This window comes from Shewanella putrefaciens, assembly GCF_016406325.1.
GTDB classification, from domain to species: Bacteria; Pseudomonadota; Gammaproteobacteria; order Enterobacterales; family Shewanellaceae; genus Shewanella; species Shewanella putrefaciens.
This window is the reverse complement of sequence record NZ_CP066370.1, coordinates 749,730-807,400: the sequence shown is the minus strand read 5'-3', so window position 1 is coordinate 807,400 and position 57,671 is coordinate 749,730. Positions and strand designations below refer to the sequence as shown.

General features: G+C 43.1%; 54 protein-coding genes, 1 tRNA gene and 2 pseudogenes (2 of these 57 cut by a window edge). 28 read left to right on the top strand and 29 right to left on the bottom strand.

The genetic code is table 11. From position 1 onward, the window contains the following. From mpl to JEZ96_RS03690, 5 genes and pseudogenes are all read right to left on the bottom strand, one after another. Positions 1 to 877, bottom strand: partial view of a UDP-N-acetylmuramate:L-alanyl-gamma-D-glutamyl-meso-diaminopimelate ligase gene (gene mpl, locus JEZ96_RS03710; RefSeq protein ID WP_198779850.1) — the 5' portion only. It extends 518 nt beyond the left edge of the window; only the first 877 of its 1,395 coding nucleotides appear in the window; it begins with the start codon at positions 875 to 877; the stop codon falls past the left edge of the window. 168 nt (positions 878 to 1,045) lie between these two features. Further along, positions 1,046 to 1,681 (bottom strand): hypothetical protein, encoded by a 636-nt coding sequence (locus tag JEZ96_RS03705; protein ID WP_011790606.1) that lies wholly within the window; start codon positions 1,679 to 1,681, stop codon positions 1,046 to 1,048. Between the two features lie 148 nt (positions 1,682 to 1,829). Next, positions 1,830 to 2,693, bottom strand: a complete 864-nt coding sequence (locus tag JEZ96_RS03700) for a sterol desaturase family protein (protein ID WP_011918723.1) — start codon at positions 2,691 to 2,693, stop codon at positions 1,830 to 1,832. Positions 2,694 to 2,827: 134 nt separating this feature from the next. Next, positions 2,828 to 3,859: a DUF2804 domain-containing protein gene (locus JEZ96_RS03695; RefSeq protein ID WP_011918722.1), complete on the bottom strand. Its 1,032-nt coding sequence runs from the start codon at positions 3,857 to 3,859 to the stop codon at positions 2,828 to 2,830. Between the two features lie 222 nt (positions 3,860 to 4,081). Further along, positions 4,082 to 4,649, bottom strand: a pseudogene (locus tag JEZ96_RS03690) (porin family protein). A 426-nt stretch (positions 4,650 to 5,075) separates the two neighbouring features. Between JEZ96_RS03690 and JEZ96_RS03685 the strand changes: the two are divergent. The 4 genes from JEZ96_RS03685 to JEZ96_RS03670 all read left to right on the top strand — a co-directional run bounded on the left by JEZ96_RS03685 (position 5,076) and on the right by JEZ96_RS03670 (position 8,255). After that, a complete protein-coding gene (locus JEZ96_RS03685; RefSeq protein WP_011790610.1) occupies positions 5,076 to 5,642 on the top strand; it encodes a YajG family lipoprotein in 567 nt (188 codons plus the stop codon). A 30-nt stretch (positions 5,643 to 5,672) separates the two neighbouring features. Continuing rightward, positions 5,673 to 6,257: a peptidylprolyl isomerase gene (locus JEZ96_RS03680; RefSeq protein WP_011790611.1), complete on the top strand. Its 585-nt coding sequence runs from the start codon at positions 5,673 to 5,675 to the stop codon at positions 6,255 to 6,257. Positions 6,258 to 6,325: 68 nt separating this feature from the next. Beyond that, positions 6,326 to 6,646: a hypothetical protein gene (locus tag JEZ96_RS03675; RefSeq protein WP_011790612.1), complete on the top strand. Its 321-nt coding sequence runs from the start codon at positions 6,326 to 6,328 to the stop codon at positions 6,644 to 6,646. Between the two features lie 193 nt (positions 6,647 to 6,839). Then, positions 6,840 to 8,255: an AmpG family muropeptide MFS transporter gene (locus tag JEZ96_RS03670; protein ID WP_011918720.1), complete on the top strand. Its 1,416-nt coding sequence runs from the start codon at positions 6,840 to 6,842 to the stop codon at positions 8,253 to 8,255. Positions 8,256 to 8,362: 107 nt separating this feature from the next. Here the strand turns inward: JEZ96_RS03670 and JEZ96_RS03665 are convergent, their stop codons facing one another. After that, the gene (locus tag JEZ96_RS03665) at positions 8,363 to 8,848 is read right to left on the bottom strand and encodes a YajQ family cyclic di-GMP-binding protein (protein WP_011790614.1); all 486 of its coding nucleotides are present in this window, start codon (positions 8,846 to 8,848) and stop codon (positions 8,363 to 8,365) included. Positions 8,849 to 9,011: 163 nt separating this feature from the next. On the opposite strand from JEZ96_RS03665, the gene JEZ96_RS03660 reads away from it, so the two are divergent. The 3 genes from JEZ96_RS03660 (at position 9,012) to JEZ96_RS03650 (ending at position 10,900) form a co-directional block, all read left to right on the top strand. Then, a complete protein-coding gene (locus JEZ96_RS03660) occupies positions 9,012 to 9,371 on the top strand; it encodes a VanZ family protein (protein WP_011790615.1) in 360 nt (119 codons plus the stop codon). A 44-nt stretch (positions 9,372 to 9,415) separates the two neighbouring features. Continuing rightward, the gene (locus JEZ96_RS03655; protein ID WP_011918719.1) at positions 9,416 to 10,378 is read left to right on the top strand and encodes a ketopantoate reductase family protein; all 963 of its coding nucleotides are present in this window, start codon (positions 9,416 to 9,418) and stop codon (positions 10,376 to 10,378) included. A gap of 183 nt (positions 10,379 to 10,561) precedes the next feature. Continuing rightward, complete coding sequence (locus JEZ96_RS03650) at positions 10,562 to 10,900, top strand: P-II family nitrogen regulator (protein WP_198779849.1); 339 nt, start codon at positions 10,562 to 10,564, stop codon at positions 10,898 to 10,900. Between the two features lie 34 nt (positions 10,901 to 10,934). On the opposite strand, the gene JEZ96_RS03645 is transcribed toward JEZ96_RS03650, so the two are convergent. The 4 genes from JEZ96_RS03645 to JEZ96_RS03630 form a co-directional block, all read right to left on the bottom strand. Then, positions 10,935 to 12,479, bottom strand: a complete 1,545-nt coding sequence (locus JEZ96_RS03645; RefSeq protein ID WP_011918717.1) for an EAL domain-containing protein — start codon at positions 12,477 to 12,479, stop codon at positions 10,935 to 10,937. A gap of 115 nt (positions 12,480 to 12,594) precedes the next feature. Further along, a complete protein-coding gene (locus tag JEZ96_RS03640) occupies positions 12,595 to 13,821 on the bottom strand; it encodes a DUF819 family protein (RefSeq protein WP_061782824.1) in 1,227 nt (408 codons plus the stop codon). 22 nt (positions 13,822 to 13,843) lie between these two features. Further along, positions 13,844 to 14,716: a LysR family transcriptional regulator gene (locus JEZ96_RS03635; RefSeq protein ID WP_229781425.1), complete on the bottom strand. Its 873-nt coding sequence runs from the start codon at positions 14,714 to 14,716 to the stop codon at positions 13,844 to 13,846. Between the two features lie 147 nt (positions 14,717 to 14,863). Further along, positions 14,864 to 15,892 (bottom strand): porin, encoded by a 1,029-nt coding sequence (locus JEZ96_RS03630; protein ID WP_128090168.1) that lies wholly within the window; start codon positions 15,890 to 15,892, stop codon positions 14,864 to 14,866. Between the two features lie 224 nt (positions 15,893 to 16,116). Here JEZ96_RS03630 and JEZ96_RS03625 point away from each other — a divergent pair, with 224 nt between their 5' ends. Further along, the gene (locus tag JEZ96_RS03625; protein ID WP_011918713.1) at positions 16,117 to 17,886 is read left to right on the top strand and encodes a flavocytochrome c; all 1,770 of its coding nucleotides are present in this window, start codon (positions 16,117 to 16,119) and stop codon (positions 17,884 to 17,886) included. Between the two features lie 213 nt (positions 17,887 to 18,099). Here the strand turns inward: JEZ96_RS03625 and kdsA are convergent, their stop codons facing one another. The 4 genes and pseudogenes from kdsA to JEZ96_RS03605 form a co-directional block, all read right to left on the bottom strand. Continuing rightward, on the bottom strand, positions 18,100 to 18,948 hold the full coding sequence (gene kdsA, locus JEZ96_RS03620) for a 3-deoxy-8-phosphooctulonate synthase (protein ID WP_025007849.1): 849 nt from the start codon (positions 18,946 to 18,948) through the stop codon (positions 18,100 to 18,102). 55 nt (positions 18,949 to 19,003) lie between these two features. After that, positions 19,004 to 20,251, bottom strand: a complete 1,248-nt coding sequence (locus JEZ96_RS03615; RefSeq protein WP_011790623.1) for a DUF819 family protein — start codon at positions 20,249 to 20,251, stop codon at positions 19,004 to 19,006. 161 nt (positions 20,252 to 20,412) lie between these two features. Then, a complete protein-coding gene (locus JEZ96_RS03610) occupies positions 20,413 to 21,201 on the bottom strand; it encodes a transglutaminase family protein (protein ID WP_011790624.1) in 789 nt (262 codons plus the stop codon). Beyond that, positions 21,201 to 21,597, bottom strand: a pseudogene (locus tag JEZ96_RS03605) (SirB2 family protein). The gene JEZ96_RS03610 and the pseudogene JEZ96_RS03605 overlap by 1 nt, the downstream one beginning before the upstream one ends. 119 nt (positions 21,598 to 21,716) lie before the next feature. Here JEZ96_RS03605 and JEZ96_RS03600 point away from each other — a divergent pair. After that, on the top strand, positions 21,717 to 22,130 hold the full coding sequence (locus JEZ96_RS03600; protein WP_061782821.1) for a GNAT family N-acetyltransferase: 414 nt from the start codon (positions 21,717 to 21,719) through the stop codon (positions 22,128 to 22,130). A 253-nt stretch (positions 22,131 to 22,383) separates the two neighbouring features. Here JEZ96_RS03600 and JEZ96_RS03595 read toward each other — a convergent pair whose 3' ends face one another. The 5 genes from JEZ96_RS03595 to hemA all read right to left on the bottom strand — a co-directional run bounded on the left by JEZ96_RS03595 (position 22,384) and on the right by hemA (position 26,820). Further along, positions 22,384 to 22,665 (bottom strand): hypothetical protein, encoded by a 282-nt coding sequence (locus JEZ96_RS03595; RefSeq protein ID WP_227498122.1) that lies wholly within the window; start codon positions 22,663 to 22,665, stop codon positions 22,384 to 22,386. A gap of 105 nt (positions 22,666 to 22,770) precedes the next feature. After that, positions 22,771 to 23,163 (bottom strand): SMI1/KNR4 family protein, encoded by a 393-nt coding sequence (locus tag JEZ96_RS03590; protein WP_011790628.1) that lies wholly within the window; start codon positions 23,161 to 23,163, stop codon positions 22,771 to 22,773. Positions 23,164 to 23,612: 449 nt separating this feature from the next. After that, positions 23,613 to 24,461, bottom strand: a complete 849-nt coding sequence (gene prmC / locus JEZ96_RS03585; protein ID WP_011790629.1) for a peptide chain release factor N(5)-glutamine methyltransferase — start codon at positions 24,459 to 24,461, stop codon at positions 23,613 to 23,615. Positions 24,462 to 24,463: 2 nt separating this feature from the next. Then, positions 24,464 to 25,555 (bottom strand): peptide chain release factor 1, encoded by a 1,092-nt coding sequence (prfA, locus tag JEZ96_RS03580; RefSeq protein ID WP_025007851.1) that lies wholly within the window; start codon positions 25,553 to 25,555, stop codon positions 24,464 to 24,466. Positions 25,556 to 25,569: 14 nt separating this feature from the next. Then, positions 25,570 to 26,820, bottom strand: coding sequence for a glutamyl-tRNA reductase (gene hemA / locus JEZ96_RS03575; RefSeq protein ID WP_011790631.1), 1,251 nt, complete (start codon positions 26,818 to 26,820; stop codon positions 25,570 to 25,572). Positions 26,821 to 27,072: 252 nt separating this feature from the next. Between hemA and lolB the strand changes: the two genes are divergently transcribed. From lolB to JEZ96_RS03560, 3 genes are all read left to right on the top strand, one after another. Then, complete coding sequence (lolB, locus tag JEZ96_RS03570) at positions 27,073 to 27,717, top strand: lipoprotein insertase outer membrane protein LolB (protein ID WP_011790632.1); 645 nt, start codon at positions 27,073 to 27,075, stop codon at positions 27,715 to 27,717. Between the two features lies 1 nt (position 27,718). Next, entirely contained in the window at positions 27,719 to 28,573 is an 855-nt protein-coding gene (gene ispE, locus JEZ96_RS03565; protein WP_128090169.1) for a 4-(cytidine 5'-diphospho)-2-C-methyl-D-erythritol kinase, read from the top strand. A gap of 110 nt (positions 28,574 to 28,683) precedes the next feature. Further along, a complete protein-coding gene (locus JEZ96_RS03560; RefSeq protein WP_011073601.1) occupies positions 28,684 to 29,631 on the top strand; it encodes a ribose-phosphate pyrophosphokinase in 948 nt (315 codons plus the stop codon). A 62-nt stretch (positions 29,632 to 29,693) separates the two neighbouring features. Here the strand turns inward: JEZ96_RS03560 and JEZ96_RS03555 are convergent, their stop codons facing one another. Continuing rightward, positions 29,694 to 31,556, bottom strand: coding sequence for a methyl-accepting chemotaxis protein (locus JEZ96_RS03555; RefSeq protein WP_025007853.1), 1,863 nt, complete (start codon positions 31,554 to 31,556; stop codon positions 29,694 to 29,696). Positions 31,557 to 31,971: 415 nt separating this feature from the next. Here JEZ96_RS03555 and JEZ96_RS03550 point away from each other — a divergent pair, with 415 nt between their 5' ends. The 3 genes from JEZ96_RS03550 to JEZ96_RS03540 are packed head-to-tail and all read left to right on the top strand — an operon-like array spanning position 31,972 to position 34,033. Further along, positions 31,972 to 32,505, top strand: a complete 534-nt coding sequence (locus tag JEZ96_RS03550; protein WP_011790635.1) for an RNA polymerase sigma factor — start codon at positions 31,972 to 31,974, stop codon at positions 32,503 to 32,505. Continuing rightward, positions 32,505 to 33,080 (top strand): hypothetical protein, encoded by a 576-nt coding sequence (locus JEZ96_RS03545; RefSeq protein WP_025007854.1) that lies wholly within the window; start codon positions 32,505 to 32,507, stop codon positions 33,078 to 33,080. Before JEZ96_RS03550 ends, JEZ96_RS03545 begins: the two co-directional genes overlap by 1 nt. Beyond that, the gene (locus JEZ96_RS03540; RefSeq protein ID WP_011790637.1) at positions 33,077 to 34,033 is read left to right on the top strand and encodes a DUF4097 family beta strand repeat-containing protein; all 957 of its coding nucleotides are present in this window, start codon (positions 33,077 to 33,079) and stop codon (positions 34,031 to 34,033) included. Before JEZ96_RS03545 ends, JEZ96_RS03540 begins: the two co-directional genes overlap by 4 nt. A 74-nt stretch (positions 34,034 to 34,107) precedes the next feature. On the opposite strand, the gene rsuA is transcribed toward JEZ96_RS03540, so the two are convergent. Then, positions 34,108 to 34,815, bottom strand: coding sequence for a 16S rRNA pseudouridine(516) synthase RsuA (gene rsuA, locus JEZ96_RS03535; protein ID WP_229781424.1), 708 nt, complete (start codon positions 34,813 to 34,815; stop codon positions 34,108 to 34,110). A gap of 374 nt (positions 34,816 to 35,189) precedes the next feature. On the opposite strand from rsuA, the gene JEZ96_RS03530 reads away from it, so the two are divergent. From JEZ96_RS03530 to JEZ96_RS03495, 8 genes are all read left to right on the top strand, one after another. Next, positions 35,190 to 37,274 carry a M13 family metallopeptidase gene (locus JEZ96_RS03530; protein ID WP_061782820.1) on the top strand — a complete coding sequence of 695 codons (2,085 nt, stop codon included), beginning with the start codon at positions 35,190 to 35,192 and terminating at the stop codon, positions 37,272 to 37,274. Positions 37,275 to 37,493: 219 nt separating this feature from the next. After that, entirely contained in the window at positions 37,494 to 38,279 is a 786-nt protein-coding gene (locus JEZ96_RS03525; RefSeq protein WP_025007856.1) for a RelA/SpoT domain-containing protein, read from the top strand. 155 nt (positions 38,280 to 38,434) lie between these two features. Next, positions 38,435 to 38,842, top strand: coding sequence for an SMI1/KNR4 family protein (locus JEZ96_RS03520; protein WP_011790641.1), 408 nt, complete (start codon positions 38,435 to 38,437; stop codon positions 38,840 to 38,842). A 30-nt stretch (positions 38,843 to 38,872) separates the two neighbouring features. Beyond that, on the top strand, positions 38,873 to 39,373 hold the full coding sequence (locus JEZ96_RS03515) for a DUF4447 family protein (protein WP_011790642.1): 501 nt from the start codon (positions 38,873 to 38,875) through the stop codon (positions 39,371 to 39,373). 506 nt (positions 39,374 to 39,879) lie between these two features. Then, complete coding sequence (locus JEZ96_RS03510) at positions 39,880 to 40,410, top strand: PH domain-containing protein (protein WP_025007857.1); 531 nt, start codon at positions 39,880 to 39,882, stop codon at positions 40,408 to 40,410. A gap of 58 nt (positions 40,411 to 40,468) precedes the next feature. Beyond that, entirely contained in the window at positions 40,469 to 41,743 is a 1,275-nt protein-coding gene (locus JEZ96_RS03505) for an Nramp family divalent metal transporter (protein WP_061782819.1), read from the top strand. Positions 41,744 to 41,892: 149 nt separating this feature from the next. Continuing rightward, positions 41,893 to 42,357, top strand: a complete 465-nt coding sequence (locus JEZ96_RS03500; protein WP_014609922.1) for a YehS family protein — start codon at positions 41,893 to 41,895, stop codon at positions 42,355 to 42,357. A 267-nt stretch (positions 42,358 to 42,624) separates the two neighbouring features. Continuing rightward, complete coding sequence (locus tag JEZ96_RS03495) at positions 42,625 to 44,313, top strand: NAD-dependent malic enzyme (protein WP_061782818.1); 1,689 nt, start codon at positions 42,625 to 42,627, stop codon at positions 44,311 to 44,313. Positions 44,314 to 44,546: 233 nt separating this feature from the next. On the opposite strand, the gene JEZ96_RS03490 is transcribed toward JEZ96_RS03495, so the two are convergent. Continuing rightward, positions 44,547 to 44,981 carry a DUF3069 domain-containing protein gene (locus JEZ96_RS03490; protein WP_011790647.1) on the bottom strand — a complete coding sequence of 145 codons (435 nt, stop codon included), beginning with the start codon at positions 44,979 to 44,981 and terminating at the stop codon, positions 44,547 to 44,549. A gap of 229 nt (positions 44,982 to 45,210) precedes the next feature. Between JEZ96_RS03490 and queG the strand changes: the two genes are divergently transcribed. Continuing rightward, entirely contained in the window at positions 45,211 to 46,413 is a 1,203-nt protein-coding gene (queG, locus tag JEZ96_RS03485; protein WP_025007859.1) for a tRNA epoxyqueuosine(34) reductase QueG, read from the top strand. Between the two features lie 104 nt (positions 46,414 to 46,517). Here queG and JEZ96_RS03480 read toward each other — a convergent pair whose 3' ends face one another. Further along, entirely contained in the window at positions 46,518 to 47,579 is a 1,062-nt protein-coding gene (locus JEZ96_RS03480) for a porin (RefSeq protein WP_014609921.1), read from the bottom strand. 937 nt (positions 47,580 to 48,516) lie between these two features. On the opposite strand from JEZ96_RS03480, the gene tcdA reads away from it, so the two are divergent. Beyond that, positions 48,517 to 49,329, top strand: a complete 813-nt coding sequence (gene tcdA / locus JEZ96_RS03475; protein WP_025007860.1) for a tRNA cyclic N6-threonylcarbamoyladenosine(37) synthase TcdA — start codon at positions 48,517 to 48,519, stop codon at positions 49,327 to 49,329. Positions 49,330 to 49,346: 17 nt separating this feature from the next. On the opposite strand, the gene JEZ96_RS03470 is transcribed toward tcdA, so the two are convergent. After that, positions 49,347 to 50,993, bottom strand: coding sequence for an ATP-binding protein (locus JEZ96_RS03470; RefSeq protein WP_025007861.1), 1,647 nt, complete (start codon positions 50,991 to 50,993; stop codon positions 49,347 to 49,349). Between the two features lie 169 nt (positions 50,994 to 51,162). Here JEZ96_RS03470 and JEZ96_RS03465 point away from each other — a divergent pair, with 169 nt between their 5' ends. After that, positions 51,163 to 51,774 (top strand): superinfection exclusion B family protein, encoded by a 612-nt coding sequence (locus JEZ96_RS03465; RefSeq protein WP_011790652.1) that lies wholly within the window; start codon positions 51,163 to 51,165, stop codon positions 51,772 to 51,774. Positions 51,775 to 51,890: 116 nt separating this feature from the next. Here the strand turns inward: JEZ96_RS03465 and JEZ96_RS03460 are convergent, their stop codons facing one another. Beyond that, positions 51,891 to 52,022, bottom strand: coding sequence for a DUF3149 domain-containing protein (locus JEZ96_RS03460; protein ID WP_011790653.1), 132 nt, complete (start codon positions 52,020 to 52,022; stop codon positions 51,891 to 51,893). A 303-nt stretch (positions 52,023 to 52,325) separates the two neighbouring features. On the opposite strand from JEZ96_RS03460, the gene JEZ96_RS03455 reads away from it, so the two are divergent. Further along, positions 52,326 to 53,906, top strand: a complete 1,581-nt coding sequence (locus tag JEZ96_RS03455) for a bacteriohemerythrin (RefSeq protein WP_061782815.1) — start codon at positions 52,326 to 52,328, stop codon at positions 53,904 to 53,906. Between the two features lie 293 nt (positions 53,907 to 54,199). Further along, positions 54,200 to 54,286: transfer RNA gene (locus JEZ96_RS03450), tRNA-Leu, on the top strand. A gap of 131 nt (positions 54,287 to 54,417) precedes the next feature. On the opposite strand, the gene JEZ96_RS03445 is transcribed toward JEZ96_RS03450, so the two are convergent. The 4 genes from JEZ96_RS03445 to JEZ96_RS03430 all read right to left on the bottom strand — a co-directional run. Then, positions 54,418 to 54,750 carry a YegP family protein gene (locus JEZ96_RS03445; protein WP_025007863.1) on the bottom strand — a complete coding sequence of 111 codons (333 nt, stop codon included), beginning with the start codon at positions 54,748 to 54,750 and terminating at the stop codon, positions 54,418 to 54,420. Between the two features lie 129 nt (positions 54,751 to 54,879). Continuing rightward, positions 54,880 to 55,284 carry a DUF2787 family protein gene (locus JEZ96_RS03440; RefSeq protein ID WP_025007864.1) on the bottom strand — a complete coding sequence of 135 codons (405 nt, stop codon included), beginning with the start codon at positions 55,282 to 55,284 and terminating at the stop codon, positions 54,880 to 54,882. 81 nt (positions 55,285 to 55,365) lie between these two features. Continuing rightward, positions 55,366 to 55,833, bottom strand: coding sequence for a hypothetical protein (locus JEZ96_RS03435; RefSeq protein ID WP_025007865.1), 468 nt, complete (start codon positions 55,831 to 55,833; stop codon positions 55,366 to 55,368). 22 nt (positions 55,834 to 55,855) lie between these two features. Then, on the bottom strand, positions 55,856 to 57,671 hold the 3' portion of the coding sequence (locus JEZ96_RS03430; RefSeq protein WP_128090170.1) for an AAA family ATPase. It continues 227 nt past the right edge of the window; only the last 1,816 of its 2,043 coding nucleotides appear in the window; its start codon lies beyond the right edge, outside the window; it ends in the stop codon at positions 55,856 to 55,858.

Sequence of the window (57,671 nt, the reverse complement as noted above, 5' to 3'; positions counted from 1 at the left end):
CCATAATGGCATTTTCGATATTGTGCTGACCAATTAAATCCCACTCAAGTACCCCTTGGGATTCGCCGTCAAAAAACACTTCAAAACAATGGCAATCATCACTTAAGGCTTTGCCATACCAACCAGTAATAGACTCTGCTGTATGATAATGTTCTTGCTCACTCCAGCAGCCCATATCAATAGTCTGTTTTACCGCTTGCACATCAACGGGCCAAATGATCTTTCCTTCACCTGGCACAGTACGGATCAGGTGGTTAAACTGCTTTTGGATAGCCGCTAGATCGGCAAAAATATCGGCATGGTCAAATTCGAGATTATTAATCACAAGAGTACGTGGATGATAATGCACGAATTTGGAGCGTTTATCGAAAAAAGCGCTATCATATTCGTCGGCTTCGACGACAAAGAACGCTGATTCCCCCAAACATGCAGACACACCAAAGTTTTGCGGTACACCACCAATTAAAAAACCGGGCTGATAACCACAATCCTCTAAAATCCACGCTAACATGCTCGAAGTTGAGGTTTTACCATGGGTGCCTGAAACCGCTAACACCCAACGTTCAGGTAAAATATGCTCGGCCAAAAATTGCGGACCAGAAGTGTAAGGAATACCCATATTCAACACGGCTTCTACACAGGGATTTCCCCGACTCATGGCGTTACCAATCACGACTAAGTCAGGATAATGTCCGGCTTCACCCAATTGGCTAGGATCAAAACCTTGAATAAGCTCAATCCCTTGTTCTTCTAGTTGCGTACTCATTGGAGGGTAAACATTGGCATCCGAACCCGTCACTCTATGCCCTTTTGCCCTAGCCAATAACGCCAGACCACCCATGAAGGTTCCACAAATTCCTAAAATATGTACGTGCATACTGCTCGCTCTGATGTTTTTGAATTCAAGGCTATTCTAATCCATAGAACCGCAGATTGGCAGGTTAGGATCTCGGAAAAGCCACTTACTCGGCAAAGATCCTGACAAAGAAAGGGATTTTTACAATTGACTGAAGTTTATCTAACAGGATTATGTCGCAACACTCACTTATCCACGTAAGCTGGCGTAGAGCTTAGCGTGTTGGCTGCGATGGCGATTAAATAAGAACTGACGTAAGGCTTCGCGCTCTTGGATTTCAGCTTCAAATCTCACAATTGCCAATCCTTCTTCATGGCGGATAGGTTCAATCTTTACCCGCATCGTCTCACCATCGGGAAGTTGTAGCTGTAACTCTTGGCTACCAATTAGCTGTTCAAACTGTTGTTGGGATTTAGCACGAATAGCCATGCCAGAACTCGATAAAGACACGACAGACCATTGCTCACCCTGATCATGGTCGAATATCCACACATCCTCAGGCTGAGTCAGGCGCCAACTCCGTTCCGCACCAGTGGTGTCTAAGACTTCTGGAACACCCAATGTCGGTTGTAATTGCCCAAAGTCATCGAGTCTCATTTCAAGGGGGAACCACAGTTTATAAGGGCCAACCTCAGCTAAAAGCGTTAACTTGGCTTTACCTAATAAGGAGGCCAATGCTTGCGGCACTTCGGTTTTAACCGTCAATACATGATTAACCCAAGGCTCAGGATTAGCCTCCTCCATGCCATGAGTTATACGATTAGGAGAAAATAGCTCACTAAAGCAAGCTAATTCCTCCAAGGTTAAATACGGCTCATCAATCATATAGCAACCTACTCAGATGAATCCCTTGTGCAAAAAATTACCACCAAAGTATGGTTTAGTACATTTTTTCAGCGATTAATTTGCAAAAAAAGAAAAGTAGGCTACCAAGGCTAAGGCCACACTCCCATTAGCCATTTACACTATTTTATTAATCATGTTTTTGATGATTGGTCGGTGGTGCAAATAAGATCCTCAGTCTCTGTGGCAGACTCAACCCCTTTGCCGTAACTTCGCTAAACATATCGCACCATTCACTGAAGGTCACTTTTAGTGGATTAAAGCTGTTGACTGGTTTAGTGATCCCGTAAATCACAGTTTCGTCCTCAGGTTCAAAGGTGCCAAATAGCTTGTCCCAAATGATAAGCACACCTGCGTAATTTTTATCGATATATTGGGGATTACGGCCGTGATGTACCCTATGATGTGACGGTGTATTGAAAACCCATTCAAGTGGCCCAAGTGATGTAATCGCTTGTGTATGCACAAAAAATTGCAATCCAAGGTTGAACAATACGACAAATATTACCCAGTTTGGATCGAAACCTATTACCACCAGCGGTAACCAAAATACCCACATGCCCGCAAAGGGATACATTAAACTCTGACGAAACGCAGTGCTAAAATTCATATTCTCAGAGCTATGGTGTACCACATGAGCCGCCCACATCCAGCGCACTCTGTGGCTCGCCCGATGGAACCAGTAATAACAAAAGTCCTGCGCAACCATCAAGGCAATAAAGCTCAATGGAGCCATTTCAATATCGAATAATTTCCAACCAAAAATCGCCAAATACAGCTTAGCGATTAGAAGGCCTGTGAGCAGATCTGCGCCTTGATGCATTGCCGCGAGGCTGAAATTACACAGCACTTCTTGACCACGATAACGTGCACTCAAAGGTAATCTTTGTTTTTTATCGCCAAAGTACCATTCCAGCAAAATACACATGAAAAACAATGGAGCAAGTATAAGCAGTAACACTTCTGGGTGCTGGATCAGTGAGGTGATATCCATATTAAGGTCGTCCTTTACTCTTCTTGTTTTATGATTCTTTTTATCGTTATCGTGTTATCTCAATCCAAACCGAGGTTAATAAACCGCATTCAACACCACAACGCAGGCAACAATGGTCGGTTCCCCATGCTCGGTTACCAACGTGCATAGTGATCTTCAGCGAGACCAAGGACATTACTGAGCAAATAACTGCGTCCTTGATTGTCGATTATCGTGCCGCTGAAATGGCCGATAAATTGGCGAAAGTTACTCTTAAGGAAAAGTAAATTACGCTTTTCACTGCGACAATTGTGCGCCGCAAACTGCAAATCCACTTGACCATTTTGGCTGTAGATCCGCCAGACTTCGGCGCCAAGAGTGGCATAGCGATCAAATTCAAATTGCACGGGCCCAAGTAAATGGCGCTCGCCATTAATCCAAAAGACATTTTCCGTTGCCCCGGTTTCATTAACTCCGGCAGCTAAATTAAGCCCCATTATGCCTTCATGGATCCGCGCATTGATCGACGCCCAGCGCCAACTCGTATCGCGGCGCATATAACCTGCTGAAAAATCATAGCCCGCTAAGGCTTGATTCAACGGCTGAGGCTCGTGACCTACTGTCAAACTACCTTTAACGGTCAAACCATTATGCTTTTGTGTGTAAGTCCAGCCGTTATATCCCGTCGGACTACACATCGCCATAGGTAAACTTAGGGGGAATGGATGCAAAGTCACATCGGCTTGAATGTTTTTAGTATCTATCATTAACCGCCAACCGCCATCAACAATCTCAAAGCTTAACCGCGCCCCTTTACGACCAATTTGGCTTTTACCATTAGCAGGTGATGACGTCATCTGATAGCCAAGCCTTAAAGGTTTTAGCCAATCAAGCTGGGTGAGTGTGTTAGTGTTAATGTCGTATAAATAACAAAAAGCACTGCCGACATAGGCAATGTCGGCAAGCGCGACCCCAAGGACATAACGTGGCGTGACCAAAGAAACAAACTGAAACTGCTTATAATCGAAATGCTTGGCCCACGCTGAAGCAGGTTTATCCATAGTGTCATAGTAGGCAAAATCCGCTAAGCCTAAGGTTTTGACTATGCCATCGAAATGGCCTAAATGAGGTAATCCTTTCGGATTGATTAGGTTATCAGGGGCGATTTGCGTTGCTATCGTTGACATGACTCAGCCTTACACAAAGAACAGGGGAGCATCTATGCTCTCCTCTTATAAACATCGAATTTTTACTCTAACCTGTCCCACATTGCATTAAAAGAGTGCAACACCAAATTGTTGTGAACTTGTTATCCACCAGCATTCTATCTTAGCGAAATGCCTTAGTGATAAAATCAAAAAAGCGCCTAAAGGCGCTTTCATCATTGCTCGCAGGATATTGAGAAGCGATTAGAATTTGTAGCTAATACCAACATTAATCCCCTGCAACTCTAGTTCTTTCATCGGAATATATTGATATTCTAGATTCAAACCAAACCCCGACTTAAATCGATATTGCCAACCGACTGCACCATAAAAACCGATATCGTCAGAATCCCTATCTTGCTTATCCATCTCATAACTCACTTGGGTGTAAGCTGCGCCTAATTTGGCATACAAGCTATTGCCTCTCGATAACGGATATTCACCGTAAGCGGCTATTCTGCCCCCCCTGATAACTTAGATCTTTTATCTCGCTAAATGCCTCAACAAGTGCACTTGCCACGCCACCAGACCCTGCTAAATAACCTGCTTCAACGCCAAAATGCTCATTGAGCATATAGCGATAATATAAATCGACAGTGACGGTATCACCCGCATCATATTTACCATTTTTAGTTTCAAATTCTTGGGCACCGTAACCTAAGCTAGCGCCAACGAGATGATGAGTTGCATCATTTGCAGTTGCATTCGAGCTTAATGTGCCAGCACTCAAGCCTAACAAGACTACCCATACTGATAGGGATAAATTCGTTATATATTTCATTCACGCTCTCATCTGAGTTAATTGAGTCTTTAAAAATTGTCGCGATGGATAATACCAATCGGATTAAATATCTGTTCATTCAGCGGGAGTTCAACGCGCTTTAGACAAGGCGAAGGATTGAAGGCATAGTGGTGCTCTGTCGAAAGCCTTAAACGCAGTATAAAGCGTGCTGAAACCCGCCCTTCGGGAGCCTCACAGGTATCCGACTCCCGTGTTGCATTGACTTAAAAGGGAATGACCATTTCTGCGTCAATGCGCCTTGGATTGAGATGCCTGTGAGGCTCTGAACTGATTAGATATTTAATGTGATTGGTATAATATACACCTCGCCTGTACCTCAACTGAATCACGGTGCTCTGTGGCATCAAAAGTGATTTCTGGTATGCTGTAACCACTTTTACTTGCACGAGATCTCCAATGAAACGGCTATTACTGACTTTGACTTTTCCCCTGCTATTCGTGGGCTGCGCTAGCCAAAAGCCAACTCATATGGCTTTTAGCCCGCAAATTCCAGATGTGAAACAACAAATATCAAGAACTATCCCTATTTCACTGGAAACCCTTGATACCCGTAATGTCGAATATGTTGCACGCTTTATTGAAGAGGGCACAAAAACACGCTTAGTCGGCCCAAGTGAACCACCAAAATTACAACTCGACGAAGTATTCCGTAATGGTTTTGCTCAAGCCGGTTATCAAATTGATCCAGGAGCCAGTCATTCGGTACAAATTCAATTAGAAGAATTACAGATGGATGTGACCAAAAAAACCTTTGGTTATGAAGCTAAGCACAGTGTAATGATTGCCGTGCAAGCTCGAAACTCGACTCAAGAACTCGTTAAACGCTATAAAGCCAAAGGGACATTAAAAGGGCCACTAACCCCCGACTTTGCAACCCTAGAATTAGATATGAACAAATTACTTGGCCAGCTGTCAGGGGAAATTCTAAATGATCCCGAGCTAAACCAATTTTTACAACAATAATAATCGCCGATAGTTTATAAGGAAATCAAAATGCTACGCTGGATATCTGCGCTCATATTCCTGTGTATTAGTCACAGCAGCTTTGCAATCGACATTCAACCTGACACCTTGTATCCCCAAGTCGAGTTTGATACCAGTTTAGGCAAAATCGTGGTCGAGTTAGACAGAACCCGAGCCCCCATTACTGTCGACAACTTTTTAACCTATGTCGTAAAAGGTGAATATGACAACACCATTTTTCATCGCGTGATTAGCGATTTTGTCGTGCAAGGGGGAGGACTCAACCCTAAATTGGATGAACTGCCTGCGGGAAAACCTATAGTGAATGAGTCTGGCAACGGTCTAACGAACAGTATGGGCACAATTGCCATGGCTCGGGATAACGATCCACACTCGGCTACACGCCAGTTTTACTTTAACGTGACTGATAACACTAAACTCGACCCCTCAAAACGCCGCTGGGGTTATGCCGTTTTTGGTGAAATAATTGAAGGTAAACCTGTACTTGAAGCCATGGCAGTAGTAGAAACAACGACCAACCCTAAACTTAATTGGCCCGATGTCCCCGTCACCCCAATCATATTGAAATCGGCTAAATTACTGCCTAAAAAATAATAAAAAAATTCGAGTAAAAGCGCTAATTATGCATCTATACTCAGATAGCAACTGAAAGGAGGCATACGATGACAGCAACTGATTTCATCGATAATAAAGCACCCCAGCTTGCTGTGTATGGAAAAGCCTTTTTGAGTGATGAACTCGAATTCCATGAAGTACAGCTCTATCTTTGGGATACGCTAGAGGAATGGCAATTGCTCAATCCAACAGGCGACGCGCAAACGGAAACCGAGAAAGTGTTTTGGCATTTACTCCATAGCTTTAACACTTGGCCAGGCAGCACTCTTCGCGGCAATCAATATCTGCGTAAGCAAATCCATGATTGTTGTAACTTTCTCAGTCTTGGAGGCAGAATGCCTAACGGTTGCATAGGGATAAGACCTTAATAGGTCTAAGACTGCCATATTAGGCAATCAATAGGGTGGTATCACAGGCAAAATGGCCCAGCATAACTGGGTCATTTTTTTATGATAAAGTGCCAATAAGCAAATCTGAGTTCCAAAAGGATTGGTATTAGTCCTTGAACCTAATGGCACCTTACCCGTAAGCTAGGCAGATTCAACACTTAGACTCATACCAATGTCCGTAACAGGTTCTATTCAACGCATTCTCGATGCGCTTAGTGTGTACTATCACAAGCGGGTTTTAATCCTCCTCTTCCTCGGTTTTTCCGCAGGGCTGCCCTTGATGCTGGTATTTTCTACTCTATCATTCTGGTTGCGCGAAGCTGGAGTTGATCGGACATCTATCGGTTATTTCAGTTGGATAGCCTTAGCATATGCCTTCAAGTGGGCTTGGTCGCCGCTGGTGGATAGGCTGTCTTTACCCTTATTTACCCGCTTTCTCGGACGACGACGTAGTTGGATGCTGTTTGCCCAACTGCTATTAGTGGCCGCTATTCTTGGCATGTCCTTTAGCGATCCTTTAAAAGATCTCGAACGCTTAGCTATTTTCGCCCTCATGGTCGCCTTTGCTTCAGCCACTCAAGATATTGTCATTGATGCCTTTAGGATTGAATCGGCACCAGAAAAAATGCAAGCCGCGCTCGCAGCGGCTTATCAAGTGGGCTATCGCAGTGCCATGATCGTTGCTACCGCTGGCGCACTCACCATTGCAGCTTGGGTTGAACCAGGCAATACCGAATATAACTTAGTGGCATGGCAAACGTCCTACCTAGTGATGGCAGGATTAATGTCGGTGGGGATCTTAACCACCCTTTTTAGCCGCGAGCCCGAAGTGGACACCCGCGCTGCAGATGCCACTGAGCTCGAATTAAAACAACGTTTAAGCGCAAGTTATCCTCGACCCATAGCGGCGAGTATTTCCTGGGTTTATACCGCTAGCGTGCTACCTTTTATCGACTTTTTTAAACGCTATGGCCGTAGTGCTATCCTTATTTTGCTACTTATTTCCTGTTACCGGATCTCAGATATTGTGATGGGGATTATGGCGAACGTTTTCTATGTGGATATGGGATTCACAAAGGAAGAAATTGCCTATCTGAGTAAAATATACGGCCTTATTATGACCTTAGTTGGTGCAGCTTTTGGTGGTGTGCTCTTAGCCCGTTTTGGCACGATGAAAATACTCTTTCTTGGCGCTTTACTGGTGGCGGTCACTAACCTGTTATTCGCTTGGCAGGCTGTCATTGGTTATAACGTGCCCTTTTTAACCTTTGCAATCTCCGTGGATAACTTCAGCGCTGGTATCGCCACCGCAGCCTTTATTGCCTATCTATCGAGCCTCACCAGCAACGGCTACAGTGCAACTCAATATGCCTTGTTGTCTTCGATCATGCTGCTATTCCCTAAGTTTATTGCTGGTTTTTCGGGTGCTTATGTCGATTCTTTTGGCTATGTAAACTTCTTTGTTGCCGCCAGCGTCATTGGTTTTCCAGTGTTATTCTTGATCGCCTTAGTTAACAAATATGCGCCACACCCCAGCACATCATTAATGGATGATGCACAGATCAAAACCAAGCAATCAGACAGCTAACCCTTCATCAAATTAACAACATTACCAAATAAAAAGCCCTCAATGTTGAGCATCGAGGGCTTTTTATATAGAAGCTTTAAATGCACTTAAACAGGCATTAAATTATATTAATCGCGGAAGTTATTGAATTGGAAAGGCTGACCTAATTCAGATTGACGCACTAACGCCATTACCGCTTGTAAGTCATCACGGGCTTTACCTGTTACCCGTACCGTGTCACCTTGGATAGAGGATTGCACTTTCAGCTTACTGTCTTTAATCATCTTAACGACTTTTTTAGCAATATCGGTTTCGATCCCTTGCTTAAAACGCACTTTCAACGAAAATGTTTTACCACTGTGTACCGACTTTTCATCCACATCCATTGCTGAAGGTTCCACATTACGCTTACTTAACTGAGTCCGTAAAATGTCTACAAGCTGCTTACATTGGAAATCGTCTTCAGCAGACAGAGTAACCACATGATCTTTATATTCGATTTCAGCATTCTTTCCACGAAAGTCAAAACGACTGCTAAGTTCACGACGGGAGTTTTCTACAGCGTTACGTAATTCAACTTCGTCCACTTCAGACACGATATCAAATGAAGGCATGGTTGCCGCCCCTTAGGTGATTGTAAATGCCCATAGTTTACCGACTCCACACCACAAGTTGAAGGTTAACTTCATTCTGGGCAAGATAAAACTCGGGTTATGGATGACTTTGGTTGCGCATTTTCCTATTATTGCCCCACGCTAAGATAATAAAACCATACTCGTGATAACCAAAAACACCCTATTTAAACTGGCTTTAGCCGTAGCCTTTGTCGTAATCAGTTATCTGGTGTTTTCCAGACCGACCTATTCACAGAGCATTCCTCATATCGATAAGATTGGCCATCTTGGGAGCTTTTTTTGCCTATCCTATCTGACCTATCTCGCTTTTCGCCCAAAGTGGTATTGGCTATCGCTCGTGCTGGCAAGCTATGCCGTAATCATCGAGTTAGTGCAGTCCCGCTTACCCTACCGCAGTGCATCAATAGGAGATGTACTTGCCGATTTTGCAGGTATCGCGCTGTTTTACTTTTGCCTTTGGATCTATGGTAAATACTTTCGCGCTGCACAATTGCAAGAATAAAACTGCCGATGTTGAGCAAATCAAGATAAGTAAGGGAAGTGAGCATGAACTCCGCTAATATTGAAATCGCAATTCTGGGCGCAGGAGCGGTAGGGCAATTGATTTGTCATCAGCTTCATACGGCAGGAAACCCTGTCGGCTTTATTGGAAAAACGACGGATATAGTGCAAGAGCAGCAACTTAGCTTTACCGCCTTAATGCAGCCAGAAACAATGGTCAGCCCTCCCCTTGAAAGTCATTACACAGTGCCAATGTTTGAGCCTAAGCAAGAAGCGCTGTTAGGTATAAAACTTATCATCGTTTGTGTTAAAGCCTATCAAGTACTCGAGGCAATTACGCCTTTACTCGATAAACTTTCAAGCCAGTGTCATATTTTGCTACTGCATAACGGTATGGGGTCACACTTAGCTTTAGCTCCCCTTATCGGTTCTCGCGGCCTTAGTTTGGGAACAACATCCCAAGGTGTGCTTCGCCAGCAGCGTTGGCAGATAAAACAAACAGGGCAAGGGTTAACCCAAATTGGGCATTATTGTGGCAAACAGCTTGATGAGCGTTATCGTCAACTCTTATTGGAAGCCATCCCCAATTGTGAATGGGTTGATAACATCATTCCTTGTCTATGGCAAAAACTGGCGGTTAATGCGGCAATCAATCCCTTAACTGCAATATATCAATGCCCTAATGGAATGCTAGCAGAGCCGCAATTTAATCACATCATTACAGCTATCCTTGATGAGTTAGTCTCAGTTGCTGCACAGGATGGTATAACACTCGATAGGAAATTCTTACAGGACAGAGTCTATCGAGTGATAACGCTTACGGCAGAAAACTTTTCCTCAATGCACCAAGATATTGCACATCAAAGGCGCACTGAAATAGATCAAATCAATGGCTATATCTGTGAGCGTGCTAGAGTGCACGGCTTAAGTGCCGCTATTAATACCGAAATGTGCAAAAAAGTTAAACTGCTAGAAATATCAAAACCTGCTGGGCAGCATGGGCAATAAGTTGCACTGAAATAATGCACCTGTATGGTGCATACCAAATTAATTTCGCACCATTTTATATCAAATATGACATTATTACTGTGTACATCTAAATTAACATGATGATAATGAATGCTTTGTTTTTATGGCCTAATTCCTGCTATAACCGTGCAAATTAACCCTGCTACTTGTTGGAGAATAACGTTGAAACTGGTCACCACAATAATTAAACCGTTCAAATTAGACGATGTACGTGAAGCTCTAACCCAACTGGGTATAAATGGCATGACGGTTACAGAAGTCCGCGGCTTTGGTCGTCAAAAGGGGCATACAGAACTCTATCGTGGTGCCGAATACGCTGTCGATTTTTTACCTAAAATAAAACTTGAAATGGCCATCCATACTGAGCAGAAAGACGCCGTCATTGAAGCCATTATGACAGCCGCGCATACAGGTAAAGTAGGCGATGGAAAAATCTTTGTGACGGATCTTGAACAAGTAGTACGCATCCGCACCTCAGAAGAAGGTGCCGATGCAATATGATAACTCCAACGCGTTACTTTTAATCACGACTAGGTTAGATCTGCTCGACTAACCAGCGTTTTAACTCCTCAAGTTTCATAGGCTTTGCAAATAAATACCCCTGTAGAAAGTGTACTTGTCTGCTAGTTAAATAATCTGCCTGATCTTGAGTTTCAACCCCTTCCGCAACCACCACATAATGCATTTTATGTGAAAGTTCAATAATAGTATCAAGTACATGGGATGTTACCGACTCTTGTCCTATTGTGTCGATAAAGCACTTATCAATTTTTAGATAATCTAAGGGCATAGTTTGCAGCAAAGAGAGGGTTGTCTGCCCTGTACCAAAGTCATCAATCGCGACGAGAATACCTAACTGCCGTAACCCCTCAATACGCTGGCAGATATCTGGTGTCAAGAGTTGCCGCTCAGTGATCTCAATCAGTGGAGTGACACCGATACGTTGGAGAGAATCCCGTAAATGGATAAATTTCGACTCAATATCCACTTGAGCAAAATGTTCTGGCGCCACGTTAAAACCAATCCTAAAACCAGCCTCAACTTCCATATTGGCAAAGTCTTCTAAGGCTTTTTCAAAGATGTAATTGGTCAAAGGCACAATTAACTGACTATCTTCAGCGATAGGAATAAATAAATCAGGTCGAACTAACCCCATTTGAGGATGTTGCCAACGAACAAGTGCTTCAACCCCTTTGGCTTTTCCATCTTCGGTACAAATTACAGGCTGATAAACCAAGAAAAATTCTTTATTTTCTATACCACTACGGATATCGTCAGCAAGGGAGTGACGACGTTTTTTCCGTAAGAATAATAGACACAATAAAAGGATAAAAATAAAAAAAATCGGTAATGACACACCAAAATAAATCCAGAAAAAATGCTCAAAAAACGCTCTAGGCACTTCTAATAACATCACAAAATCATTATCGATAGCAGGTACCGCAATAACGTCACCCTCACCAAAATTGGGTTCTGTTGGCAATGTTGCCCCGTGTAATCCAAGCACGACATTACTCACTGGGCGCGGAAAAACATCAGGTTGAATAAAATTATCAATAAGATACTGACCTTCTATTAACACAATCGCGCCATGGTGAGTTTTAGCATCTTTTGAAACAGTCATCACCGCTGGAACACCGGGGCGAGCAAGGGTTTCAGGCACTATGTAATAAGTTGAATCTTTTAATCTATCTTCTGGTAGAAGAAAATTGAGAGGAAGATTGATATCACCGACGATAGATGAACAATAAAAAGCCTTTTCATTAAATAATAATACCGCTCGGTAGTATGGCCTAAACCTCATAAACTCACTTAACTTAGCGCAATCACCCTCCCCAAGAGTCATTGCAAACTCACTTATGCTATCTGACTTCTTCAATAAATCCTGAAGACGCTCTAAATTAAAATGTCCAATATCCCGAGCTTTATTATGCACCGTATAGCTTGTCGTGGCATAACTCAGCCCCATTGCAAGCAAGATAGGCAGTAGCAAGATGACCGCCCAATGCTTAGGCGAAAGGTCATAGGCAGATATCAGATTGCGCATTTGAGTTTGTAGTAAATTTAAACGGGTCAGCATCCTAGCAAATCCCTTATATGATTGTTGTAACCATTTGTATACTAAACATGAATGTTGCAAATATTCAAACACATCACCCTAATTACAATAAAAATATTTTCTATTAATCATTACATTAGGGTTGAATAGACTGCATTAAAAAGCCAACATACCAAGCCAATAAAGAAGCCCAAGTGTAACCCCAAACAGCCATCAATACCGCAGCAGATGCTAACCTTGGGTGAAAGGCACTCGCCACAACAGGCGCAGAAGCTGCCCCACCAATATTACACTGGCTTGCAATTGCTAAGTACATAATAGGTAAACGAAAAAAAACAGTAAAAATAAACAAAATAATAATATGTATAAAAAACCAAACAAACCCAATACAAACATAATATGGCGCTGCACTCAATGCACTAATATCAAAATTCAATCCCATCAACATAATCATGATATAAATAAAAAAAAGTGCGAGATGCCGAGTTTCATTGACTAATACATGCCTTGCATTTGTTAATGAAAATAACAAACCTAAGAAAGTGGCAATTAACACTGACCAAAAAAAATCAGAAGTGAGATTATACTTAAATAAAGCAGGAAAATGGTCAGCAATGGTTTTAGCAAGAAAAGAGGATAAATTATTGGTAAAGAACATCACCATCAAAAAGACACTCATCAATATCAATATCCAATAATAACGAGTTAGCTTAAGCATCACTTTAGGCTTGAGATCATGACAAAATATCGGTCTAAAACTTTTATCAGCCTTCAGTAAATCATCAATTTTATCTTGGCGTTCTGCAATAAAAAGTAATATAACCATCCATAAACCAGAAAAAAGAACATTCATTGCCATCATTACTGCAAAGACTGCATCACCTACATGGTGAATTTCTTTGATCGCTAATTGATTCGCGGTTCCACCAAGCCAGTTGGCCATCAGTGTTGACATACCTTTCCACGCTGCATTATCCCCTTGCCAAAGGAGTTCATCAGGAAAAAATACTGCGCCAAACCATAAACTTAATGGACCACCAATGCAGATACTTACCGCACCTAACACATACATACCTAGCAGTTTTCTGCCCACTAAGGTTAAAGCAAAGAAATCGGTACTTAAAATCAATAAAAACAAGCAACTGGGCATAAAATGTGTTTTTGCTATTTCGGTGAGCTGACTATTACTAGCATCAATAATATTTAGTGAACTAAAAATAGCGGGTAAAATGTAACAGATTAACATTAAAGGAAAAATACGATATAAAATGTTAAAAAACTTGATGGAGGATGAATGAGTATAAAAAATACCAACGAGTAAAAGTGCTAAAAAAAATCCTATTTCAAGATCCGATGAAAGCAAAATAGTTCACCTAGTAGAATGATTAGCTAAGATGATTATATGATTGCTTGCTAAAAGCTAAAAAACTCATGCTCAGTGCAGACAATTCTTCACCTTCTCGCTGAATTGACCAATAAGTCCGTTTATAATCCCATCCATCAACAGATAATAAAGTAAGATCCTTCCGAGCTAATTCAGCATCAATAGCTAGCATAGGCAGTACACTCAACCCTATACCAGTCCCAATGGCTCTCTTAATCGCGCCAATTGTCGACATGCAAATTTCATCACGGACATGAATATTTAAACTTTTTAATAACTGTATTGCCCGAATTCGAGAAAGCGATGCTTCATGGTCGAATATCCATAATTGTTCACTAAGCCACGCTTTTGTGTTTACATCACTAGCTGCGGGATGAGTCGCACCACTCACAATACAAAGATTATCTTGCAACCAGTGATCACAAATAAGATTTTTACTCGCTGGTTTGGCATCTATAAAACCTAAATCGAGCTCTCTTTCAGAGACCATCTTCTCAATAACTAAACTATTATCAACAACCAATTTTATTTTTACATCTGGATATTGGCTTTTAAATAAAGGAATTTTCCTAGATAAAACATAATTACCAGCCGTTTTACTACTTCCAATAGTTAAGGTTCCCTTAATCCCGTGCTCAGGAAATGAGAATATATTTTCCAACTCCTTCCCTTTACAGAGCATTTCATTTGCATAAGGTAATATAATTTCTCCATGGGCATTAACAACCAAACCACCCGACACCCGCTCAAATAACCTGCAACCTAAAGAACTTTCTAATTCTTTAAGTGCCATACTGACAGCAGGTGTTGACATATGAAGCACTTTTGCTGCTTTTGAGATCTGCCTCTCAGAATGTATAGCTTTAAAGATCATCAATTGTCTTAATGTTATCCGCATCATATGCTCCACGAGGGGAAATCAGTTTACTTGCAGTATAATAGTTTAAAACATTAGATAATTAACATGATAAATATCTAATTTTAATAAAGCGGCGATTATAGCCGCTTTATCTATAGATAATTAAAACAAATATCTTGTAGATACAAAAATGAGAGTATCATCGAACTCAGTATGCCCTTTGGCATCGGTATAATCACCATCAAAATAGGAGATACCTACACCAAATGTCAAATCCTTCTGGGCCTTAAAATCAACCCCGAGTGAATATTGACTTGCATCACTCTCTTTTAGTGTTTTTAGATCTGCTCCAGCATTTTTTGTAATTTTACCAAGCCCGGCATCATCTTTTAGATACTGCAGCTTTATATCATATTTATCAATTGGAACACTCATACTTAATAGATAGGAGTTCCCTTTAATATTGTCATACAAACTCGACTCTGAGTGCTGATACATAGCGCCGAATTTTATCGATGCGACGGAAAGTCCGCCTACCAATCTTGTTGCCTCTAGTAAATTCAAACCATCAGCATATGCAATTGAAAAATAATGATTTTTATTTTTAAACGATGCATCCCCTACCGTGAAACTTACCGCGTAATTGTTTTGTTTATCAGATAGTTCTGGATTTTTTTGATTAAAGTCCTTATCAAAAACGTAACTAATCCCCATAGTCACACCAACGACTTTAGCGCTGTTTAATGTTACGGAGTCACCTAATCTATCGTTACCCGCAATGATCATATTCATATCGCTAGAGGTAATATTAAATAAATCCACTTTTCCTTCAGCACTTTTAAAAACAGTATCATTTCGACCAAAAACGGCTGACCCATAGTTAGTTTTAAAACCTAAGTAAGCATTTCTAGGTTTAAAAATATTGGAGTCATCGTTATCAAAACTTTCTATTCCTGCTTCAAATTTATATAACAAGCTAAAGTTATCATATGCAGCATATTCTCCTTTAACACCTAAATATGAAGCATAATTTTCAAGAGAAAAGCCATCAACCTTTTCATTACCAGATAGACCATTACTTGAATTTGCAACACCCAGCCATAAGCGTCCATAAAAATCTAATGGCTCAGCTAATGTTTGAGTTGAACAAATTAAAACTGCACCAAGATAAATATATTTAGTATTCTTCATTGACATCACCTTTTTAGAATATAAAAGCAATGCCATATTAATGTTTTAAATCAATACATCTCCACCTTAGATCACAACTAACCAACAAAATCACATGGTTAAATATAATTTAACCACCATTAAATTATACTTAACAACCGCGATTCATTGCGCGACATCACTATTTAATAATGAGATATCACTATCATTATATAAAACTGATAAAAACACATTTGGAGAAATGCATGAAAATAAAATATTTGAGCATCTTTATATGTTCAATGTTAACGGCTTCGTCATGGGCTGCAGATAATAAAAATGATTTAGCATCATTTCATAAAGATATCAATGGCTGTAAAACATGCCATACAGCACCCAATAAGGTAAGTGACAGTGAAACATTTGAAAATAAACAATGTAAATCCTGCCATGGTGATTATGAAAAACTAGCAAATCCTAAACTTGAAATTGATCCACACTCTTCACATTTAGGCGATATTAATTGTACGTCATGTCATAAAGGACATGAACAACCCAAATTATATTGCAACGAATGCCATTCATTTAAAGGGCTCGACATGCCTTTTAATAAAGCAAAATCCAAGGAGCCATGGGACAAAGGTTGGGATAATGAGGCAATAAATAAAGCGATTGCTGCAGGCCCGAAAGAAACAACGGATGTGATTGTTGTTGGGGCGGGTAGCGCTGGATTTAATGCTGCAATTGCTGCTAAAAAGGCGGGTGCTAACGTTATATTACTCGATAAAGCGCCATTTAGTGGTGGCAACTCTATGCTCGCCGCAGGCGGGTATAATGCCGTCGGGACGGCTCAGCAAAAAGACCATAAGGTCGATGATAAAATCGAATGGTATGTCGAAGATACAATGAAAGGCGGTCGATATGCTAACGATCCTAAATTGGTACAAATCTTAGCGGAACAATCTGCTGATGGCATTAAATGGTTAGAATCTTTAGGCGCCAATATGGACGATTTAAAGCGTTCTGGTGGCGCCAGAGTCGATAGAACACATCGTCCATCGGGTGGTTTAAGTGTTGGTCCACATATTATCGATGTACTTAGAAAAGCATCCGATAAAGAAGGTGTTGATACAAGACTCAATTCTAAAGTGGTCAAGTTAGTTGTTGATGATGAACAAAGAATTGTGGGTGTTGTCGTCCATGGTAAACATTCAGGCCACTATATGGTTGCAGCTAAGTCGGTGGTTTTAGCCACAGGCGGCTATGGGTTTAACAAAGAGATGATTGCTTTTTATCGCCCTACATTTAAAGGTATGACAAGCTCGAACAATATTACTTCAACAGGAGATGGTATTGAACTGGCTAAAGCAGTCGGTGCAAGTATGACTGACATTGATTGGATCCAAACACATCCAACGGTAGGGAAAGATAGCCGGATATTAATTTCAGAAACGGTCCGAGGTGTCGGTGCCATAATGGTAAATAAAGATGGCAACCGCTTTATCAATGAATTAACAACCCGCGATAAAGCCTCTGATGCCATCTTAAAGCAGCCTGAACAATATGCTTGGTTAGTATTTGATAATGAATTATATAAAAAAGCCAAAATGGTTCAGGGGTATGATCATTTAGAAATGCTTGAAAAGGCCAATACCGTTGCAGAGCTTGCAAAAATAACGGGGATGACTTCAAGTGTTTTGGAAAAAACGATCACAAACTACAACCGTTATTTCAAACAGGGTAAGGATGAGGCATTTAATCGTGAACAAATGCCACTATCAATAGAAAAAGCCCCCTACTATGCCGTAAAAGTTGCGCCCGGAATCCACCATACGATGGGCGGGGTAGCCATTGATACGAAAGCAGAGGTGCTTGATATACAAAGCCAACCACTTAAAGGTTTATTTGCGGCAGGCGAGGTTACCGGCGGCGTTCATGGGTATAACCGACTAGGTGGTAATGCTGTAGCTGATACCGTGATTTTCGGCAAAATCGCAGGGACAAATGCGGCAAAACACGCACTAACCCAAAAATAGTAGTGAGAATAAAATGAGAGACCCACTTATGGTCTCTCATTTTATCTATTCAGAGATGCACTTATTTAGCTGGAGTTATTCGAATTCTATCTGAATAACGGCTTACTATCCTTCGTCTTTTTCATCGTAAATATTGGCAATTTATTTCTTGCCCGAGCCATAAAAGCTCCCCTGCTATGCTTGAGAGGTTTATTCAACCTCTCTTTTTTACCCTTACTTACTTGTATCGATTGGCTCGAAGGATTTAACGAGATCATCAATGGCTTTCATTTGCTTCAGATAATTTTCTAACTGGTGCAAAGGTAGCGCACATGGGCCATCACACTTAGCATTATCTGGATCAGGGTGAGCTTCAATAAACAAACCTGCCAAACCAAGTGCCATACCGCAGCGAGCTAATTCAGTCGCTTGGGCACGGCGGCCACCCGCAGAGTCACTACGACCACCAGGGCGTTGCAATGCATGGGTTGCATCGAAAATCACTGGATAACCCGACTGCTTCATCTCATCCATACCCAGCATATCAACAACTAAGTTGTTGTAACCAAAACATGAGCCACGCTCACAGAGGATGATTTCGTCATTACCCGCTTCATTAAATTTAGTAATGATATGGCGCATCTCGTGAGGTGCTAAAAACTGCGGTTTTTTCACATTGATGATGGCACCCGTTTTTGCCATTGCCACAACCAAATCGGTTTGACGGGCAAGGAATGCTGGCAACTGAATAATATCAACCACTTCAGCAACGGGGGCGCACTGATAGGTTTCATGTACGTCGGTGATCAATGGCAGATTGAAGGTTTTTTTGATTTCTTCAAAAATCTTTAACCCCTCCTCCATACCTGGACCACGGTAAGAATTGACAGAAGAGCGATTCGCCTTATCAAAGGAGGCCTTAAATACATAGGGGATCCCCAATTTTTGGGTGACTTCGGCATAAGTTTCAGCAATCGACATCGCGAGATCACGAGACTCAAGCACGTTCATGCCACCAAACAACACAAAAGGTTTATCGTTTGCAATTTCGATTGAACCTAGGTTTATGATTTTATTACTCATCGCAATTTCTCTCTAAAATACTGGACCCCTGCCCAGCAATAAACTGAATATCGATCTATGCGGCAACCAACTGTAAAAGTTGACCACAAATCCAAGCCATATAGGTGCCTAACACATACCCAAATACGGCTAATAATACGCCCACTGGCGCTAATGCGGGATGAAATGCCGCAGCAACAACAGGCGCCGATGCTGCGCCCCCAACGTTGGCTTGGCTACCAACAGCCATATAAAACAAGGGAGCCTTAATTAACTTAGCCACTAATAACATAAAGCCCGCATGCACTACCATCCAAATAATACCCACTAGAAAATACAGTGGTGTATCAAGTACTTTACTCACATCCATATGCAGACCAATGGTCGCCACTAAGATATAGAGGAAAGCCGATGCCACTTTCGATGCGCCAGCCGCCTCTAAATGACGCACAGGGCTAAAGGACATCGCTAACCCAATCGTTGTGACTATCACTACTAGCCAGAAGAATTTAGACGTTAAGCTGTAATCCTCGGTCCACGGATAGTTGGCTTCGAAGAATGGCCCCAGAAAATCAGCCGCAATATGGGCGACACCCGTAATACCAAACCCAACGGCGACAATGAGCATCAAATCCCGAAGATTAGGAATTCGCGCATTTTCAGCATGATATTTTTCGACTTTATTTTTTAATGCTTCAATAGCCGACGTATCCGCCCCTGTTTTGGCATCTATCTCTTTAGCTTTTGAGGCCATAAACAGCAATACTGCCATCCAAATATTGGCCACAATCACATCGACTGTCACCATCACTGAAAAAATATTACCGCCCACTTCATAGATTTCTTTCATTGCTGCTTGGTTTGCACCGCCGCCAATCCAGCTCCCCGCAAGCGTTGTCATACCGCGCCATACCGCATCGGGGCCATCGACACCGATTAAAGAAGGTTCAATCACAGATACCATAAGTAAGGCTATCGGTCCGCCGATCACAATGCCAATAGTCCCGGTTAAAAACATGATCACGGCCTTAGGACCAAGACCTAAAATAGCTTTTAAATCAACACTTAAAATAAGTAATACTAAACAAGCGGGTAGTAAATAACGGGATGCAACAAAGTACAATTGCGATGTGTGCCCATCGATTACCCCAAAGGTATTTAACAATGATGGCAGGAAGTAGCACAATAATAACGCAGGAATAAAACGGTAAAACTTTTGCCAAAAGGGATGGTGACTACTGCTGGTATAAAAAACAAAACCTAAAATAGTTGCAAGTATCCCGAGTGCCACCGCGTCATTGGTAACTAATGCCGTGCCTGTCATGCTAATTTCTCCCTGTTAATACAGTAATTATTTTATTTATATTAGAGACTTAACCTTTAAGTCCTTGGACAAACGTCCAATTGCCCAATGTTATTATTTTTTGCTGATTTGATTGAGTCGTACCATTGAATAAATAAGAAGAGCCCCGAGAGGCTCTTCTTTTAATGATAAATCTCTGCGTGCTCATTAAGTTCTTTAAGCTGCATCTTCACAATTTCGACCACAGGATCGTGTGGACTATTATCAACAAAGTGCTGTAAATCAGCCACCGCCACATTAATGCAGCCTAATTGCTGGGCAATGAAAGCGCGCTCACGATTTAAGTGCACATCATCTGGATGCCATTGCAAAAGCAAGTTACAGCATTCCAATGCTGCCTCAAATTGGTGAGAAACAATACAACCCGCTTTTAGTTCATGCAGCATACGGGTAATAAGTTTTTTCACCGAAGCGGCTTTAAAATAGCTTGGCTTTAACTGCGCCGCATTACCTAACTCACCGCGCACTAATACGTGTAATTGGTGGCGAGTCAGCTCATTCCCTGTTAGCGGATCAAAATAACGCACCTCGCCAGCAATTTTACTACGCAACACGCTATTACCCGGGAGCAACAACAATTCAAGCTCTAAATCGAGTTGTTTTGCGAGTAACATCAATACGGTAGCAAGCGTTGTACTGTTACCCTGCTTGCTAATAAGGCAAGTACCTAAATCTGCAGCTTCAACACTAAAGTAATTGTCGCGGGCACAAAAACCGAGGTCTTGATAAAACCAATGTAATAGCGCATTTAAACGTTGCTGCTGATTAACTAAGTAATGACTTAATACCGCTCCTGCCAATTCAAACCACGCCCACTTAGCCGCTTTAAGGTTCGAAAAGCCAAGGTGAGCACCTACATCCAAAGCCGACTCAGGCAATGAAATACCATCTTGAAGTGTATATTTACCCATTAACCCAATAATACCGCTTGTTTAAAATGCGCCAATTTGGCGGCATAGACCAACCAACCTATAGCACCGAGGAAGGCAAACACTTTGAAAAGTTTATTCCTATTCGCTTTTATCGCAATCACACCTAGCGCAATATAAGCCACAACGGCACCGATTTTTTCGGTCATCCAAGGATCCACAAAAGGATATTGTTTGATCATAAAGCACAAGGTTAAGCCAGAAAGCAGTAAGAAAGTGTCGATCACATGGGGGGGCAATCTTAATGAACTTCTTATCCATCAATGCAGACTGACGTAAATGCAACACAAAACGAACAGTGAAAAACAGCACGCTCAACGCGATAAAGGTAAAATGCAGATGCTTAACCGCAGGATATAGACTGTAAAAAGTTTCCATTTCGATTCTTATGGTCAGTGACAAAGGCGCTAGTTTACCCTAATCCTTTACGGCATACCAATGTCTAACCGTCTTGATTAGCGCGCTTAGTTTGAGTCAAAAATACAGAGAAAATGATTATGAATTTAACGCCAATTGACGATGAATCGGCTGATTTTGCCGAGGCGATAAAACAAAAAATAGTGGAATTTAACCAAGCCCATTGGCAAGGGCTTAGCCGTAAAAATCTGGGATTAAAACTGCAAGATCCAGAGGGAAAACTGCTAGCAGGCATTAGCGGCAAAACCTTCGGTAATTGGTTTTTAATTGATTATCTTTGGGTTGATGGTTCCCTAAGACATAAAAAAATCGGTTCGCGATTATTATTAGAGGCAGAGGCCAAAGCAAAAGCTCGCGGTTGTCAATTTGCCTTGCTTGATACCCTCGATTTTCAAGCCAAGCCTTTCTACGAGCGCCACGGTTACCATGTGCAATGGGTACAACAAGCCTACCCCGAAATCGGCAGTAAATTCTTTATGGTAAAAGTGTTGTGATGTTGAAGGTCTACGGCCGTAAACTACCCCAATGCTTCAGCTACAATTCCAGATATCTAACCCAGCCATTTCACTGAACTGGAGCAAATACATGCCAGCCAACAAACCTGAGTTATCCATCTAAAACGAAGTAAGCCACCTAAAATAAAGCCATCCTCGCGAATGCGGGGAACCAACTTTTATCTTTACTTGTCTTTTTCTACTGCCACAACGAAACGCCGTCACACCTAACTACGCTATGGTAAAGGCCATTTTAATTGACCAATAACAATCGTTTATCTGTGAACACACAGATCACACCAGAGTTGTTGTACATTACTTCGTAGTTAAAATCACAATATGCACCAGCAACATTGAGTGGTAATTGCTCATTGCCCCAACGGCTAGGCTTAAACCAAGACATTTCACCTGATTTACACTGCTTTGCTTCTTCATCAGTACTATAAATACACATCTTAGATTGATCTATTTGAGCCTTTTGATTACAACCTACTAAAGCAATTGCAGCCAATGTGATGAATGCTATTTTCTTCATTTTAACTCCATGTGGTGATTTAGCATTTGACGCCGCCAGTGCGTGCAACTTTTTTGTAATGGAGGCGAAACTGCAACGGAAAAGATGTCACAGTGCATCGCTGTGTTATCGCTTTTTGATTTCACTGAACGAACCTGCCAATTGCTGGAGCTCTCCCGTTTCATGCAGCCATAAATACACAGTGTCGCCAAACGATTCGCCTTCTTTCAGAAAAACCATTTGATCTCCAAACCCATTACCTGCAATGGTGATCGCACTTTCTGGGAAGTAGCCGAAACCTTGGCATGACTCGGTTTCATTAATAATGTGGTTGCAAGTACGCGATAACCTTTTCCTATTCGAGATATCTTTAATAGGATAAAACTCCCAATCGTCTTCTTCTGTAGACGCCTCGCCTCCGTTATCTATTTTCATCGCTTCACGGTATTCGTGAGGCAATTTTGCTCCCAACTCTTCCTCGGTTCGCTTTAGCTGTTCTTCGGACAAGTCAAACGCCACTGCACTCTCCTTAGCTTTAGCTATAACACTTATATAATGTACAAGCTCATCTTTCACCTCAGTTTAGTGAAAGCATGCTCATTAATTTTTTGATAATCTAACACTTAGCCAATATTGTCTAGTTCAATTTACCGTCCAAAGCACGCCTATTGTAGTGATAATATTTACGGGTAAGTTTCGATAATCAGACTTATAAGGTATGCCATTTGCTCTATCGAGGAGCAGCGAGGTGGGGAGATCTGCTGCTTTAAAATAATGCACGCGACCAATAATAGATCATTTATCGTTAACTGAATTTGGCCACGACTTTAGGATCTAACCAAAAGCTGAATTCCCGCTCAAAAGCATTGGGGGAATGACGGTTCATGAATAGTGGATAGTGGACAACAAATAACGAATAACGAATAACGGCTCACAATGTAAACATCTTCATTAAAAACAAGGGCGAATTACTCCGCCCATTTGCCCATAGTGCATCTATCATTGCTGCCAAAATCACGCACTGTGGCGACATTTTCATAACCCAGTTCGATTAACTTACCTCTGAGTTTTACGGCCTGTTCAAAACCATGCTCGAGTAGGATATAACCATTAGGTTTTAAATAATCGCGGGCAGTTTTGGCGATATAGTAGAGATCGGCAAAGCCTTCCTCGGCGGCGGTTAATGCACTTTGCGGCTCGAAGCGAACATCGCCTTGGTGCAAGTGTTCATCTGCCTCATCGATATAGGGTGGATTTGAGACGATTAAGTCAAAATCCCGCGACTTTACGGCGCTAAACCAATCGCTCTGGAGGATTTCAACCTGCGGCAACTTTAAGTTTTCACGATTTGCGATAGCCAGCGCGACAGCATCATCGACCTTATCGACAGCGGTAATTTCCCATGACTCACGCTCGGACGCCAATGCCAGTGCAATCGCGCCAGTGCCTGTGCCTAAATCGAGCACTTTAGCATAGGTCGATAGGGGTAAATTTAGCGCGGTTTCTACCAGAATTTCGGTATCAGGACGCGGGATCAAAGTAGTGTCGTTGACAATAAAAGGCAGCGACCAAAACTCACGTTCGCCCACAATATGTGCAACGGGCACGCCTTTTTGGCGTTTTAGTACCATTTGCTGAAAGCGTTTCCACTGGTCAATCGTCAGAGCCTTTTCAGGCCAAGTATAGAGATAAGCACGATTTTTATTGAGGCAATATAGCAGAAAAACCTCTGCATCCAGATGAGCGGATTCAGAGGTTGATGCTAACTGCACATAGGCCCATTGTAGGGCTTCAGCGATGCTAGATTGATCGGACAAAGTTACCCCTGCTCGTCAGCCAGTGCGGCTAACAGATCGGCCTGATGCTCTTGCATCAGCGGTGTTAAAATCGCATCTAAATCGCCTTCCATCACTTCATTTAAGCGATACAAAGTGAGATTGATACGATGCTCACTCACGCGGCCTTGGGGGAAGTTGTAGGTACGTACACGCTCGGAACGGTCACCACTGGCAACCAGACTACGGCGAGTCGACTCTTCAGCACTACGACGTTTTTCATCCTCAACCGCTTGAATACGTGCAGCCAACACACTCATGGCTTGAGCACGGTTTTTATGTTGCGAACGTTGATCTTGGCACTCGACCACAATCCCCGTTGGAATATGGGTAATACGAATAGCCGAGTCAGTTTTGTTAACGTGTTGACCACCCGCACCCGATGATCGGAAAGTATCGACTTTAAGATCGGCAGGATTGATTGAAATCGCTTCAGCTTCTGGCACTTCATGCATTACCACTACGGTAACAGCCGAGGTATGCACACGCCCTTGTGATTCGGTTTCTGGCACACGTTGTACGCGGTGACCGCCCGACTCAAATTTCAGCTTACCGTAGGCACCTTCACCGCTGACTTTAACGATGATTTCTTTAAAGCCACCGTGCTCACCTTCGTTACAGCTCATCACTTCCATCTGCCAGCGATTGGCTTCGGCATAACGGCTGTACATACGGAACAGATCGCCCGCAAAAATCGCCGCTTCGTCACCACCGGCACCAGCGCGAATTTCGATAAAGGCGTTGGTATCGTCGTTAGGGTCTTTAGGGAGAAGCAGGATCTGCAATTCGCTTTCAAGGCGCTCTAATTTTACTTTGGCAGCCTTCATTTCTTCCTGCGCCATCTCGCGCATTTCAGCATCATCTTCTTCCAACATTTCCTTGGCGGAATCAAGATCAGCCTGTGCTTGTTGGTAAGCTTTAAAGCCTGCAACCACTTCTTCTAACTGAGAATATTCTTTTGATAATGCACGAAAACGGTCTTGATCAGCGATAACAGATGCATCACCAAGCAAGGCCAAAACTTCTTCATTACGCTCGAGCAAGCCTTCCAGCTTGCGGATAACGGATTCCTTCATTTAACTCGCTAACCTTAGTTTTTATCTAATCCAAGCGCTGTTCTTAACTGACCTAGTGTATTCAAATCACCCTGACGGCTCGCCGCAGTGAGGGCTTGGGTTGGTGCGTGAATAAGTTTGTTCGTCAGGCGATTGGCTAATTCAATCAATACCTGCTCAGTATCGCCCCCTTGAGCTAATTTATTCAGGGCGCGTTCTACTAACTCATCTTTTATCGCCATACTCTGATTGCGATACTCGCGAATACTGTCGACCGACTCTAAAGAACGTACCCAATCCATAAACAGGTAAGATTGTTCTTCAGTAATTAATTCAGCTTGCTCGGCGGCTTCTTTTCGAGAAGCCATATTCTGTTCAATGATGCTATGCAGGTCGTCCACTGTATACAGAAACGCGTCATCCAAATCGGCGACTTCCGGCTCAATATCCCGGGGAACTGCTATATCAACCAATAACATAGGTTGATGGCGACGCTGCTTTAGCGCTTTTTCGACCATGCCTTTACCAAGGATTGGTAGCGGGCTGGCGGTAGAGGATATCACGATATCGGCTTTAGGGAGATAATCTGGTATTTGCGCCAGCGTAATTGCAGTCGCACCAAACTCTTCACACATGCCCTGAGCACGCTCTAAAGTACGGTTTGCCACCACCATGGAGGCCACACCATTATCTTTTAAATGCTTGGCTACCAATTCTATCGTTTCACCCGCACCAATCAACAGCACCTTAGTGGTCGACAGTGAGGAGAAGATATGCTTCGCCATACTCACAGCGGCAAAAGCCACCGACACAGCAGCAGCGCCAATTTCCGTTTCGGTGCGCACTTTTTTGGCAACGGAAAAGGTATTTTGGAAAAGGCGATCTATGGTTAAAGCAACTGTGCCCGCTTCCTTGGCTTTCGCGAAGGCTTGCTTCACCTGCCCTAGAATTTGCGGCTCACCTAAAATTAACGAATCAAGCCCTGAAGCAACACGCATCAAATGCTTAACCGCGGTTTGGCCGTGGTAATTGTATAGGCAAGGCGCCACATCTTTATGATCTAGGCCATGATATTCTTCAAGCCATTCAATGATGTCAGCCTCATCGCCATTGTTGCAATACAACTCAGTGCGATTACAGGTCGAGACAATAACGGCTTCACCCGAGCGCGTACGACTGGCCAGACTCTTCATGGCGTCATGAATTTTGTCTGGAGAGAAGGCAACTTTCTCACGCAGGTCTACCGTGGCTGTTTTGTGGTTAATACCGATTGCTACAAGGCTCATCTGACTCTTTCTAGATTCTTGGCGTCTATCTTAATAAGGGCATTCTACTGAATTGGCCCAACTAAAAACAGAATACGCTTAACAAAACCGAATAAAGGTCTAACTTGTTACCTAAATTTTCTATCAATCTAGATAAACATGGATTGGCGCTAAGAAGCGAATCCTAAGTGACCGCCGATGGAAATTTTACGATTGGCATTGGTATTATTCCCAAGCCCTCGTATCATAAGGACTTTGGTATATCAGTCATAGATGAATAATTTGAAGCGCTTCACAGAATCCATTTTCTCTTGTATTGCCTTGAGCACCCTGCTCTTTTTGGGTGGCTGCCAAACGCTGCCTCCTGCTGATGACTTAACCCCCATCACAGTAAGCCACCCTGACCAAGCAAAAGCATGGGAATTACAGGGCAAACTAGCCATAAAAACCCCTGAAGATAAGCTCAGTGCCAATCTTTATTGGCGCCATAGCGAAGAGCGTGATGAACTCACGCTCACGACAATGCTAGGCACAACGGTGTTAACCCTAGAAGCGACACCTAACTCCGCCCATTTACATATTGATGGCAAAGACTTTAAAGACAATAACGCCCAAGATTTACTTGAGCGCGTCAGCGGTTGGTCGATCCCCTTAGCTGATTTGCCACTTTGGATAACAGGCCAAATCGGCTCGCAGGATCGCGTGTTAAGCCGCGATAGTAAAGCGAATCCTAAACAACTGATTAATGATCAAACACCCCCCTCTTGGGTCGTCGAATTTTTAAGTTGGCAATTACAGAGCGGTGCTCATATCCCCCATCAATTAAAACTTGAACGCGGTGATTTACAACTCAAACTACAAATCAATCAATGGCAAGCCCTTGGCAAGGCCACAATAATGATTGGGGAAAAACCTTAGCATGTCAGCAGCTATCTCCCGTAATTGGCCCGCGCCAGCCAAACTAAATTTGTTTTTACACATCAATGGCCGCCGCACCGACGGTTACCATGAGTTGCAAACCTTGTTTCAGTTTATCGATTACTGCGACATGCTTGATTTCAAGGTCACTGACAGCTCAGAGCTGATTTTGCATTCGAATATGGCTGGCGTTGTCGCAGATAGCGATAACTTAATTCTGCGAGCCGCAAAATCATTACAACAAATGACAAGCTTTAAAGGTGGAGCAGAAATCTGGCTAGATAAACGTCTGCCGATGGGTGGCGGTTTAGGCGGCGGATCATCGGATGCTGCCACCACATTAGTGGCACTAAACACGTTATGGAACACCCAATTATCGACCGCAGAACTGGCTAAAATTGGTCTTAAATTGGGTGCCGATATTCCTGTTTTTATTCATGGTTTCGCGGCTTTTGCCGAAGGTATCGGTGAACGCTTACAAGTGGTATCACCACCAGAGCCTTGGTATTTAGTTATTGCACCAGATGCCCACGTTTCCACCGCCGAAGTGTTCCAAGATCCCCTTTTACCACGTAACACCCCAAAACTTGCCATCGATACTTTGATGAGTCAGGCGTGGATAAATGATTGCCAAAAACTGGTCGTATCTAAATACCCTCAAGTTGCCAAGGCCTTGGGCTGGCTGCTAGAATATGCGCCGTCGAGAATGACCGGAGCAGGCGCATGCGTGTTTGGGGAATTTACACAACAGCAACAAGCTCTCGCAGCCTTGGCGAAATTACCGTCTGATATGCAAGGATTTGTTGCAAAAGGGATGAATATTTCGCCGCTTATCACGCGGCTCAATCATCCGTAAACTACTTTCTTCTAGGGTAACCACATACGATAACGCCTCGGGTCCTCCCGTCCCTACATCGTCGTTACTCTAGCCACTAAAATATAAAGCAAACGCCTGAGGTTCATACAGTGCCCGACATCAAGCTCTTTGCTGGGAACGCCACCCCCAGTCTCGCTAAAAAGATAGCCGATCGTCTATTTTGCAAACTCGGAGACGCAGTGGTTGGTCGTTTCAGCGATGGTGAAATCAGTGTCCAAATTAACGAAAATGTACGTGGAGCCGATGTGTTCATCATCCAATCCACTTGTGCGCCGACCAACGATAATCTGATGGAACTCATCGTTATGGTTGATGCTCTGCGTCGTGCATCTGCCGGTCGCATTACCGCCGTGATTCCTTACTTTGGTTATGCACGTCAAGACCGTCGCGTTCGTAGCGCACGTGTACCTATTACTGCAAAAGTGGTTGCCGATTTCCTGTCAAGCGTCGGTGTTGACCGTGTTTTGACATGTGACCTGCACGCTGAGCAAATCCAAGGTTTCTTCGATGTCCCTGTTGATAACGTATTCGGTAGCCCTGTGCTACTAGAAGATATGTTAGCGAAGAAACTCGATAATCCAGTGGTGGTTTCACCCGATATTGGCGGCGTTGTTCGCGCTCGTGCGGTTGCCAAACTGCTCGATGATTCCGATCTGGCGATTATCGATAAACGTCGCCCACAAGCGAACGTCGCTCAGGTTATGCACATCATCGGTGATGTTCAAGGCCGCGACTGCATTATCGTTGACGATATGATCGACACAGGCGGCACTCTGTGTAAAGCGGCAGAAGCCTTAAAAGAACATGGTGCAAACCGCGTATTTGCTTACGCAACCCACCCTGTGTTCTCAGGCAAAGCGGCTGAAAATATTACCAACTCAGTGATCGATGAAGTTATCGTTACCGATACAGTTCCTTTAAGTCCAGAAATGTTAAAAGTGGCTAAAGTCACTCAGTTGACAATGTCTGCGGTACTGGCAGAGGCTATTCGTCGCGTAAGTAACGAAGAGTCTATCTCTGCGATGTTTAGCCATTAATCTGGCGACTTGCAGTAAAAGAAACGCACTCATTTGAGTGCGTTTTTGTTTTCCCCAAAGGTTTAGATTTTAAAATTGCTTACTGCGCGATAGAGATACTCGGCCTGGGCCTTAAGTTCATCGGATGCCGAAGCGTTAGCATCAGCCGCTTTTGATGATTCTTCAGCAATATCACGGATCACGACGACGTTTTTGTTCACTTCAGCGGCAACCATACTCTGCTCTTCGATAGCTGCCGCAATTTGCGTGCTCATATCCATAATATTACGCACATCATTATTGATAAGTTTCAGCAGTGCACCGGCGGCGGCGGCCTGCTCTGCACTTTCTGAGCCTTGCTTTTGACTGGCATCCATAAGCTGCACAATGGAACGGGTTCGGCTCTGCAAGGTTTGGATAATATTGGCGATTTCCTGAGTCGAGGATTGAGTTCGCATCGCAAGACTACGCACTTCATCAGCAACCACAGCAAAACCTCGACCTTGCTCACCGGCACGTGCAGCCTCAATCGCAGCATTTAGCGCGAGGAGATTGGTTTGCTCGGCAATGCCACGGATCACATCAAGCACACTGCCAATCGTTTCACTGTCACGCTCTAATTCATCCACAACCGATGCAGAGCTATTGAGCTGCTCGGCCAGAGACTGGATCTTATGTATGGTTTGCTCAACTTCCAGTTGACCACTCTGCGCATTATCATGGGTTTTACCCGCCTTAAGTGCGGCAAGCTCAGTGGTTTTGGCAATTTCATCTATGGTTGCCCCCATTTCAGTTATCGCTGTTGCTACCATATCGGTTTCATTGAGCTGCTGTGCTACACCTTCAGAGGCGAGCATGGCATTTTCAGATACGTGCTTACAGGATGTATTGATGGTCGCAACAGACTCAATAACTTGCTCGATCAACTGCTGAAAGCTCCCCACCATACTATTAAAATGTTCAGCTATCTTACCTAGTTCATCTTGGGTCGAAGCGTCACATCTTAAGGTCAAGTCCTTGCTCTGCTCGATGCGAGAAATGACCTGAGTAATGCGCTCAACAGGGGTGATAATACTGCGGATAATCAGATAGGTGATAATAGACAGTAATGCTGTTATTAATAAAAACACCATCATACCAAGATTAACGCTGCTGCTCTTGGCTACCTCAATCGCTTTAAGTGCCAGACGATGCAACTCCTCGGCGCTTGCTTCGGTTAACTTATTTGCCTCAATCATCTGCGCCATGGTCCCATCTTGTTCTGTTAAGCCAAGCTGTTGTTCTTTATTAACTAACACTTTGAAATCTTTTTGATATTGTTCAATAAGAACGGAAATTTTATCTTGGATATCGCTATCTAAGCCTGAAGAAAGCAAGCTATTGTTAAATGAAACAATATTGGTATCAAAGGTTTCCACATAGCGGAGTTCGCGGCGTAACATAAAATCTTTTTCATTACGTCTTAATTGCAGCATTGCAACCGCGAGAGATGCCTGCTCATATTCCTTCAGCAATGATTCTACGTTATGGACAGCAGTCCTTAGCGTACCGTAAAGTCCCGTTTGAGGGGTTAAGCCTATTTCTTGCTGTAGTTTTACCACCTCGCTAAATGTTGACTGATATTGATTTAAGTGACGATAAAAATTATCTAAAGATTGCGTCGGGACATCATATTTTTTGAAGATTTGTTCCAATGCGGGGATAGATTGACTTATCTGACCATAAACCTGTTTATGGTTTTCAACATACTTTAAATCCTTACGAACAAAGAAATCCTTTTCATTCCGACGAAGTATAAGCGTGTCTCGTTCTAATTCGAGTATATTTTGCGCCAAATGGGAAAGCTCCGATTCGACAGAATTAGAATGAAGTTGCAAGCCAAACATCGCAATTAATGCCGAAATGGATACTGCCGCACTGAGTAACAACTTTGAGCGGATTAACATAAAAGTCCCCGATATCATTATTTTCTTCAAGGTATAAAAGCTCAGCCTATAAAAGCTAAACCATATACAATCATCACTTGTGGTGCCTATTCTGATGTCGGTATTCACACTCTTAATCAGCATTACCGCTTGCAATAACAAACCAGTATTCTTTTGAAAGTGGTGACATAGATTGCGCCTAAGAAAGTATAGTTCGAGTTTAATTGGCAGACAGCTTGAATAACGGCGAAAAATTAAAAATATTACTTGGATGTCATCATGTTATATGACACTTTTATGACAAAATAGCCAAATTCCCTATTAGTAAGACTCGCTGATAGCGGCTTAGATAAAATTTTTTTCACTGACTCCAAACCTTTTGCCCCCCTCAGGGCGTCAAATCTACAACATTCAATCAGCATGATAGGAAAGTACAGTGACGGCAGGGATACTCCCACTCAACAGCACAATGTCTGACTTTGATCTTGTCGCCCTCGCGAGCCAAGGAAATCGTGCTGCATTTAAGCAACTGTACGTAAACCATCATCAGCGTATTTATGCTCTGGCTTTACGCCTGTGTGGGCATGTCGCTCAGGCTGAAGAAATTACCCAAGAGTGTTTTATCCTCGTGTGGCAAAAATTGCCGCAATTTCGGGGGGATAGCCAATTTTCAACTTGGTTACATAGCATTTGTGTGAATCAAGCTTTAAGCAGTATTCGTAAACAGAAATCCTTTTGGGCGCGTTTTATTCCCATTGAAAGTGATATCGAACCCCATAGCACAGATGAAGGGTATCAAGGTTTGGATAAACTTATCCTCAAACTACCTGAACGGGCTCGCATGGTGTTCGTACTTTGCGCCATAGAAGGATACCAACATGAGGAAATCGCCAAGCTGCTTGGGATTGCCGTTGGTACCAGTAAAACGCAATATCACAGAGCGAAGCAATTACTACAGGAGATGCTGTAATGTCGTTACCACCGCGTTCCCGTGAAGAACAGCTCGAACAATTGATTGCTAATGCCCCTAAGGCGTTAGTACCCAAACAGGATCTTTGGCAAACAATTGAAAAACGTATGGATAAACCATTGCACCTTAATGTGAATACCCCTACGCCAACACGGCACCTATTGCCGCAATGGGCAATGGCGGCGGCAATGTTATTAGCCGTATTTTGGGGCTTCCAATACCAAAGAGAGGCACCAAATGCACCACTCACCGCACAGAGCACAAGTGCAGAAAGTGATAAAGCATTACAAACCCTACTGACACAAATTGCTGCCACACACCAAGGGCAAGTCGATGCTCTTGAACACTCAGTAAATGCCCCCCTCTGGCAAACGAGTCACTTTAGTGCACCGTTAGAAAAAGGGCTCGCAGAACTAAGACAAGCAGGTCTACAGATTTACCAGGCATTACAAGCAAATCCAACCGATAAACAGTTATGGCAACTCTGGCTTTGGGTGCAACAACGTGAACTCGATCTATTGCAACAAGGCCAAAAACTCCCTATTCAAAACTCAACACAAGGAAACACCCTATGAGCAACATTAATCTGACAAAAGCGAGCCTATTAGCTTCAGCACTCTATCTCGGTTTAATGGGCACTGTATTTGCGGCCCAAAGTGTGGACAAACAATTGAGCATAACTAGCGGTACCCAACTGCAAATTAAAGTCCAACGTGGTGATCTACAAATCCAGACTTGGGATAAAGATGAAGTCAGCGTAACAGGTACGCTCGACGAACTGAGTGAAGGTTTTGTTTTTGAACAAAAAGGCAATAACTTAACGATTGAAGATAAAATGCCTCGCCACTACAACGGCAGTGATGATAAAGGCTCAAAACTCACGATAAAAGTGCCTAAAACCGTCAAACTTAACGCTGATACTATCTCCGCAAATATGCAAATAGCCCAAGTCAAAGGTGAATTGGATTTAAATAGTGTCAGTGGCAATATTACCGCCGATGGTCTTGGTGGCAGTCCTTCGTTACACACAGTATCAGGTGACATCACCACGAAGGGGCTGGAAGGTAAAGTCATGTTAGAGACAGTTTCAGGAAAAATTCAAGACACTGAAAGTCAAGGTGAAATCAAGTATCGACTCGTGAGTGGTGATCTAAACAGTCAAACACTGGCCGAGAAAGTTAAAGTAGAACAAGTATCTGGTGAAATTACTGCCGATTTTAGTAAAGCAAAAGAGATTAGTGTCAGAACGGTAAGCGGCGATACTCAAATATCATTGGCAAAAACCTTCGATAAAGCCAATGTTGACAGCGTCAGCGGCGATATTACGCTTACCTTCCCAGAACAACCTGATGCCAACTTTGACTTAAACGGTGGCCCAAGTGGAAAAATCAAAAATGGCTTAAGCCAAGATATGCCTCAAAAACAAAAATACATATCAAATGAGTCACTCAGTTTCCAAACAGGTGCAGGTACTGCGGAGGTAAAAATGAACTCTATTAGCGGTAATCTTATCCTCAAAACACGTTAATCCCCTCCCGTGAACAACAATGCCGCCCACAGCTGGGCGGCATTGTTATGGAGTACTTCAGTTTATGGAGTATTTCAGATTGAAGCGATCTCTTCAGCGGTTAAGTAACGCCACTCACCTAGGGCTAAATCTGGATCTAACTCAATTTGCCCAATACGTTCACGGTGCAATCCCACCACAAGGTTACCAACAGCGGCAAACATACGCTTCACTTGGTGATATTTCCCCTCGGTAATGGTTAAACGAACCTGTTGCGGATCAATAATCTCTAAGACCGCAGGTTTTGTCAGACCATCTTCATTACGCAGTGCAACCCCTTTCGCAAAGACCTCAATTAGGCCGTCATCCACAGGGTCGGCTAGTTGCACTAAGTAACGCTTACCGCATTCTTTTTTAGGCGATGTGATTTTGTGTGACCACTGACCATCGCTGGTGATCAACACAAGTCCCGTCGTATCGGCATCTAAACGACCGGCAATATGCAAGGTTTCAGGCTTCGGGATATCGAGCAGACTTAACACTGATGGATAAGCCTCATCGATGGTTGAACAAATCGTATCAACGGGTTTATTGAGCATCACATAACGCTCACCCACTAAAACAATGGGTTCTCCCTCAAGGCAAATCTGCATTCCCTCAGTGACTTTAAAACCAGCGTCTTTAATAACCACGCCATCACAGGTGATATCACCGCGGTGCAACGCTTTTTTGGCCAATGAACGGGTGAGAGAGGTACTTTCACAAATAAATTTGTCTAAACGCACGTTAATACTCAACTTCAATAAAGAAAACTGCCGTATTATGAGGCCGATGACCTTAAAGGGCAATTCAACTGATTTAATGTTCGATACCCAACCTATCTCTACTCCTAAGTTTCAATATGTTAAGTTTATTTGCCTTTACCTATAAACAGAACTAAGTGTTCACTAACTTCAAAAGGCTTGCATACGGTAAGTTTGCACTTTTAGGCTATGTGACACTCGGTAGTAATTTTTAGTTACATATCACTGATAATAAATCTCACCTAAACCGTGTAACCACCTTGTTTCGCTTCCTAGTAAAGCATTAACATACATCTCGTTGCGCCTGAAGCGATCCCATTTAGACCAATAACAGCCCCAGATATGGGCACAATAATAAACTCGAAGGAAATGACATGAGAAAAGTACTCATTGGGGGACTTTGTGCCTCATTAATTGCAGGTCTGACTGCCTGTAATGATAAAACGGCTGAAGTTAAGACACCTGAACCCACCCAAACAGCCACTGCCGCCGCCGTCACTAAAGCCTTAGGCTCAGGTATTGAATTTGCTCATTTTGATAAAGCGGTTCGTCCACAGGACGATTTCTATAAGTATGTAAATGGCACTTGGTTAAAAAACACAGAGATCCCAGGGGATCGCACTAGTATTGGTGCCTTTTACGATCTACGTGAAAAATCCCGTGACGATGTAAAAGCCATCATCGAAGAAGTGGCTGCAACACCTAATTTAGCCGCTGGTACAGACGAGCAAAAAGTGGCCGATTTGTATCGCTCATTTATGGATACAGCCACACTCAACAAACTGGGCGTGACACCAATTCAGGGTGAATTGGATGCCATTAATGCTTTAAAAGATAAGAATGAATTAGTGAAATACTTCGCCCACAGCCAAATCGCTGGTGCGGGTACCCCTATGGCATTTTATATCGATATCGATGCTAAAAACTCTAGCCGCTATGCTACTCACCTATGGCAATACGGTTTAAGCCTGCCAGAAAAAGACTACTACTTTAACGAGTCAGAGCGTTTCGTGAATATCCGTAAGGCGTATTTAGCTCATATCGAAAAAATGTTTACCCTAGCTGGTCTTGCGAATCCTAAGGCTAGTGCAGAAGCTATCCTCGCCCTAGAAACGGCCATTGCTGCTAAACATTGGGATGTGGTCGAAACCCGCGATAGCACTAAAACCTACAACCTATATCAAGTGAAAGATCTACCAACATTAGCGCCAGATATTGATTGGGCTGGTTACTTAGCCGCTTTAGGTGCCGATAAGCAAACCGATATTATCGTTAATCAACCTAGCTATATCCAAGGTCTAAACGACATCCTCAAGACAACGGATCTCGCCACTTGGAAAACCTATATGCAGTGGCAAGTGCTAACACACGCTGCTAGCAATTTAAGTGAAGAACTCGATAACGAAAACTTTGCCTTCTTCTCTAAAACCTTGAACGGTCAAGAAGAACAAGAACCTCGCTGGAAACGCGGTGTAGCAACGGTTAACAATATTTTGGGTGAAGTCGTCGGCAAAGTGTATGTAAAACGCCATTTTGCCCCAGAAGCCAAAGAACGTATGCAAGCACTGGTTGAAAACCTACGTGGTGCATATGGCGACAGCATCAAAGAACTCACTTGGATGAGCGAAAGCACTAAAGTGGCTGCGGCAGATAAGTTAGCTAAATTCAACCCTAAAATTGGTTACCCCAACAAATGGGAAGATTACAGCAAACTGACCATCAAAGCGGATGACTTAGTCGGTAACGCTATGCGTGCCAGTGAAGTTGAACATGCCAAGTCATTAGCGAAACTGGGCGCGCCAATTGATAGAGACGAATGGCATATGACCCCACAAACCGTTAATGCCTACTACAACCCAACCATGAACGAAATCGTGTTCCCTGCGGCTATTCTGCAACCGCCATTCTTTAACATGGAAGCGGATGATGCCGTCAATTACGGTGGTATTGGCGCGGTTATCGGCCACGAAATGGGCCATGGTTTTGACGACCAAGGTGCTAAGTTCGATGGCGAGGGCAATATGCGTGATTGGTGGACAGAGCAAGATTTGAAAGAATTCTCTGCTCGCGGCCAAGCACTGATCGCACAGTACGATGGTTACGCAGTGTTTGACGATCTACACGTCAACGGCAGCTTAACTTTAGGCGAGAACATTGGTGACTTATCCGGTGTGACTATCGCTTATCGCGCTTACAAAAAATCGCTTAATGGTAAAGAAGCTCCCGTTATTGATGGTCTAACGGGCGATCAACGCTTCTTTATCGGCTTCACGCAAATTTGGCGCGCAAAAGCCAAAGAAGAAGCCATGCGTAACCGCGTAGCGACCGATCCACACTCTCCAGCAGAATTCCGCGCACTGGGTGCACTATCTAACATGCCAGAGTTCTACAGCACATATGATGTAAAACCCGGTGATGCCATGTATATCGCCCCAGAAAAACGCGTAAAAATTTGGTAAGCCAAATTTAAATCATTGCTCAACCATCTTGGCTGAGCCACTAAATGGCGCAATCTGTAATAGATAGCGCCATTTTTATTACCTAAAACTACTAGACGATAAATATGAACCGATGCGCAAGATGAACAAGTCTTCATGGTTGGTTCAGCTTTAATTAAGCAATAGAAGCCTATGGTGGATGCGTGACCTGTATAACTCACCCATAAGGAAGTAGGCCGCATGACTAAGTTATTTCGTACTTTTTTTATTTTTCTACTTTTATTATCAAGCCGAGCTACCGTTGCAAGCGCCTTAGATATCAATGACACGAAAACAGACCGCAGCAATTACAGTGCAAGACAAGTACAAAGTCATGATCTTCAAGGTCTGTATGCTCTAAGCAGCCAAACCTTCGATATACCACTCCAGACCTCAAGCAACCTAGCAAACTTATATTCACAGGCCCATAAAGCTCAAGCCGAGTTGAGTCAATTACTTGAGCAAATTACAACGCAATCTCAGGCACATATCATTATTCCTGAAGTCAAAAGTTATCAACGAGCGGCCGATAAAGTGGCGACAAAATTTAGCGGTGATGCCCGTAAAATTACGGATCTTGCCAGAGCCAGTATTGTTACCGATAGCATCCAAGAGCTTATGCAGGTTTATCAAGTATTGAGTGAACAAACCCAAATTGTTCAACAAAAGAACCGCTTTGCCACACCAAAAGCCTCTGGCTATCGTGACCTAAACTTATTAGTACGCCTACCCGAATCGGGCATGATTGCAGAAGTGCAACTACACCTACAGGATATTGCCGATATCAAAAGTGGTCCTGAACACAAGGTATATGAAAAAGTGCAGATAATTGAAGCCAATGCCATCAAACAACAGCGTCCATTGAGCGAGTTTGAGTTAGCGCAAATTGCCCAACTGCGCCAAGAATCACACAAGCTTTATCATAAAGCGTGGCTTAACTATAAACGAGTCGATGAAGCCAGTTTATTAAAAGTCGCCGTAGCCTAACTCAAAAACAGCTTCCACTCTTGCGCTGGTTACCTGTAAAGGTGCCAGCGCCTTTTTATCTATTGATACCAACTGTGGTATAAAGCCGCTTTCTCGCATCTTCAGGTTGTTTGGGTATATAATCCCGCGCCATAGCCCTAACCGCAGGAAATGCCATGCACGACATTATTGAGCAACTCCAAGAACGCAGTGAAAGCGTGCCCGTTCCGCTCGAATTACCCACATTTGAACAACTCGTTGAAGTGGAAGAGCAGATCCTCATTTCATTGCCAAGGGAGCTAAAAGAATATCTACTTTACGCCAGTGATGTCATTTATGGTGCAATTGAACCGGTTACCGTTGCCGATCCCTATTCACACACTTATCTCCCCGAAGTGACCTGTTATGCTTGGTCGATCGGCATGCCAAGGGACATGATTGCCATTTGTCAGATGGGTGATGACTTTTATTGCATCGACCAAGAGGGTCAAGTGCACTTTTGGAAAAATGGTGACTTTGCCGATATCTATTGGGAATCCTTCTGGGAATGGGTTGAAGATATTTGGTTAAAAAACAAATACTAATTTTTTATTATCGAACTTGAGAACCGCATTATGTCTAAAAATATTGGCTTGAACGCCATTGAAATGAGCTACTTACGCCAATCGCTTAGCCTAAGCCCTGCTCAAGTAGGTCAACTGACTAATCATACTGAAGCCGACGTCTTAGCCTGGGAGAATGGTGAATCAATGGCGCCAGAGCTTGCCCAGAAGAAGCTGTTAGAAATCGACGATATTATTGAGATGCAAGTGCTCAATACCACTGATGGTATTGAAGCCTTGTTTAAAAAAGAACCTAAGCGCCAACTCGCCTTTGTGGTATATCCAACCCAAGCCATTTATAGCCAATATAATCCAGAATTTTTAAGCTCACTCCCACTGACGGAACTCTACAACACATCCGCATGGCGCATTAAGAAAGAGTGCAAACTGGTACTCGAAGTAGATGTCAGCTTAATCCCACTCGATGTTGAAGCCTATAAAGCCTACCGTGAGCAGCATGGTATGAGCGAAAGCCGCGAAAGCCGTGCAAAATGGGCAGCGACACAGCTTTAAAACCCAAAAACACACGAGACCAAGGGCAGATCTTGATATCTGCCCTTTTTATTTTTGAAGTATTCCCTCACAAAAGTCTTTCAAAACAACTAATACCAATCACATTAAATATCTAATCAGTTCAGAGCCTCACAGGCATCTCAATCCAAGGCGCATTGACGCAAAAATGGTCATTCCCTTTTAAGTTAATGCAACACGGGAGTGGGATGCCTGTGTGGCTCCCGAAGGGCGGGTTTCAACGCGCTTTATACTGCGTTTAAGGCTTTTGACAGAGACCGCTATGCCTTCAAGCCTTCGCCTTGTCTAAAGCGCGTTGAACTCCCGCTGAATGAACAGATATTTAATACGATTGGTATAGGTTGCTAAACCATAGGATAAAAAAGAATATCCTACTATGTTAAAAATCTGTATTTTCATTGAGAGATAACCCAAGATAATCATCCTTGTATAGCAGTACACACCACAGCCATATCATAAGCTTGAATAACGGGATTTATGGAGAAAGTATGGAAGACAACATCATTCACCAAGCTAAGTTTGCAGACAATTTAGGCTTATATTGGCTGCTATCGGGCGCCGCATATTTTAGCCTGAGTATCATAGGTATTCCCTTGTTATTGCTTTGGTTTCCAATTGGATTGTGGGGAACTCGTCGCTATATTAACAATATGAGTGCCCAGCTTACCCATAACAAACTTATCGTACGTCGCGGCATATTAACGCGCACCGAAAACACTGTGCCTTTAGATAAAATTACCGATATGGCATTGATCCAAGGTCCAATTATGCGCTTATTTGGTTTACATAAGCTCACGGTTGAAACCGCTGGACAATCGGGTGCTGGTGCCCTAATTAGTTTAGTTGGCATTGTTGATGCGCCTCAGTTTAGAACCCTTGTTCTTGAACAAAAAGAACGTCTTAGCCATCATATCCCCCAAGCCCATTCACCAGCACAGTTGGATACTATCCTTCTACAAAATGTGGTCGAAATTGCTGCCAGTCTAAAACGAATAGAAGCCTTACTCGGTCAAAAATGAAATAAATAGCTTGAGTAAAATATTTTAGTTCAATACGTTAGGTCTTTTTGATAACAAGATGACAGAATCCTCAGTAACCTCCACATCATCCTCTTGGATGACACATCTGATGCTCGGCATTAAAGCCATGGGGCCCGGTGTTCTTATGGCTGCAGCCGCGATTGGGGCTTCCCATTTAGTTGCATCCACTCGCGCTGGCGCCGAATTTGGTTGGCAATTAGCTTGGGTTATTCTGGGGGTAAATTTACTTAAGTACCCCTTCTTTGCCGCTGGCGCCCGCTATACGGCCGCCACAGGGGAAAGTCTGCTACATGGTTACTTAAAACAGGGCCGAGGTTACTTACTGCTGTTTACTGGACTCAATGTTATCGCCGCCATCGCCAGCACAGCGGGCGTTTGCATGTTAACGGCGGCGATGTTGACCCAGTTTATTCCGCTGCCCATTGATTGGTTGGCCCTACTGGTATTGCTAAGTTCCTTGGCTTTACTGATTTTGGGTCATTATCAACTGCTCGATAGACTCACTAAGATCATCATGTTCGCCCTCACCCTAACCACTTTGATTGCCGTGGCTTTAGCTTGGGATCATGCTCAACCATTAGCGAGCAATTTTGTCTCTCCTTCACCTTGGCAATGGGCTCATGTGGGATTTCTCGTCGCCATGATGGGCTGGATGCCAGCACCGATTGAAGTCAGTGCTTGGAATTCTCTCTGGTTACTCGAGAAACAAAAGACCGAAAAAGTGACTCAATTCCAAGCGATACTGGATTTCAACTTAGGCTATCTAGTCACCGCCATCCTCGCAATTGTATTCCTCGCACTTGGCGCATTGGTCATGCACGGCAGTGGAGAGCATTTTTCAGATTCGGGTGCGCAATTTGCGAATCAATTGATTAATCTTTACAGCCAAGTGATGGGCGGCGAGAGTCGTTATCTTATTGGTATTGTCGCGTTCCTGTGTATTTTTAGTACCACAGTAACAGTGATCGATGGTTATAGTCGCACCTTAGATATGGGCTGGCAGTTACTCACCTCAAAGACCAGTTCAGACAAACGTCTCACAGGGATTATGCTCGCCATCAGTGCCTTTGGCTTATTGCTGATCCTCTTCTTTAAAGGCGCACTCTTACCGTTACTCGAGTTTGTGATGATCTTGGCCTTTATGACCACCGTCATTTTTGCTTGGTTAAATTACCGCTTATTGACCAGCAAACAGCTCCCCAAGATAGACAGATATGGCACTAAGATGAAACTACTGTCTTGGTTTGGCCTAAGTTATCTGCTGATTTTTGCGGCACTGTTTATCTATTGGTACAACGTCATAAAAGGGTAATGAGTCAAATGGCCAAACTGCAATCAAGGTTTAAAAAAACATACCCAGTCAACGGCGCTAAATTCCCACTGAATTCTGCTTTTTGAAGCGCTTTGGGTATATAATACTGCCTCTTAAACCAGACCGCGCAGCCGCGCCAAGAGATGACCATGATTAATAATGATATTTTGCGCCGTTTGCGCTTCGTGTTTGATTTTAGCAATGCAAAAATGATTAAAATTTTTGCCAAAGCTGGAAGAGAAGTGCCTGTCGAAGAGATGATTGATCTTCTACGTAAAGAAGAGGAAGAAGGTTATAAAGCTTGTAACGACACGACCCTATGTCAGTTTTTAGATGGTCTTATTATAGAAAAACGCGGTTTACGTGAAGGTGCAGAAATTCCCGCACCCGTTTCACGTTTAAACAACAACCTCATCTTTAAAAAGCTGAGAGTGGCTCTCGAAATGCGCGAAGAAGACATAGTCGCTACTTTGGCATTAGCCGAAGTGCAAATGTCAAAATCAGAGCTAAGCGCCTTGTTCCGCAATCCAGACCACAAGAATTTTAAAGAGTGTGGCGATCAAATACTGCGTAACTTTATTCGCGGCTTATCACTTAAGTATCGCGGCGTATAACGCTAAATCTATGACATCAAACGCAGCTTAGGCTGCGTTTTTTTACCTCTACGTTTATCTATACTAAGCTTGTTTGGATACACACAAGCGCATCGCAATTCCACTTCAACAACCTCAAAAATCCTGTTTTAAACAGCGAACTTTTTTGCTGCTGTAAAAAAAACCACAAATACCGCTTTCCGCGGACAACAAAGATCACATTTCATGGTAACCTTACGTGACTTAAAGCACGTATTGACCACTTAAACAATAACTCAAAGGTTACCCATGGACGATAATAAACGCCCCCTCTATCTTCCGTTTGCAGGACCTGCCATTCTTGAAGCCCCACTGATTAACAAGGGCAGTGCATTTTCTGAAGAAGAGCGAATTTTCTTTAACCTCGAAGGCTTAGTCCCCTACGCCATTGAAACGATTGAGGAGCAGGCTTCTCGCGCCTACGATCAATTTAGAAGTTTCAATAACGACTTAGACAAGCACATTTACCTACGGAATATTCAAGACACAAACGAGACCTTATTTTATCGTTTAGTGCAAAATAACATCAGCGAGATGATGCCCATCATCTATACGCCGACAGTCGGTTTAGCTTGTGAGCGTTTTTCGAAAAACTATCGCCGCAACCGTGGTTTGTTTATCTCCTATCCGAACAAAGATAGGATCGATGACATCCTCAATAACTCGACTCGCCAAAAAGTTAAAATCATAGTAGTCACTGATGGTGAACGTATTTTAGGCCTTGGCGATCAAGGTATTGGCGGCATGGGGATCCCTATCGGTAAGCTGTCACTCTACACTAGCTGTGGCGGTATCAGTCCGGCTTATACCCTGCCCATTACCTTAGACGTAGGCACAGATAATCCGCAGTTGTTAGAAGATCCTATGTATATGGGTTGGCGCCATCCACGCATCGGTGGCGAAGAATATGCCGAGTTTATTGAAGCCTTTATGCAAGCCGTCCACGTGCGTTGGCCGGATACTTTGATCCAGTTCGAAGACTTTGCCCAAAAGAATGCCATGCCGATCCTAGAGCGTTATAAGGATCGCTATTGCTGCTTTAACGATGATATTCAAGGCACCGCTGCGGTTGCCGTTGGCTGTTTGCTCGCCGCGTGTAAGGCTGCGGGCACTGAATTAAATCAGCAACGTATCGCCTTTCTCGGTGCTGGTAGCGCCGGTTGCGGAATTGCCGAAGCTATCGTGGCACAAATGGTGTCTGAAGGGATCAGCGACGAGCAAGCTCGCACCCAAGTGTGTATGGTTGACCGTTGGGGCTTATTGCTAGATAACATGCCTAACCTGTTGCCATTCCAGCAAAAATTGGCGCAAAAATGCACCAATATCCAAAATTGGAGCAATTTCAGCGACAATATTTCACTGCTCGATGTGGTTAACAACGCCAAGCCGACAGTGCTGATTGGGGTATCTGGCGTTCCGGGTCTCTTCACCGAAGAAATCATCCGTGCTATGCACAGCCATTGTGCTCGGCCGATTATTTTCCCTATGTCGAACCCCACCAGCCGCGTAGAAGCGACACCTAAAGACATCTTGCATTGGACTTCGGGCCAAGCATTAGTGGCGACAGGCAGCCCGTTCGAGCCAGTCGTTGTCGATGGTGAAACCTATGAAATTGCCCAGTGCAACAACAGCTTTATCTTCCCCGGCATTGGTTTAGGCGTATTAGCGTCTGGCGCACGTCATGTATCCGATGCCATGTTGATGGCGTCAAGCCGCGCACTTGCCGAATGTTCGCCACTGGCAATCGATGGTACAGGCCCATTACTGCCTAAACTGGAAGATATCCATGCCGTGAGTAAGCACATTGCTTTCGCAGTAGGCAAAGTCGCGGTAGAACAAGGGTTAACGCTACCTATGAGCGATGAGATTTTGCAGCAGTCAATTGAAGGTAATTTCTGGAAACCAGAATACCGCCGCTATAAACGTACCTCATTCTAAGGCTGGCCATTGCCGCGGCGCTCGTTGCGGCAAAACAGCTTAACTGAGTTTGTGCAAACCAGTAAAAAGCCCGCTACTTTACAGTAGTGGGCTTTTTAACTTCAGGCGCAGTGTTAATTTCAACACTAGGTTAATTTCAACACTAGGTTAATTTCAGCACTAGGTTAATTTCAGCACTAGGTTAATTTCAGCACTAGGTTAATTTCAGCACTAGGCTTGATTTCAGTGCAACGCTATGGCGCCATCACTTGCTTAAAGCTATTGAGCATAGAACGATCGGTGCGGGCTTTCTTTAATTTACGCAGGCTTTCTTTTAATGACTCATTAGCTAAACGCGTAAAAATACCATTGTATTCTTGCTCTTGGATTGCACTATCGGTATCGGCTTGCTCAGAAATCTCTTGGGCGACACGGCTTAATTGCAACCAAGCATTGGCAATATAGAAACCGTGGAATGCGGCTTGTTCCATCAAATTACGCGCACTGGCGGGTAAAGATGCCCACGCTTGGTTAAATTTACCTTCTCGGTCTTCCAAGAGTTCAGTGTATAAGCCTTGGTAAGCCTCCAACAAACTCTCTGGCAATGTCGCCATAGGGAGTACTTTATTGGCGACATTGAAAGAAACTTGCTCCGCAGTTTTGCGGTAACTATCTGATAAATAAATCATGCAAACTCTCTAATCTATGCGGTAATAACTTTTATGGCTAAAAATGATGGCAATATGCGAAAAATATCAGGTCGATAATAGTGTCATAATATGAAGAGGTTTATACCTTGATCGCCCTCTGAATGCAAAGTGACATCTTCTGGACTTCCAAACGGCTTGAGTTAACTCACTGCATTGAGCGTAAAACTGGTATCATATTGCCACCTTACAATGCCATTTCACTATTTCCATGTCGCCCAGTATTTATCCTAAGTCCAATTATCCCGATGCCGCGATACTCTCTCGACTTGCGCTGAAAATTAAAGGTTGGGGAAAAGCATTAGGATTTGCACGGGTTGGTATTTGCGATACTGATTTAACGAGTGAAGAAATTAAGCTCCAGACATGGCTAGACAAGGGTTATCACGGTGAAATGGCCTATATGGCTAGCCACGGCATGATGCGTGCGCGCCCTCAAGAATTACATCCAGGTACAGTGCGTGTGATATCAGTGCGTATGGATTATTTGCCACCTGAAGCTGGCTTTGCAACCAACCTCACCGATCCCAACTTAGGTTATATTTCCCGTTATGCGGGTGGCCGTGACTATCACAAATTAATCCGTGCGCGACTTAAAAAACTCGGAGATCATATCAGTGCAGAGTTAATTGCACTGGGTTTTGATGCCGCTGATTTTCGTCCCTTTGTCGACTCTGCACCGGTACTTGAGCGCCCCTTAGCCGAAAAAGCGGGTATTGGTTGGACAGGTAAGCACTCTCTTATCCTTAACCATGATTCGGGAAGTTGGTTCTTTTTAGGAGAACTCTTTATTAATCTACCTCTGCCCGTGGATATTCCTATTCAGGAAGCATGTAACACATGCGTTGCCTGTATGACCTCCTGTCCTACTGGGGCAATTGTAGAACCCTATGTCGTCGATGGCAGACGCTGCATTTCCTATCTCACCATTGAGCTACAAGGTGCTATCCCAGAAGAATTTAGACCGCTGATGGGAAATCGAATTTATGGCTGTGATGATTGCCAACTTGTATGCCCTATTAATCGTCAAGCGCCACTCACAACCGAAATCGACTTTCATATTCGTCCTCAGTTAAAACAACCTGATCTCCTTAGTCTTTTTGCATGGAGTGAGGCCGAGTTTCTTAAACAAACTGAAGGAAGCGCCATTCGCCGCATTGGCCATAAACGCTGGCTACGTAATATTGCTGTAGCACTGGGTAATGCACCTGCAAACCCCATTATTTTAGAGGCACTGACTAACCGTCAGGAAAGTGCCGACGTGGATGAAATGGTACTGGAACATATTCAGTGGGCCATCGATGCACAGCAATCACGCCTTGCTGCGAGTAACACTCTAGTACAACAAAAATCACGCCGTCAAACAGCGCGAATGGTACGAATTATTGAAAAAGGCTTACCCCGCGACGCCTAAGCGGAAGGAGAACTTAAGGTCAATCAGCCATGCGCTTTTAGCGCCTAGAAAATAAAAAACCTACTGCAAGCAGTAGGTTTTTTTATCAATATCAATTAACGATATTAGAAATCGTAACGTACACCGATAGAAACAACATCATCTTCAATTAGATCTTGTTTAACACCATTTTGTTTGAAATCACCTTCATAGTGTGCATAGTGTGCAAACAACAAGGTTGATTTAACTAAACGGTAATCAGCACCGATAGTGATTTGATCAACATTAACGTCATCCAAATCTACGGTCATATTGTTGTTAAGACCTGATGCGTTTTTGAAGTAGCTACCGAAACCAGCTTCATCTTTACCGTATTCGGCTTTCAGATTCACACCGTTTTGTAGTTTGTACACTACGTTCACAAAGTATGAGTTACCATCACGGTTATCATTCACAATGCTTTCTGCATGTTGGAATAAACCGCCAACAGTAAAGTCACCAAACTTAGCTTGAGCCACACCACGGTATGCATCTACGCCACCAATAGCTTTGTTATAAGCAGCGGCTAAATAATAGTTTTGCTCTTTAAATGCTTTATCACCTAAAGTCGCACTTACTGCATACATGCTTTCTGAAGTGCCATAGTTATCATCAAATAAATAAGTCGCGTTCAGAGTCACTAAATCAGCAATTTTTGGAGAATAGTACCATACGCCATCACCACTACGACCAGCACCCGCTTGAGCGCTCACTAAACGGTCGATATCGGCGTTGGTGTTACCAAACACGTCAACGTTACCTTCAGCTTGTTTAAATACGGTATCATTACGACCCGCTAACACTGTACCAGCAACCGTTTTAAAACCTAAGAAAGTGTTACGAGCATTGAATGTATTACCAGAATTAGTAGTGTTATCAACACCAAACTCCATTTGGTAAACAATATCTACGCCATCGGCAACTTTTTCAGAGCCTTTTACACCTAACCATGAGAAGTTATTCTCAAGATAAGTACCGCTCTCACCAATAGTTGCACCTTTAGTGCTGCCTTGTAGAGTAGTGCTTGAATCAGTATTAGTCACTGCTAGATCTAAACGACCATAGAAGCTTGGGCCTTCGGCTAGCGCACCGAATGAAGCCAATGCCAATACTGATGCAACTGATGCAGAGATGAATGTCTTTTTCATGTTTTGTGCTCCCTCGAACCTAAGTTCTTATCCATTTTTCATGGTTTTTGTGTGGTTTTACACATTTGTTACTGGTTATCGGTAACAAAGTTGCCGCCGATTTTTACAGTTTTACGACTTGCAGGCTGTGTCGTAGATCAAGTTTTTGGTTCTCCTTGCCTTTATTCAAACTTTTTTAGGATATTTCCCCATATCTTGACCACAATTTGGCATGAAAGCAGTAAAACAGCATATTTCACTTACTACTTAAGAGGTATAGCAGACGCATAGGCCTAAGTGAGTCGGCGACGCTAACTGTAGCATATACTAATGTTGTAGCAAGTTTGTCATAAAGCAGGTCTATGTATGTTTTTTAGCTATAAGTGGGTAAAAAAAGCGGTAGAAACAACTATTTTCACCTCAAACACAGTTTTAAAAAACTGAACAATTCAGTTTAAAATCAACATATAAACCTACAGTACATCCAATATCAGCTAAGCCCTATTTCGTATCAATTAACATAAGATTGCCGCTGAAACAGGTGGAGTAGCATAGACCATAGTATTAGAACTCAGGCGCTAATTAACTCACACTGAACTAGCGATATTGCGCGGCAGAGTTTGCATAGACGGGATAAAGTAAAATGCGATATAGATCACAAACACTTAAAATGGCATGATTTTCATCATATTGATTTACATATTGAAAACACTATTTTGATACCTTTATTCAATAGTATGATCACAATATTCAGTTTACCTTCTTTATCATCAACTTATTAACATTCAAATCTTCATCAATACCGCTTTACAAGGGCAGAGATTGATTTCGAATTTTAGGTTAAATCGTTTAGAATCCACTGCGCATTTTTAATGTTCAGCAATGACCTGTATCTTGGCTTTACCAAAGCCTTGATAGGGAGAGCGCTTTTTTAACGTCTTATAGAAGGTAAGTATTGATGACTGAAGCCTATCAGAATCGCTTTGGTGGAATTGGCCGTTTATACGGACAAAAGGCGTTAGCAAAATTTGCCCGTTCCCATGTGGTGGTGGTTGGTATTGGTGGCGTAGGAACTTGGGCCGCAGAAGCATTAGCACGCAGTGGTATAGGGCAAATTAGCTTAATTGATCTAGATGATATCTGCGTGACCAACACTAATCGCCAAATTCATGCATTAATATCAACAATTGGTCGCTCAAAAGTTGCAGTAATGGCACAACGGATCCGTGATATTAATCCTGATTGCCAAGTTAATGAAATTGAAGACTTTATCACTATTGATAACCTAGGTGACTATTTACTTGGCGCCAAAGAAGGCGGCAACATCGATTATGTTATTGATTGTATTGATGCGGTAAAGCAAAAAGCAGCCCTTATTGCTTGGTGTAAACGGCAAAAGATCAAGATAGTGACAGTCGGTGGCGCGGGTGGTCAAACCGATCCTACCCAAATTCAACTCACCGATCTCGCTAAAACTTATCAAGATCCTCTGCTGGCTAAAGTGCGTAATATTTTACGCCGTGAATATCACTTCTCTAAAAACGTGCAACGTCGTTTTGCTATAGATGCCGTATTTTCCAGTGAACAGTTAGTGTATCCCCAAGCAGATGGTTCGGTATGTAACGCTAAGGCAACCGCCGATGGTAGCATGCGAATGGATTGTGCTTCCGGCTTTGGTGCTGTCACTATGGTCACAGGCACCTTTGGTTTTGTCGCTGCAAGCCGTGTATTATCAAGGTTGGCACACATTGCTAATCAGGCAGACCAATAAGATAAGCTAAAAATCGCTTATATTTGAAACTCGTGATACTGATTAAGCGGAGCTAAGTCACATTGAACAAAAGGAAGACTGATGTTGAACTGCGCACCACCTAAAGAGGCATCGGCTTGGTAACTCATAGTGCCATTTAATAAAGTTGCCGCATTGAATGCGGCTGATAGCCCTAATCCCGTCCCGCCCTTACTTCTACTCGTTGTAAAAAATGGCTCGAACATATGCTCTGCAACTTCTGGCGGTATTTTTACCCCATTGTTTTGTATGCTTATATGAACAAAACCTTCATCAATGCTCGCATCTATTTGAATAAGATTATCCTGTACGAGAGCAGCTTCTCGAGGTTGGAATGCATGGGTAAACGCATTGGAGAGAATATTGCTGACCATTTGATTAAGTAAACTTATGTTTGTTTTAATGTTTAACTCCGGCTCAACAAGGATATTTGCTTTAACCTCGATATTGGGATGCATCAGCAATGACGATTCAAAAATCTCATTAAGCTGCTCATGTAAGTTAAAGCATTGATGTTCTTCTTGACTGCGATCAATTGCAATCGTCTTAAATTTTTGGATCAAACTGCTTGCTTTGCTGATATTGCGAACAATCAACTCACAGCTCTGTTGGTATTCATCCAAAATGGCATTGATTTCATCCAAGGTTGCGTGCTCACTATGGATCAGTTCAATAAGCTCGTCGATATGACTAAGTTGTGCGCTCGCGGCAGTAAGACAAATGCCAATCGGTGTATTTATTTCATGGGCAACACCTGACACTAATCCTCCCAATGCCGCCATTTTTTCTTGTTCAACCAATACCTGCTGCGCACGTTTTAATGCTGCAAGGGATTGTTCTAATTCGAGGGTTCGTTCTTTAACTTGCCTTGCGAGTTCTTCTTTGTAACTACGTTCCAGTTTGAGGAGTCGCTCTCTATCTTCTAAGGCAATTTGTAAGTCGGCTTTAGAGTTTTTAAGTGCATCAAAGGAATGCCTCAATTGGTTCTGCATATTATTGATAGCATCAGCAACCTGCTTAAACTCATCAGCTTTTTCTTTTCGAGCAAATTGGAGGGGCTCACATTCAACGTCAAGGTTGATCTGCTTACAGTAATGACTCAATTTATCGAGATGTTTGGTTATGTTGTACCACACTAAGAAAAGAATAAACCCAGCAACTAAGAAGGTCTTAATGCCATTAGACAATAGGATAAGGATTGCTTTGTCATAGAGGCGCTGAAAAATCGCATCCATATCCACTTGAACTTCTAGCATACCAACATTGATATTTTCAGTTGGTGATTTGTAGACTAAAGGAAAAACCCTATCGAGGGACTGCTCAGACTGCCGTGTTCCAGAACTCCAAGACTGGCCACTATCATCCCTAACCGAAATATATTTAATATCAGGCAATTGGATAAGCCCATTTAACTGGGTATTAATTAACCGCTCATCTATCACCCACACACTTGCAGCCAACACATCTAAATTGGCCTTTTCAATGTTAGAAAAAACTCTATCGATACGATGAATATCACCTTGGTAATCGTTTACCAGTTGATAGGCTGTCGTCACTAAAGTGATCAAAGAGCTAAAGAGGATGATAGACAGGGTAAGATGCCTGCCTATCGGGCTTTTGATTAATTGGCTAAAGAATGTCAGCATCTTAAATTTTCTATGCACGAGAGCGGCTTGAGATGTTTATAAGCATAGACCCGATGCTTTAAATTGTGCATTTTATCCACCATAAAAATCCATCAATTACGTTCCAACAAATGGCATTGAATTTGCTTATTAGTCAACAAGTTCAATTTTTTGTCACTGGGATAATGCTATGTTAAAACTCAAACTTGATTCAGTTAAGTTCTTTAGCCCTAAGAAAATGATGTTCAAAATCATGCTGTGGTTAATGGTGAGTTGTGTCGTTTTATTATCTATTCCACTCAATGTGTTAGAAATACTGGCACTTGATAAATTTGTACCTGAACACGCGCATTTTGTAGGTTTAGGACTCATCATTTCTATTGCTTATTTTTTAAGTCAATTACTGAACTTAGGGCTAGATGAATCGATTCGCCATTTGAGTGATAAGCGTATTACCGAAACTATAGAAGCTAAAGTGAATTTGCTTGACCGCGCAGAGCGAGCACTTTTACGTGAGTTCTTCTTACAAGGTGCCACTATTTTGACTCTACCGCAAAATGAACCTGCTGTGAAAAGTTTGCTAAACGCCTGTATCTTAGAAAACCTTGGTAACGAACGTCATTACGCCATTCAAGGCCCAACGGCTGACTACAAAATTTCGATGAAAGCGCGCATCTATTTAAATCGTGATGTACTTCGGCTACCCGCAGGCGAACCAAGCCAAGAAGAAATGCAGCATTTGATCAAAGCAAGACCACAATTTTTGAATGGTCTAGTACAAAATCGTAAACATGCTATCTAGCACCAACAAACAATGTGTAGGTGTAGATTACGGACATAAAAAATGGGGGCTATCTAAGACCCCCATAATAATGTGCAATTTGTGACAAAGAATATAATAAACAATGGAAGCAAAAACTACGGCTGTTGTGCTGACTTCACAATAAACATCCAAGTGATATAAGAAATTATCCCTATTGTGCTAAAGATAACAATCATTGAGAGTAAACCGATAGGGTTACCAAACATTAAATCTAACCAAAATGCCATGACTGAGATCCTCGTTCCTGTGAAGTCCCCTCTAAACTAGCTTTCCTTATTTAACTAAACACTGATCCTGATCAATAAAAAACCAACATTGCCATACAAAACGCTCATCTTGGAAAAATTGTGTGACACGAATCAAGTTTGACCAAGAAAGTATTTAGTCATAGATCAAGGTATTACCTTTGTTTCTTATTGCGTTAACCGCTAGGATTAACTATCTCAGCCATCGAGATGCTAAAGAGACTGGTTCTGACACATAGATTCTCTCATTTCCGCCAATCAGTCCCATTTTTGAAGGAGCCAAAAATGACAGTTCAAAAGAACACGATCATATATCGTTCAACCTTCTTTCCTCTGTTGCTACTCGTTTATCCCCTTTATTGTCTAATCATAGATCGACATATCATTGCTACACTCTGCCTACTCCTGCTTGCAGCAGTATTATTTTTTTATATTTATAAACTGTTTAATAACCTAAGCAAACTTGAACATGCGGCCCGCCATCTAGGAGATGGGGATTTAAGTTACCAGGTAGATGAAAAAGATGCAGGCGTGTTTATCAAGGTTGTGCGTAGCATCAACCGCATGGGAGAAGACGTTAGTCGTACTATTTTGTCTCTGTCAGATACCTGCGAAGGAATGAAAAATGTTGCCTCAGATATCAAAGTTATCAGTGAGCAAGCAAAACAAGGCGTATTAGAGCAAGAACATCAAACTGAGCTCGCAGCGACAGCAATAACACAAATGGTTTCAACGGTACAAGCCGTCTCACAAAACGCGGCCAGCACAGCTAAGGCCGCTGATATGGCTCAGAACTCAGCCAAACAAAGTGATCACATCATGGGAAATATTGTCCATAAAATTAATGGAATGACAAAGCAACTCCATGACACTAAAAATGTTATTGAAAATTTAGCCGCCGATACAAATAACATCAGCAGTATTATCGAAACCATTTCACAAGTCGCAGAACAGACTAACCTACTCGCTTTAAATGCTGCCATTGAAAGTGCGAGAGCAGGTGAGCATGGCCGCGGCTTTGCCATTGTCGCAGATGAAGTGCGTAATCTTGCAAAGAGAACCTCAGAAGCCACTGTCGAAATTCAGCAACAGATTGCAGGATTACAAAAAGGAGCCCATAGAGGGCTTGAAGTCATGTTGCACAATGTCAGTCTTGCAGATGAAACAGCATTGATGGTTAACCAAGCACACCACGCCCTCAATGATATTGCCGTTCAAGTTAATACTATTACGGATATGTCTCACCAAATAGCCACTGCCTCTGAAGAACAATATAAAGTTGCAGAAGAAATTAATAACAATATCTGTGCTGTAGCAAAACTCGCTCTAAACAATGCACATCGTACAAATAACACGAATTTATCAAGTCTTAAGGTGTATAACATGTCGCAGGAAATTGGCTCGTTACTACATCGATTCCATGTGGATAAAGCGTTATTTAATTCAAACCAAGCATTAAGTAAGTTATTTGTCACATGGGGGCCAGAACTTGATATAGGTATGCCAGAAATTAACCGTCAACATCAAAGGTTAGTATCGCTTATCAATGAATTACATAGGACATTAAGTGAAGACTATGGCCTAGAAGCAATAAAACGCATAGTACAAGGATTGGTGGATTACACTGCAAACCATTTTTCCTATGAAGAAGAACTATTTGAGCGTTTTGGTTATCCTCAAAGTGAAAGTCATAAAGAAAAACACGGGCAACTTGTGGGCCAAGTTCTTGATTTTCAGACACGTGTAGGAAAAGGAGAAGATGTTGCCGATGAGCTAATGTCTTTCTTGCGATCTTGGCTCGTTAATCATATCCAAAAAAGTGACAAGGAATATACGACATTTTTACTCTCAAATGGCGCAGAATAATCTCAAGAGCATGATTTTTGAGCGGTTAAATCTAATTTATATGTTTGCCTAGGTAAAAGGCTTGCCATTGTCATGGGCAAAGGTATAATTCCCTGCACTTAGCGATAGCAAGATATTGTTGTCTCTAAGTGCAATAATGCCAGTGTGGTGAAATCGGTAGACACAGCGGATTCAAAATTCACTGTGTTACAATATCAAATTCACTAAGCTGTTGATTAAAAATGTTAATTGAAAATGATTAACACGCAAAGACGATGCAAAGATTTGCAAAGTTTTTGAAGCTCCAAAGTTGTGCCAGAGTGGTGAAATCGGTAGACACAGTGGATTCAAAATCCACCGCCCTTAAAAGCGTGACGGTTCGAGTCCGTCCTCTGGTACCATACAAATAGCCGACATTAAGTCGGTTTTTTTGTATCTAAAATTTAGCATTGTTAGATACTTACCGCTTTATGTCCAGCTTTTTGTTGGTACACACATGCCCTTCAAGATCCACCACTCCGCACATACCGATCTAGGTTAGATCTTTAATCGTCGTGGTTTTCCCATTCTCCATTACCGACTTGATCCCGTTGTCCCTTGCTGCGGTACTCGAATACATTTGGCTAGTGCCAATGATCTGATGGTTCGCGGCTTTTAGGTTGAAGTACGGCTTATCGTTTTTCGCCACTTCTTTGGTATATCGGGCTTCGATAGGGGAGTTGGTTTGAACGGATTCGATACCATTCATGGCACCACTCTTACCCGTGTAGAGTTCGCTGGTGAGGATGACTTCTCCGTTACCAGCCTTAAGCACAAACTTAAATTGATCGTTACTGCTTTTGCTTAATTCATACCATCCTGACATGGGGTTGCTCCTTCTTCTTTAAGGCATTGCATAGCGCAAGCGAGGAAACCATTTCCTGCTCGTGCCTCAGTCTAGCCGACTTTATCTGATTTGATATGTGCCGATGCCACATTTTTGAGTGTTTGAAGGTTAGTCGGTCGAAATGCTGACATTAAAAACGTCCATTTCCTGCCAGTAACACAAGAAGTTTTGCTCCCAAATGGGGTAAAGCTCTGCTGCCGCTTCAATGACTAACAAGCCACTAATGGACTGAAACACGCCGCAGCTAAAGTCAAAGTCCAACTCTTTCACTAATTCCCATTGCCCTGCATAGCCAACATAGCAAAAGTCGGTGATGTAGCATAACTGCCACTGGTCATCGCCTTTCTCTAGCCTGATTTCCACAGGATGAAAGCCGCCCGTTTGTGGACTGTAATCGGGGTCGCGAAAGTTAATGGTGACAGCGTTGCTATCAATATTTTTCACAAGTTCTGCCAGTGCTTGGGCAAACACAGGTGACACGGGTAACGGTAGGTCGGTATTCATGGTTTTCATTATTTAACCCTCAAAAGTGGCAAAACAAAGGGGGCATCATGTCCCCCTGTTGTTGGTATGGAATGTGGGTGATGTGAGTTGTCACTTACTGGCTTTCGAGCTGGCCTTATCGGTGCTGGCCTTCTTGCCTATCTTGGGTGCAGGGGCGAGTAACTGCTCGTCTAACTCGCCTTTCTCCACGGCATCAATGACCACCTTAATCACTGCTGGCAAGTTGGCCTTTGCACCCACATCAATAGCGGGGCAGCCTTTTTCCAGTTCGATGGGTTTGTTACTTATCCGCACTTCAAAGTAGTAGTGCTCGTTGCTGTCATAGAACCAAGGTCGGACGATGTAACGGCGGCGAATTTTCTTACGCTCACCAGTCTCAGGGTCTTTAACCGAGCGCTCTTTGTAGGCTTCAAATTCACGGCCTTCAATCATGCATTCGGCCAGAGACAATTGCTGGTCTAGCTTGTCGAGTAACTTCATTCGTTTGCCGAGCACAGGTGGCTTAGGGGCAATTTCAGGGCGAGCGATAACCTTGAGAGAACTCAATACAGTGGTCATGGTGTGTTTCCTTTAGTGGGTGTTAGCGGATAAATCCGATACGGGGTTGCCCTTGTTTGCGGCTGTTCTCGGTGGTGAGTAGCGCAAGGGCGGTTGCGCGGTGGTCGCGCTTGGGTTCAAAGCTTTGACGTCTTGCTAAGATGGCAAAGTCGCCGGGCGTTAATTGGTTTAGGCTGTTTAGGGTTGATACTTCTTCATGGGTTAGGCGTTTAATCCCAAGGACTTGCCGATACAGCGCTTGGCGTTGGTCACTCGTTAAATAGTCACACACCAGCTTGAAATCAAAGCGGCGCATGACCGCACTATCAATACTGGCAAGCGCATTGGTTGCTGCGAACACGGGTAGAGTGTTGCACTCAAGCTGTGACAGCAACTCATTGACGAGCTGCACTTCATGCAGCGCTTGAGCGCTATCGCGTTTGCTGAGCAAGCTGTCGACTTCATCAATGAGCATCAGCTTTTGCTGTCTATGTGCTTCTCTGAAGAGCCTAGCGATGTTCTGCTCACTGTCCCCGACATACTTACTGAGTACATCAGAGCATTTGATGTGCATCAGCTCAAAGCCGTGGGTTTCAGCTAAGTGATGTACCCATGCTGTCTTGCCCGTACCAGGGGGACCACTCAGCATCACCCTAATCGGCATGGCCTGCTTAACGGCATGATTAATCGAGGCCAGCATATCATCGGTAGTCACACTTGCTGCATCATCACTGCCCTTGAAGTTGACCATGTTGCTATCGAACGCCAGTTCCCCTTGATACTTTGGCGGCGGGGCTTCTTCACCACAGGCTTCTAAGGTGGCATCAATCACTTCATCGATAAGGACTTCAGCCTTTGCACCTTTGAGCTTGAGTGTCATCGCCACATGGGCAGCATTACCAACCATGGCGGGGGTGACATTGGGCTTTTCTGCCAGTAGCAGGTGATAGTCCTGTGATACCTTAAGCGGTGTTAGTAAGTGCTCATTGATGGCATAGGCAAAGGGTTCATCGGGTACAGGAACTTCCATCACCAACTTAAAACGGCGAATAAAGCTGGGTTCTAACAAGCCAACATGGTTGGTAATCCAAATGGCAGGGACAGGGTTTTGCTCTAACGCCTGCATCAGTTGTTCTTTGGAATACTGCTCATCGGCTTGCACGAATAACGCTTCACACTCATCGACCAGTAACAAGCTGTCATTGCTGTGAGCCAGTAGACCTTGTAACAAGTTCAGGTGAGCAAGGCGTATGCTGGTTGCCTTTGCGATGTTGTCATTTCGGTATTGGCTCTCGATTAACTGCTGGCTTTGGACTTCCAGTAAATTGCGCTTAATCGTCTTTGCCAATGTCCGAGCCAGCTCAGTTTTACCTGTACCCGCTTTACCATAGAGCAGGATATTGACGCCTACCGAGGGCTTTTGAGTGATGGCCGCAAGATAGTTTGCCAGTAAGTCAGTGTTCACATGCCCAAATTGCGACAAGCTAAATTGTGCCTCGGGGCTTTTGCTGAGCATGGGGGCTAAGAAGTCGACCGCGCTCGTTAACTTCTGCGACACTAAAATGGATACCAGTACGCTTGGGAACAGCAATCTGTAAGGTGCATCCAAGGTCGCCTCTGCAATCAGTTGATAGCGCTCGAACACCGCCAACTGCGACAGGATGACCTCTAAATCGAGGGTTGCCTTAGCCTGTAGCATGCGTTCAAGTACATCAAAGTCATCATCAATCAGGAATTCGGTTAACTCCCTGAGTCCGGCATTGGCATTGATGACAATCAAGAACTCAACTACAGGTTGCATCTGCGGCATTAAGCCAAACAACTGACCAAGAAACTGCGCGTTATGCTTAACCGTTGCT

Coding starts and splice junctions, on each gene's coding strand:
- JEZ96_RS03705 (WP_011790606.1), bottom strand. CDS start 1,681: ATGATTGATGAGCCGTATTTAACCTTGGAGGAATTAGCTTGCTTTAGT.
- JEZ96_RS03700 (WP_011918723.1), bottom strand. CDS start 2,693: ATGGATATCACCTCACTGATCCAGCACCCAGAAGTGTTACTGCTTATA.
- JEZ96_RS03695 (WP_011918722.1), bottom strand. CDS start 3,859: ATGTCAACGATAGCAACGCAAATCGCCCCTGATAACCTAATCAATCCG.
- JEZ96_RS03685 (WP_011790610.1), top strand. CDS start 5,076: ATGAAACGGCTATTACTGACTTTGACTTTTCCCCTGCTATTCGTGGGC.
- JEZ96_RS03680 (WP_011790611.1), top strand. CDS start 5,673: ATGCTACGCTGGATATCTGCGCTCATATTCCTGTGTATTAGTCACAGC.
- JEZ96_RS03675 (WP_011790612.1), top strand. CDS start 6,326: ATGACAGCAACTGATTTCATCGATAATAAAGCACCCCAGCTTGCTGTG.
- JEZ96_RS03670 (WP_011918720.1), top strand. CDS start 6,840: ATGTCCGTAACAGGTTCTATTCAACGCATTCTCGATGCGCTTAGTGTG.
- JEZ96_RS03665 (WP_011790614.1), bottom strand. CDS start 8,848: ATGCCTTCATTTGATATCGTGTCTGAAGTGGACGAAGTTGAATTACGT.
- JEZ96_RS03655 (WP_011918719.1), top strand. CDS start 9,416: ATGAACTCCGCTAATATTGAAATCGCAATTCTGGGCGCAGGAGCGGTA.
- JEZ96_RS03645 (WP_011918717.1), bottom strand. CDS start 12,479: ATGCTGACCCGTTTAAATTTACTACAAACTCAAATGCGCAATCTGATA.
- JEZ96_RS03635 (WP_229781425.1), bottom strand. CDS start 14,716: ATGATCTTTAAAGCTATACATTCTGAGAGGCAGATCTCAAAAGCAGCA.
- JEZ96_RS03630 (WP_128090168.1), bottom strand. CDS start 15,892: ATGAAGAATACTAAATATATTTATCTTGGTGCAGTTTTAATTTGTTCA.
- JEZ96_RS03625 (WP_011918713.1), top strand. CDS start 16,117: ATGAAAATAAAATATTTGAGCATCTTTATATGTTCAATGTTAACGGCT.
- kdsA (WP_025007849.1), bottom strand. CDS start 18,948: ATGAGTAATAAAATCATAAACCTAGGTTCAATCGAAATTGCAAACGAT.
- JEZ96_RS03615 (WP_011790623.1), bottom strand. CDS start 20,251: ATGACAGGCACGGCATTAGTTACCAATGACGCGGTGGCACTCGGGATA.
- JEZ96_RS03610 (WP_011790624.1), bottom strand. CDS start 21,201: ATGGGTAAATATACACTTCAAGATGGTATTTCATTGCCTGAGTCGGCT.
- JEZ96_RS03600 (WP_061782821.1), top strand. CDS start 21,717: ATGAATTTAACGCCAATTGACGATGAATCGGCTGATTTTGCCGAGGCG.
- JEZ96_RS03595 (WP_227498122.1), bottom strand. CDS start 22,665: ATGAAGAAAATAGCATTCATCACATTGGCTGCAATTGCTTTAGTAGGT.
- prfA (WP_025007851.1), bottom strand. CDS start 25,555: ATGAAGGAATCCGTTATCCGCAAGCTGGAAGGCTTGCTCGAGCGTAAT.
- hemA (WP_011790631.1), bottom strand. CDS start 26,820: ATGAGCCTTGTAGCAATCGGTATTAACCACAAAACAGCCACGGTAGAC.
- lolB (WP_011790632.1), top strand. CDS start 27,073: ATGAATAATTTGAAGCGCTTCACAGAATCCATTTTCTCTTGTATTGCC.
- ispE (WP_128090169.1), top strand. CDS start 27,719: ATGTCAGCAGCTATCTCCCGTAATTGGCCCGCGCCAGCCAAACTAAAT.
- JEZ96_RS03555 (WP_025007853.1), bottom strand. CDS start 31,556: ATGTTAATCCGCTCAAAGTTGTTACTCAGTGCGGCAGTATCCATTTCG.
- JEZ96_RS03545 (WP_025007854.1), top strand. CDS start 32,505: ATGTCGTTACCACCGCGTTCCCGTGAAGAACAGCTCGAACAATTGATT.
- JEZ96_RS03540 (WP_011790637.1), top strand. CDS start 33,077: ATGAGCAACATTAATCTGACAAAAGCGAGCCTATTAGCTTCAGCACTC.
- JEZ96_RS03530 (WP_061782820.1), top strand. CDS start 35,190: ATGAGAAAAGTACTCATTGGGGGACTTTGTGCCTCATTAATTGCAGGT.
- JEZ96_RS03525 (WP_025007856.1), top strand. CDS start 37,494: ATGACTAAGTTATTTCGTACTTTTTTTATTTTTCTACTTTTATTATCA.
- JEZ96_RS03520 (WP_011790641.1), top strand. CDS start 38,435: ATGCACGACATTATTGAGCAACTCCAAGAACGCAGTGAAAGCGTGCCC.
- JEZ96_RS03515 (WP_011790642.1), top strand. CDS start 38,873: ATGTCTAAAAATATTGGCTTGAACGCCATTGAAATGAGCTACTTACGC.
- JEZ96_RS03510 (WP_025007857.1), top strand. CDS start 39,880: ATGGAAGACAACATCATTCACCAAGCTAAGTTTGCAGACAATTTAGGC.
- JEZ96_RS03505 (WP_061782819.1), top strand. CDS start 40,469: ATGACAGAATCCTCAGTAACCTCCACATCATCCTCTTGGATGACACAT.
- JEZ96_RS03500 (WP_014609922.1), top strand. CDS start 41,893: ATGATTAATAATGATATTTTGCGCCGTTTGCGCTTCGTGTTTGATTTT.
- JEZ96_RS03495 (WP_061782818.1), top strand. CDS start 42,625: ATGGACGATAATAAACGCCCCCTCTATCTTCCGTTTGCAGGACCTGCC.
- JEZ96_RS03490 (WP_011790647.1), bottom strand. CDS start 44,981: ATGATTTATTTATCAGATAGTTACCGCAAAACTGCGGAGCAAGTTTCT.
- queG (WP_025007859.1), top strand. CDS start 45,211: ATGTCGCCCAGTATTTATCCTAAGTCCAATTATCCCGATGCCGCGATA.
- JEZ96_RS03480 (WP_014609921.1), bottom strand. CDS start 47,579: ATGAAAAAGACATTCATCTCTGCATCAGTTGCATCAGTATTGGCATTG.
- tcdA (WP_025007860.1), top strand. CDS start 48,517: ATGACTGAAGCCTATCAGAATCGCTTTGGTGGAATTGGCCGTTTATAC.
- JEZ96_RS03470 (WP_025007861.1), bottom strand. CDS start 50,993: ATGCTGACATTCTTTAGCCAATTAATCAAAAGCCCGATAGGCAGGCAT.
- JEZ96_RS03465 (WP_011790652.1), top strand. CDS start 51,163: ATGTTAAAACTCAAACTTGATTCAGTTAAGTTCTTTAGCCCTAAGAAA.
- JEZ96_RS03460 (WP_011790653.1), bottom strand. CDS start 52,022: ATGGCATTTTGGTTAGATTTAATGTTTGGTAACCCTATCGGTTTACTC.
- JEZ96_RS03455 (WP_061782815.1), top strand. CDS start 52,326: ATGACAGTTCAAAAGAACACGATCATATATCGTTCAACCTTCTTTCCT.
- JEZ96_RS03445 (WP_025007863.1), bottom strand. CDS start 54,750: ATGTCAGGATGGTATGAATTAAGCAAAAGCAGTAACGATCAATTTAAG.
- JEZ96_RS03440 (WP_025007864.1), bottom strand. CDS start 55,284: ATGAAAACCATGAATACCGACCTACCGTTACCCGTGTCACCTGTGTTT.
- JEZ96_RS03435 (WP_025007865.1), bottom strand. CDS start 55,833: ATGACCACTGTATTGAGTTCTCTCAAGGTTATCGCTCGCCCTGAAATT.